General features: G+C 66.5%; 46 protein-coding genes, 1 tRNA gene and 1 riboswitch (2 of these 48 running past the window's edge). Of the genes, 26 read left to right on the forward strand and 21 right to left on the reverse strand.

What is annotated here, in order from left to right; all coding sequences use genetic code 11:
- Both Pla108_RS12620 and Pla108_RS12625 read left to right on the forward strand, forming a co-directional pair.
- Window positions 1–3,935: the 3' portion of a choice-of-anchor Q domain-containing protein gene (locus tag Pla108_RS12620; RefSeq protein ID WP_197526517.1), read on the forward strand. It extends 169 nt beyond the left edge of the window; only the last 3,935 of its 4,104 coding nucleotides appear in the window; its start codon lies off the left edge, out of view; its stop codon occupies window positions 3,933–3,935.
- 282 nt (window positions 3,936–4,217) lie between these two features.
- Window positions 4,218–6,758, forward strand: a complete 2,541-nt coding sequence (locus tag Pla108_RS12625; protein WP_146445313.1) for a tetratricopeptide repeat protein — start codon at window positions 4,218–4,220, stop codon at window positions 6,756–6,758.
- An 89-nt stretch (window positions 6,759–6,847) separates the two neighbouring features.
- Here the strand turns inward: Pla108_RS12625 and Pla108_RS12630 are convergent, their stop codons facing one another.
- Entirely contained in the window at window positions 6,848–7,390 is a 543-nt protein-coding gene (locus tag Pla108_RS12630) for a hypothetical protein (protein WP_146445314.1), read from the reverse strand.
- A 279-nt stretch (window positions 7,391–7,669) separates the two neighbouring features.
- On the opposite strand from Pla108_RS12630, the gene Pla108_RS12635 reads away from it, so the two are divergent.
- Window positions 7,670–8,569, forward strand: a complete 900-nt coding sequence (locus Pla108_RS12635) for an endonuclease/exonuclease/phosphatase family protein (protein WP_146445315.1) — start codon at window positions 7,670–7,672, stop codon at window positions 8,567–8,569.
- Window positions 8,570–8,668: 99 nt separating this feature from the next.
- Here the strand turns inward: Pla108_RS12635 and Pla108_RS12640 are convergent, their stop codons facing one another.
- From Pla108_RS12640 to Pla108_RS12660, 5 genes are all read right to left on the reverse strand, one after another.
- Window positions 8,669–10,981 (reverse strand): M56 family metallopeptidase, encoded by a 2,313-nt coding sequence (locus Pla108_RS12640; protein WP_146445316.1) that lies wholly within the window; start codon window positions 10,979–10,981, stop codon window positions 8,669–8,671.
- Window positions 10,978–11,445 (reverse strand): BlaI/MecI/CopY family transcriptional regulator, encoded by a 468-nt coding sequence (locus tag Pla108_RS12645; RefSeq protein ID WP_146445317.1) that lies wholly within the window; start codon window positions 11,443–11,445, stop codon window positions 10,978–10,980. Before Pla108_RS12645 ends, Pla108_RS12640 begins: the two co-directional genes overlap by 4 nt.
- Window positions 11,446–11,804: 359 nt before the next feature.
- The gene (gene phoU / locus Pla108_RS12650; RefSeq protein WP_146445318.1) at window positions 11,805–12,473 is read right to left on the reverse strand and encodes a phosphate signaling complex protein PhoU; all 669 of its coding nucleotides are present in this window, start codon (window positions 12,471–12,473) and stop codon (window positions 11,805–11,807) included.
- Between the two features lie 250 nt (window positions 12,474–12,723).
- On the reverse strand, window positions 12,724–13,260 hold the full coding sequence (locus Pla108_RS12655; RefSeq protein WP_146445319.1) for a hypothetical protein: 537 nt from the start codon (window positions 13,258–13,260) through the stop codon (window positions 12,724–12,726).
- Window positions 13,261–13,357: 97 nt separating this feature from the next.
- Window positions 13,358–14,887 carry an OprO/OprP family phosphate-selective porin gene (locus Pla108_RS12660; RefSeq protein WP_231934473.1) on the reverse strand — a complete coding sequence of 510 codons (1,530 nt, stop codon included), beginning with the start codon at window positions 14,885–14,887 and terminating at the stop codon, window positions 13,358–13,360.
- A 272-nt stretch (window positions 14,888–15,159) separates the two neighbouring features.
- Between Pla108_RS12660 and Pla108_RS12665 the strand changes: the two genes are divergently transcribed.
- Window positions 15,160–15,978 carry a prohibitin family protein gene (locus tag Pla108_RS12665; protein ID WP_146445320.1) on the forward strand — a complete coding sequence of 273 codons (819 nt, stop codon included), beginning with the start codon at window positions 15,160–15,162 and terminating at the stop codon, window positions 15,976–15,978.
- A gap of 83 nt (window positions 15,979–16,061) precedes the next feature.
- On the forward strand, window positions 16,062–17,852 hold the full coding sequence (locus tag Pla108_RS12670) for a DUF3592 domain-containing protein (RefSeq protein WP_197526518.1): 1,791 nt from the start codon (window positions 16,062–16,064) through the stop codon (window positions 17,850–17,852).
- A gap of 285 nt (window positions 17,853–18,137) precedes the next feature.
- On the opposite strand, the gene Pla108_RS12675 is transcribed toward Pla108_RS12670, so the two are convergent.
- Window positions 18,138–19,115 carry a DUF1559 domain-containing protein gene (locus Pla108_RS12675; RefSeq protein ID WP_146445322.1) on the reverse strand — a complete coding sequence of 326 codons (978 nt, stop codon included), beginning with the start codon at window positions 19,113–19,115 and terminating at the stop codon, window positions 18,138–18,140.
- A 231-nt stretch (window positions 19,116–19,346) separates the two neighbouring features.
- Window positions 19,347–20,798, reverse strand: a complete 1,452-nt coding sequence (locus tag Pla108_RS12680) for a hypothetical protein (RefSeq protein ID WP_146445323.1) — start codon at window positions 20,796–20,798, stop codon at window positions 19,347–19,349.
- 197 nt (window positions 20,799–20,995) lie between these two features.
- Here Pla108_RS12680 and Pla108_RS12685 point away from each other — a divergent pair, with 197 nt between their 5' ends.
- The 6 genes from Pla108_RS12685 to Pla108_RS12710 all read left to right on the forward strand — a co-directional run bounded on the left by Pla108_RS12685 (window position 20,996) and on the right by Pla108_RS12710 (window position 26,027).
- On the forward strand, window positions 20,996–22,078 hold the full coding sequence (locus tag Pla108_RS12685; RefSeq protein ID WP_146445324.1) for a permease: 1,083 nt from the start codon (window positions 20,996–20,998) through the stop codon (window positions 22,076–22,078).
- Between the two features lie 62 nt (window positions 22,079–22,140).
- Window positions 22,141–22,402: riboswitch (cobalamin riboswitch) on the forward strand.
- Between the two features lie 162 nt (window positions 22,403–22,564).
- Window positions 22,565–23,383: a DUF1559 family PulG-like putative transporter gene (locus tag Pla108_RS12690; RefSeq protein ID WP_197526520.1), complete on the forward strand. Its 819-nt coding sequence runs from the start codon at window positions 22,565–22,567 to the stop codon at window positions 23,381–23,383.
- Window positions 23,380–24,195 (forward strand): hypothetical protein, encoded by an 816-nt coding sequence (locus tag Pla108_RS12695; RefSeq protein ID WP_146445326.1) that lies wholly within the window; start codon window positions 23,380–23,382, stop codon window positions 24,193–24,195. The genes Pla108_RS12690 and Pla108_RS12695 overlap by 4 nt, the downstream gene beginning before the upstream one ends.
- A complete protein-coding gene (locus Pla108_RS12700) occupies window positions 24,195–25,037 on the forward strand; it encodes a hypothetical protein (RefSeq protein WP_146445327.1) in 843 nt (280 codons plus the stop codon). The genes Pla108_RS12695 and Pla108_RS12700 overlap by 1 nt, the downstream gene beginning before the upstream one ends.
- Complete coding sequence (locus tag Pla108_RS12705) at window positions 25,037–25,258, forward strand: DUF5522 domain-containing protein (RefSeq protein WP_146445328.1); 222 nt, start codon at window positions 25,037–25,039, stop codon at window positions 25,256–25,258. The genes Pla108_RS12700 and Pla108_RS12705 overlap by 1 nt, the downstream gene beginning before the upstream one ends.
- Complete coding sequence (locus Pla108_RS12710) at window positions 25,248–26,027, forward strand: class I SAM-dependent methyltransferase (RefSeq protein ID WP_231934475.1); 780 nt, start codon at window positions 25,248–25,250, stop codon at window positions 26,025–26,027. Before Pla108_RS12705 ends, Pla108_RS12710 begins: the two co-directional genes overlap by 11 nt.
- A 105-nt stretch (window positions 26,028–26,132) precedes the next feature.
- On the opposite strand, the gene Pla108_RS12715 is transcribed toward Pla108_RS12710, so the two are convergent.
- Window positions 26,133–26,972, reverse strand: coding sequence for a hypothetical protein (locus tag Pla108_RS12715; RefSeq protein WP_146445329.1), 840 nt, complete (start codon window positions 26,970–26,972; stop codon window positions 26,133–26,135).
- A 33-nt stretch (window positions 26,973–27,005) separates the two neighbouring features.
- Entirely contained in the window at window positions 27,006–27,887 is an 882-nt protein-coding gene (locus Pla108_RS12720; protein WP_146445330.1) for a hypothetical protein, read from the reverse strand.
- 116 nt (window positions 27,888–28,003) lie between these two features.
- On the opposite strand from Pla108_RS12720, the gene Pla108_RS12725 reads away from it, so the two are divergent.
- Window positions 28,004–28,873, forward strand: a complete 870-nt coding sequence (locus Pla108_RS12725) for a shikimate dehydrogenase family protein (RefSeq protein WP_146445331.1) — start codon at window positions 28,004–28,006, stop codon at window positions 28,871–28,873.
- 101 nt (window positions 28,874–28,974) lie between these two features.
- The gene (gene bioD, locus Pla108_RS12730) at window positions 28,975–29,700 is read left to right on the forward strand and encodes a dethiobiotin synthase (RefSeq protein ID WP_146445332.1); all 726 of its coding nucleotides are present in this window, start codon (window positions 28,975–28,977) and stop codon (window positions 29,698–29,700) included.
- An 82-nt stretch (window positions 29,701–29,782) separates the two neighbouring features.
- Here bioD and Pla108_RS12735 read toward each other — a convergent pair whose 3' ends face one another.
- The 3 genes from Pla108_RS12735 to glgA all read right to left on the reverse strand — a co-directional run bounded on the left by Pla108_RS12735 (window position 29,783) and on the right by glgA (window position 34,663).
- Window positions 29,783–31,981: an alpha-amylase/4-alpha-glucanotransferase domain-containing protein gene (locus Pla108_RS12735; RefSeq protein WP_146445333.1), complete on the reverse strand. Its 2,199-nt coding sequence runs from the start codon at window positions 31,979–31,981 to the stop codon at window positions 29,783–29,785.
- Between the two features lie 224 nt (window positions 31,982–32,205).
- Window positions 32,206–33,096: a DUF4931 domain-containing protein gene (locus tag Pla108_RS12740; RefSeq protein WP_197526521.1), complete on the reverse strand. Its 891-nt coding sequence runs from the start codon at window positions 33,094–33,096 to the stop codon at window positions 32,206–32,208.
- Between the two features lie 85 nt (window positions 33,097–33,181).
- Complete coding sequence (gene glgA / locus Pla108_RS12745; RefSeq protein WP_146445335.1) at window positions 33,182–34,663, reverse strand: glycogen synthase GlgA; 1,482 nt, start codon at window positions 34,661–34,663, stop codon at window positions 33,182–33,184.
- Window positions 34,664–35,030: 367 nt separating this feature from the next.
- Here glgA and mtnB point away from each other — a divergent pair, with 367 nt between their 5' ends.
- From mtnB to mtnC, 3 genes are all read left to right on the forward strand, one after another.
- A complete protein-coding gene (gene mtnB, locus Pla108_RS12750) occupies window positions 35,031–35,687 on the forward strand; it encodes a methylthioribulose 1-phosphate dehydratase (protein ID WP_146445336.1) in 657 nt (218 codons plus the stop codon).
- 101 nt (window positions 35,688–35,788) lie between these two features.
- On the forward strand, window positions 35,789–36,385 hold the full coding sequence (locus Pla108_RS12755) for a 1,2-dihydroxy-3-keto-5-methylthiopentene dioxygenase (RefSeq protein WP_146445337.1): 597 nt from the start codon (window positions 35,789–35,791) through the stop codon (window positions 36,383–36,385).
- A 170-nt stretch (window positions 36,386–36,555) separates the two neighbouring features.
- Window positions 36,556–37,275, forward strand: a complete 720-nt coding sequence (gene mtnC / locus Pla108_RS12760) for an acireductone synthase (RefSeq protein WP_197526522.1) — start codon at window positions 36,556–36,558, stop codon at window positions 37,273–37,275.
- Between the two features lie 65 nt (window positions 37,276–37,340).
- Here the strand turns inward: mtnC and Pla108_RS12765 are convergent, their stop codons facing one another.
- The 5 genes from Pla108_RS12765 to Pla108_RS12785 all read right to left on the reverse strand — a co-directional run bounded on the left by Pla108_RS12765 (window position 37,341) and on the right by Pla108_RS12785 (window position 41,898).
- The gene (locus tag Pla108_RS12765) at window positions 37,341–38,774 is read right to left on the reverse strand and encodes a hypothetical protein (RefSeq protein ID WP_146445339.1); all 1,434 of its coding nucleotides are present in this window, start codon (window positions 38,772–38,774) and stop codon (window positions 37,341–37,343) included.
- 203 nt (window positions 38,775–38,977) lie between these two features.
- Window positions 38,978–39,451: an ExbD/TolR family protein gene (locus tag Pla108_RS12770; RefSeq protein WP_146445340.1), complete on the reverse strand. Its 474-nt coding sequence runs from the start codon at window positions 39,449–39,451 to the stop codon at window positions 38,978–38,980.
- On the reverse strand, window positions 39,448–39,876 hold the full coding sequence (locus Pla108_RS12775; RefSeq protein WP_231934477.1) for an ExbD/TolR family protein: 429 nt from the start codon (window positions 39,874–39,876) through the stop codon (window positions 39,448–39,450). Before Pla108_RS12775 ends, Pla108_RS12770 begins: the two co-directional genes overlap by 4 nt.
- A 232-nt stretch (window positions 39,877–40,108) precedes the next feature.
- The gene (locus Pla108_RS12780) at window positions 40,109–40,837 is read right to left on the reverse strand and encodes a MotA/TolQ/ExbB proton channel family protein (protein WP_146445341.1); all 729 of its coding nucleotides are present in this window, start codon (window positions 40,835–40,837) and stop codon (window positions 40,109–40,111) included.
- Between the two features lie 107 nt (window positions 40,838–40,944).
- Window positions 40,945–41,898: a hypothetical protein gene (locus Pla108_RS12785; protein ID WP_146445342.1), complete on the reverse strand. Its 954-nt coding sequence runs from the start codon at window positions 41,896–41,898 to the stop codon at window positions 40,945–40,947.
- 199 nt (window positions 41,899–42,097) lie between these two features.
- Between Pla108_RS12785 and def the strand changes: the two genes are divergently transcribed.
- From def to Pla108_RS12825, 8 genes are all read left to right on the forward strand, one after another.
- Complete coding sequence (gene def / locus Pla108_RS12790; RefSeq protein WP_146445343.1) at window positions 42,098–42,685, forward strand: peptide deformylase; 588 nt, start codon at window positions 42,098–42,100, stop codon at window positions 42,683–42,685.
- Window positions 42,686–42,813: 128 nt separating this feature from the next.
- On the forward strand, window positions 42,814–43,746 hold the full coding sequence (fmt, locus tag Pla108_RS12795; RefSeq protein ID WP_146445344.1) for a methionyl-tRNA formyltransferase: 933 nt from the start codon (window positions 42,814–42,816) through the stop codon (window positions 43,744–43,746).
- A 150-nt stretch (window positions 43,747–43,896) separates the two neighbouring features.
- Window positions 43,897–44,322, forward strand: a complete 426-nt coding sequence (locus Pla108_RS12800) for a protein-tyrosine phosphatase family protein (protein WP_146445345.1) — start codon at window positions 43,897–43,899, stop codon at window positions 44,320–44,322.
- Window positions 44,323–44,482: 160 nt separating this feature from the next.
- Window positions 44,483–44,662, forward strand: a complete 180-nt coding sequence (locus tag Pla108_RS12805; RefSeq protein WP_146445346.1) for a hypothetical protein — start codon at window positions 44,483–44,485, stop codon at window positions 44,660–44,662.
- 92 nt (window positions 44,663–44,754) lie between these two features.
- Window positions 44,755–46,176, forward strand: a complete 1,422-nt coding sequence (gene miaB, locus Pla108_RS12810) for a tRNA (N6-isopentenyl adenosine(37)-C2)-methylthiotransferase MiaB (protein WP_146445347.1) — start codon at window positions 44,755–44,757, stop codon at window positions 46,174–46,176.
- A gap of 163 nt (window positions 46,177–46,339) precedes the next feature.
- Entirely contained in the window at window positions 46,340–48,745 is a 2,406-nt protein-coding gene (locus tag Pla108_RS12815; protein ID WP_146445348.1) for a glycoside hydrolase family 2 TIM barrel-domain containing protein, read from the forward strand.
- A 263-nt stretch (window positions 48,746–49,008) separates the two neighbouring features.
- A tRNA-Arg gene (locus Pla108_RS12820) sits at window positions 49,009–49,081 on the forward strand.
- Between the two features lie 222 nt (window positions 49,082–49,303).
- On the forward strand, window positions 49,304–52,423 hold the full coding sequence (locus Pla108_RS12825; RefSeq protein WP_146445349.1) for a [protein-PII] uridylyltransferase family protein: 3,120 nt from the start codon (window positions 49,304–49,306) through the stop codon (window positions 52,421–52,423).
- Window positions 52,424–52,462: 39 nt separating this feature from the next.
- On the opposite strand, the gene Pla108_RS12830 is transcribed toward Pla108_RS12825, so the two are convergent.
- Window positions 52,463–52,981: a helix-turn-helix domain-containing protein gene (locus Pla108_RS12830; RefSeq protein WP_197526524.1), complete on the reverse strand. Its 519-nt coding sequence runs from the start codon at window positions 52,979–52,981 to the stop codon at window positions 52,463–52,465.
- Window positions 52,982–53,264: 283 nt separating this feature from the next.
- On the reverse strand, window positions 53,265–54,341 hold the full coding sequence (locus Pla108_RS12835) for a hypothetical protein (RefSeq protein WP_146445351.1): 1,077 nt from the start codon (window positions 54,339–54,341) through the stop codon (window positions 53,265–53,267).
- 291 nt (window positions 54,342–54,632) lie between these two features.
- Between Pla108_RS12835 and Pla108_RS12840 the strand changes: the two genes are divergently transcribed.
- Window positions 54,633–56,066: a flavin-containing monooxygenase gene (locus Pla108_RS12840; RefSeq protein ID WP_146445352.1), complete on the forward strand. Its 1,434-nt coding sequence runs from the start codon at window positions 54,633–54,635 to the stop codon at window positions 56,064–56,066.
- On the opposite strand, the gene Pla108_RS12845 is transcribed toward Pla108_RS12840, so the two are convergent.
- Window positions 56,056–56,844, reverse strand: coding sequence for an MBL fold metallo-hydrolase (locus tag Pla108_RS12845; protein WP_146445353.1), 789 nt, complete (start codon window positions 56,842–56,844; stop codon window positions 56,056–56,058). The genes Pla108_RS12840 and Pla108_RS12845 overlap by 11 nt on opposite strands.
- 106 nt (window positions 56,845–56,950) lie before the next feature.
- Here Pla108_RS12845 and Pla108_RS12850 point away from each other — a divergent pair, with 106 nt between their 5' ends.
- Window positions 56,951–57,671, forward strand: the 5' portion of a protein-coding gene (locus tag Pla108_RS12850; RefSeq protein ID WP_197526525.1) for an extracellular solute-binding protein. 332 nt of this gene lie beyond the right edge of the window; the window shows 721 of its 1,053 coding nt (coding positions 1–721); the start codon lies at window positions 56,951–56,953; the stop codon falls past the right edge of the window.

Here is a 57,671-nt window from a genome sequence, read left to right on the forward strand (position 1 = left end):
CGACGCCGCAGGCAATCCTGCTGAATAGTCAGTTGCCGACGATCACCGACGCGTTGTCGATCGCCGGGCCGGGAGCGGAGCTGTTGGCGCTCGACGGGCAGAAGCAAACGCTGACCCAGCAAGCGGCGTTCAGCATTCTTGTCATCAACGACGGCAAAGCGGCGACGAAAGTCGATGTCTCCCTGTCGGGGCTCACTCTCCGAAACGTCGGGGACAGGTCCGCCCTGACGAACGCCGAGTCGTTGACCGTCACGGACTGCGATTTCGTTGACAACGGACAGCGGTTTAACGCGCCTATCGCGACACAGTCGGGCGGGGCGATCAATAGCAGCGGCCAGTTGACGGTCGTCGGCAGCAACTTTCAGGGTAACTACGCCAATAATGGCGGAGCGATCTCCTCCTCAGGGATGCTGCTGTCGGTGTCGTCGAGTTACTTTCGCGACAACCAATCAAGCTACGGCGGAGGAGCGATCCTCAGCAACAGCACGGGGGGCGTCCTCACTATCTCCGGCAGCACGTTCGCCGAAAACGGAGCGACGGGATCCAGTTCCCAGGGGGGCGCCGTCTATGTCGACCACGGCCCCAGTCGAGCGAGCATCGAGACGAGCACGTTCTCAAACAACGAGGCCAATCAGGGAGGGGCGATCTTCAACGCCGGCTACCTGGCGCTAAGCCACTCGACCGTTTACGGGAGCCGTGTCGGGTTCAGCGTCGGTGTTGCCAGCGCCATTACCTCAAGCTCTCAGGGGAGAGTGTCGATCGACCACTCGATTGTCGCCGGAACCGAAGAAAGGACGTCCGGCGCCTTGAGGCAGGACCTGTATCGAGTGCTGGATGTCACCAACAGCCTGATCGGCTTCGACGATCAACTCCCCTTCAACGGCCTCGTCCTCGTTGATGGCGAGAACGGGAATCAAATCGGCGGTGAGCAAACGCCATTCGACCCTCGGCTTGCGCCGCTCGCTGACCACGGCGGGCCGACGCCAACCCATGCACCGCTCCCCGGCAGCCGCGTGATTGACGCGGGCGACGCCGACTACGTCGCGGCGCCGGGCGAGACCGACCAGCGCGGCGGGCTCTACCAGCGTGTCGCCGGCGGGCGGATCGACATCGGGGCGTTCGAGTCGCAGGGGCCGGTCACCACGGCGCCGGGCGACTTCAACGGCGACGGCCGTTTCGACGCCGCCGACTATACCGTCTGGCGTGACAGCGCCGGCGTGAGCGTCGCGCCGCTGACCGCCGGCGACGCCACGGGCGACGGCGTCGTCGACGAGACCGACCTCGCTCTGTGGCGCAACCGCTACGGCGCCCGCTACCTCGTCGGAGAGCCGGTCGTCAACGACTTGGCGGATGACGATGACGGCGACATCTACAACGGCCGCACGACCCTGCGCGAGGCGATCCGCTACGCGAATGCCGCGTCGTGGGTCGACACGATTACGTTCGATGCCTCGCTCTCCGGCGGGGTGATCACGCAGCTTTTTACGGGAGGATTCGGGGCGCCTGCCCCCGTTTACCAGATTAGCGCGGACCTGACGATCGACGCCCGCTCCTTGGAAGAGGGGGTGACGATCCGGTCATCCGTGAGTGGCCCCCCCCAGCTCTTCGATGTCTACGATGGGCCAAGCGGCTCGCACCAGCTCGATGTGACCTTCGCTGGCATTACGCTGAACAGCAAGCGTGGCGGCTTCATCGTTAACGCCCCCCTCGAAGCGTCGCTGACCTTTATTAAGTCGACGCTGATCGCCGAGGGGACCTCAGCAAGCAAAAACTCCGTCTACAGCCGAGGTCCGATCCGATTCGTTGACACCGTTATGGACCTGAGCGGACTGCAACATTTATTTCCCGCGAGCGACGCGGTCCGTTCCAACGAGAGCGTCGAGCTGCTGCGGAGCAACATCATCGGGGCCCCGGGGGTCGGCGTTGCGGTACGGGCTTTACCGTCCTATTACACCAACCCAATCCCGTCGGGCGTGCGACTGATCGATAGCAGCATAAGCGGCTCGAAAGGCTACGGAATTGACGCGATCGGCGACGTGACGCTGGAGAACTCGCAAGTCGTCGCGGGGCAAAGCACCGGCATCAAAACAGCTGTCAGCAAGAACTACTACGGAGAGATCGTCTTTCCGGGCTCGGTGACCCTGATCGACGGCCAAGTGAGCGACAACCAAAGAGTAGGGATCGACGCCGCCGGCGACGTCTCGGCCCTCCGCAGTCGTATCGAACGCAATACGGGGACGGGTCTGGGGGGCGGGATCTACGCTCAAGGAAAGGTTTCGCTCGTCGAGAGCTACGTTCGCTCGAACTCCGCCAATCAAGGGGCGGGAGTTTATGCCCTGGGTCGAAGCTCCGGCAGCTTTACGGCCCCGACGGCGGAGACGATAGTCGTTTCTTCCCAGCAGTCAGACATCAGTTTCAACACGAGCGCGCAAACCGCGTCGGCAATCTATTCGCTGGGATCGATCGACATCCAGGCCACGTCGATCAGTAACAACGCGATAGACCCGGGCAGTTCTAACGAGGCTATCGCCACCGTACTCAACGGGATTCAGTTTTCGAACGGGTCACTACGGTACGCGGCGACATTCACCGACAGCGTCCTGTCCGGGAACACGGGGCCCGCTAATGCACGGGTGGCTAACAACTATTCTCCCGGTACCGTCACGCTCCTCCGATCGCAAGTCATCGACAATGCGATCAACGGCGTGGCGGCGACCTCAATCATCGACAGCTTGATCAGTCGTAACCAAGGGATCGGGGCCTTTCTTTTTATGGGCGAAGTGGTGCGCAGTGAAATCTCGGAGAACCAGGGGTATGGTGTCTGGGGAGCGGGTACCGCGGTCGTCATCGACTCCAGCAAGATCCACGGCAACCACGGCGGGGTTTACGGGGACTTCGGCTCCCAAATCGTCCTGGTGAACTCGACCGTCACGGAGAATGCCCTCGCTCCGCTTCCTGGCGCCGCCGTTTCAAGGGGAGCGGGCATGTATGGCTACCGCGTCTCGCTTTACGGCAGCACAGTCAGCGATAACGCCGCTACTGACGACGGCGCTCAGGGTGGCGGGATTTACGCTACGGACCGACTCGATCTCGTTCAAAGCACGGTTAGCGGTAACCGCGCGGAGGGCGTCGGCGCGGCGGGTGGCGGCGTCTACACGAAGACGCTCACGGCGACGCATAGCACGATCGCCAACAATACGGCCGACTCACTAGGTGGCGGCGTCTACGCCACGGCCGGCGTATCCTTGGATGGGACCATCCTCGCCGGCAACACGGCGCCCGACGGCGGCCCCGACCTCTACCGCGCAGGGACCGGCACGCTGACGGTCGACTACTCGCTGCTGGGCGACGCAACTGACTCGGGCGTCGACGCGGCGACGGGCGTCGGCAACCTGCTGGGCGTCGACCCGCTGCTCGGACCGCTGCAGGACAACGGCGGACCGACGTGGACGCACGCCCTACTCGCCGGCAGCCCCGCGATCGACGCCGGCGACCCGGCCCGCGTCGCCGTGCCGTGGAACTACTCACCGGGGGGTGGCTTACCTCCGCTGACTTTCGTCGGTGACGTCGACCAACGCGGCGAGGGCTATCCGCGTGTGCTTGATGGCGGCTCTGGCGCCATGCGGATCGACATCGGCGCCTACGAAGCCGACGTAGCGCCGTCGCTTGGTTTAGTGCAGCAGACGCCCGAATCGAGGTCCTCGTTCACGCTGAGTAAGCCGGCCAGCCTGCCGACCCTGCGAGAGTTGGATGCCGCTCAGCAACTCCTCTTGCTCGCGGTGAGAGTCGGAACCGAAGGTGCTGAGGCCGTCGGTGCTGAGAGCGATCTGACTCCCGTCCCTACCGATGACGATTCGTCGCCCGAATTGATCGATGAAGCTTTCGCGTCCGCATCGCTTGTCGACCGATTCGATCGGTTTACCGCTGCTTTTTGAGACGCTACGCAGCGATTCGCGGACTAACGAGCCGGTCGGTCGCTTCGTCGGCGTGATAGGTCAGTGCGCCGAGCATCGCGCCAATCGTCCCGCCGACGCTTGCCGTGATGATGGCCGTAGCGGCGCCGGCGTTCTTGGAGAGGCTCTCAGCGTCATGGGTCCGATCCGTGCGAGCTGAGAGTTTGGTTGCTCACTTGCGGACGCCCGCTTATCCTCTTTCTCGTCGTTTGCCGGCACGGCGCCGTCTCGGCCTTCCGTTGTACTCAAGCCGCCGATGTTGCGATGCCTTACACCGTCAATGGGATTGGAACCAACTACTACGGCAAGCAGAACCTCGAGAAGCACCAGGGCGTCTGCGGCAGTTGCGGTCGCGAGGTGGAGCTAAAGTCGTACGACACGCGACTCTGCTTTTGCGTCTTGTACATTCCCCTGATCCCGTTGGGGAAGAAGCGGGTGGTTGATGATTGCCCCGCCTGCCGACGCCACCATGTTCTGAATCACTCGGTCTGGGAAGAACAGCGGGGCAAGGCGATCCGCGAGGCGGTCGCCGCTTACGAAGCGGCGCCCGACGATATCGAGAAGGCGATCGCCATGCACGCCACGCTCGCCTCGGCGGGCGAACGAGCGGCCGCGGCGAAGATGGTCGAAACGCTCTCCGAGCGGTTCCCGGAAAACGCCGACGTACAGGTCTACCTCGGCAACTCGCTCGAAGAGATCGGTGAGACGCAGCGGTCCAACGAGCGTTTCCACCTGGCTTACCAGGCCGACTCCACCAACCCACTGGCGCAGCACGCGTCGGCGGTCGCCTTCCTCCGGGAGGGCAAGCCGGAAGAGGCCCGCAAGCGGCTCGACGAGTTCGAGAAAGGGGGCGGCCAAGTCGCCCCGGCGATTCTGTTTGCGTTGGCAACCGAATTTGAGAAGCAGAACGACCCCGCCACGGCGGCCGAACTGCTCCGCCGTGTCAGCGACGTGGCGCCGAACGCCCGCAAGGAGAAGGGGTTTCGTCAGTTGGCGAAAAAAGTCGAGGAAACGACGGGAGAGCGGCCCGGGACGTTGGCGGCGCCCGTCGGCTGGTGGGAGAACCGCGCCGTTTGGGTGGGCGCTGGAGCGGTGGCGATCGCCGCGGCGCTATTCGCCTACGACGCCCACGTCGCCGGGTCGCTGACCTATGTGGTGAATGGATTGCCGAAGCCGATCTCGGTGGCGGTGGATGATGGCGAGTCGTCGCGCATTCTGCCCGGCCGTTGGTCGGTGCTAAAGCTTCCCGTCGGAGAGCACGTGGCTCGGGTCGTCGATCCGCCAGAGCACGCGGGAGAGACCCCCTTCTCGGTCAACCCGGGGCGGTTCTCGCGCTGGCTGCGGAAGCCGGCAACCGTCGTCGATCCGACCCGTTCCGCCATGGTTCTCTACGAGGAGACCGTCTACAGCGAAGTCCCCGTCGACCGCGACAACGCCTTCGAGGTGGTTATCGGTGAGCCGAGCCACACGTTCGACAACGCGGATTATCACTTTGTGGACTTCCCGGCCGAGATCGAGATCGATCGGGAAGAGGTCACCAAGTCGCGGGTCGGTATGGTCGAGATCGATCCCGAAGTCTTGTTCTTCAACTTCCCCGATCAACTAGAGCGGCCGGAGGTCCTCGACTTCATCGAGTCGCATCTCTTGGCCGTGGATGAGAGCGAAGACCTCCTCGGGGTTTATTTCGGCGCCCTGACGGAACACGACGCCCTCGCGCGGGGCGAGGCGTTCCTTGCGGCGCGGCTGGATCACCAGCCGATCGATGTCGAATGGCACCGGTTCTATCAGCGTTTGGCCGAATTGAATGGCCAACGCGACCTGCCAGCCAGGTATGACGGGTTGCTCAAGATGTCGCCCGAGGACCCCGACCTGATGTACCTTCGGGCCCGTTTAGAGAGCTACGCCGATCGTTCGAGGCCGCTCTACGAGCGGGCTCTGGAGGTCGACGCGGACCATGTCATGACGCTCCTCGGGAAAGCCTACATGGAGATGGCGACGGGTGACTTCGGAGCCGCTCTCGAGGCGACCGACCGCGTCCTTACGGTTGAGCCAGAAAACTTCCGGGCCGTCCAGATGCGTCGCCGTTTGCTTGCCGGCGTCGATCGTCGGGACGAGTTGGAGCGCGAGTTGCAGACGGCGATCGCCGAATCGCCTTTGAACCTTCTTGCGACCGAGCTAATGATGGCGAGCGAAGCGGCGCGAGGCGACCTCGACGCCGCGCGTCAGTCGCAGCAAGCGTTCGCCGCAAAGGTCGCGGAGGAATGGCCGAAAGACCCTTACCAACTCAACGTCCTCACGCAGGTGCTGCTCCTCCGTCTCGAAGGCGACTATCCCGCCGCGATCGAAGCCGCCACAACTCTTACCGACCAAGCAAGGCGCGCCGGTGTGATGCAAGTCAACGCCTTGCTGTCCGGCGACACCGCCACCGCTGCTGAGCTCACGGGCGATCTGGAAGCGATCAATCAGCCCGACGCATGGTTGTGGACCTGTCTCGCCGCCGCCACGGCGGGCGACAGCGACGCCGCCGAATATCGCCGTCAGGCGGTCGAGGCGTACAGCAAGCAGGGCGGAACGTTCGGCGAGATCGGCCGCTTGCTTGCCGGCGACCTGCCCGAGAAAGAGCTTGCTCTGCGAGCCTACTTCCTTGAGGCCGAACCCGACCTCAAGGCCGCGCTCTTGCTCCTGACGGCCGATCGTACGGAGATGTACAGCGGTCGCCTCGTCGAACTCGCCGAGCGGCTGATACTTCTGCCGGGCGACAAGACCCCCTTACTCGAAGCGGCGATCGCCGCTCGCAAGTCATAACGGGTTTGCACGAAACGGGCTTGATCGAAACGGGCTTTAACGACAAGGCACGTTGCGTCGGCAGGGTCCCTCAGCCCTCCATCGGACCCTCAGCCCTCCATCGGAATAGCGGCTTGCTGCAGCAACTCCGCCGCGTACTCCATCTTGGCTTTGTCGTCGTTTTCGGTTGGGGTGACGACGACGACGATCGCTCCGCTGTTGATCTGCTCGTCGTAGAGCTCGACGAGCCGGTCGGTCTGTTCGTCGTCGTGATAGGTAGCGGAGCCGAGCATCGCGCCAATCGTGCCGCCGGCGAGGCCGCCGACCCCCGCCGTGACGACGGCGATCGGCCAAGCGACGATGGCCGTCGCGGCGCCGAGGGCGACTCCGATCGACGCGCCGGCCGCGGCCACGACCGAGGGAGCGGTGTTGAGTTGCGGCGCGCCGGGGGGCATCAGCCGCGAGCGGAACTCCTCACGCCGCGTCTCGTCCGAACAAAGGACATAGATCTGCTCGGCGGCGAATCCCTGGTTCACAAGGAGCTTCGTCGCGATCCGCGACTGTTCGGCGGTATCATAGAAGGCGACCCGCCCCTCGATCGTCGGCCCGACCGGGTCGGTGGGCTGCGGCATTGGTTCTGGCGCGACGGGCATGACGAGGCTCCTCGGTTTGGTAGAAAATCGGGTTGCGGGTTGTTACGGGGACATTGATGGTCCAGCGGAAACGCCCCGAGCGAAGAGAATCAGCTGCAATCGACGTGCCGTTCGGCGTGCGTCGCGTGATTGGTCGCCCGACGAGCCCGTTGCTGGGCGGAAGGCCGGCAGCGAGGTCGCCGAAGGACCACCCCGTCGTTCGCAGAGAAAAACAGGCTAATCTTTGACGAGGCCTGCGAGCGCTTGCTCGCCATTACGGACTCGCGAATACGGAACTCTATGAAACATCTTGCTAGCTTCTTGCTGCTCATCGCCGCCACTCTGGTCACGAACGCCGACGTGCGTGCTGCCAAGCCGTTAACGCCGAAGCCCTTCACGGTCATGTCGTTCAACGTGCGCGGCGACTTCGACGGCGGCGTCGCGACCGACAAGCCGACGGGGTGGCTGCGAAAAGACGGCGCGCACCGACGTGAGCTGACGCTGCGGCTCGTGCGGGAGGCCGACCCCGACTTGCTGGGCGTTCAGGAGGCGTACCGCAACCAGGTGCGGGAGCTCGACGCGGCGCTGCCGGGCCACGGCTTCGTTGGCGTTGGCCGTGATGATGGCGTCGAGGCCGGCGAGCACTCGGCGATCTACTACCGGCGTGACCGATTCGAGCGCGTCGCCGACGGCACGTTCTGGCTCAGCGAAACGCCCGACGAGCCGAGCACCTTCCCCGGCGCCGCTTGCCCGCGCGTGGCGACGTGGGCCGTGCTGCGAGATCGCGCCGCCGCAGGCCGCGAGCTGTTGGTGCTCAACACGCACTGGGACCACGTCTCGGAGGAGGCCCGGCTGCACGCGGCCCAATTGATCCGCGAGCGTTTGCCGACCCTCGGCGGCGACGCGCCGGCCATCGTGATGGGGGATCTCAACCAGACCGAAGAGACCGCTTCGATCCGCCGCCTCGTCGGTGATTCGGACCTACTCGTCGACGCTTACCGAGAGGTCTTTCCTGGGCGGGGCCCGAACGAACGGACGTACCACGATTTTCGCGGCGGCGACGAGGGCTCGCGGATCGACTACGTCTTGCACACGTCGGAGCTTCGCGCTACCGACGCGGCGATCGTCCGCACTAGCTACACGGGTCGCTACCCGTCGGACCATTACCCAGTGACCGCGACGCTCGAGTGGAAGGAGTAGTCCTTGTAGGGTCCGCTGTGCGGACCGTGAGTGGGACGCTGCGGCGTGTCCAGGGTTCCGGCCGCCAGCTACGGTCCGCACAGCGGACCCTACAGCGGTTCACTCCGCCTCCGTCGTAAAGCTCCACACGGTAGTAGGCGCCGGCACGCCGTGTTGGCTCTGGAAGTTGACGTAGTGCGAGCCGTTGAGGCTGAGCTGGTAGGTGACGCCCGGCTCCAACGCGACCGGCAGCGTGCAGGTGCGGCCGTCCTTGCTCCACCAGGCGCGGCCGTCCTCGGCGCCGGGGAACCAGCCGCCGGTGCGGACCCACGACATGCCGCCCCCCATCTTGGTGTCGAACGTGACGGAGATCGTCTTGGTGTCGGGGTCGACGTCACCGTCGCCGTTGGCGGGGGAGAGCTCGGCGATCTCGGGGATGTGCGCCTTGCGCTGCACCGAGCGCTTCGCCCCGGCGGTGGCGAACGACAAGACGCGGTGCTCGGCCGGCTTGCCGTCGGCGCTCTTGAAATTCTGGAAGCTCTTCGAGTTGACGCCGACGCGGTAGAACTTGGCTTTGGCGAGCCGCACCGGCAACACACAGATGCGGGCGTCGATCCACTCGGCTTGGCGGCTCTTGTCGATGTCGGGGAAGTCCTCGCCGCCGCCGGTCCAACTCATGCCGGGCGTGCTCATATCGCGGTCGAAGGTGACGCGGATCGTGTCGAGCGAAGGGTCGACGTCGGTCGCGCCGAACTCGGGGATCGACTCAACGATCTGCGGGTAAGGGGTTTCAACAACCGGCGCCTTGTCGGCAACCTCCTTCTTAACCGGCGACAGCTTCTCGTTCGCCGGCGCCGCGGCGCCAAAGCCGCCCGGCAGCGGACGCTTGAGCAGACGGATGTCATCAACCCAGACGGTCCCCGGCCCGCCGATGATGACGTTGAGCGTCACCTTGTCGGGCCGCTGCCCCGCTTTGAAGAAGAAGGGGATCTCGAGTCGCTTCCAGTCGCTCTTGCCGAACACGGCGACCTGCGGGTTGCGCGAGAAGTACGTGCCCCCATCGACGTGCGCCCACATCTCGAGCGACGCGCTCTGGTCGAGGTCGGACTTCACCTGCGCGGTGTAGACGAGCTGGGTGCCGTCGACGTCGGGCTTCTCCACCTCGGCGAGGCAGACCGTCGTGGGCCATTGGGTGGTGATCCGCGTCGAAGCGGCGCCCTCGACTTTGACGTCGCGGTCGGTCTCGATCCGGGTCGCCGACTCGGCGGCGTCATCGAGGCTCAGCGTGACGAGTTCGGTATCGCCGGGCGCCAACTGAGCAAGGCTCGAACCGGCCATCGGCAGGAATATCAGGCCGAACAGGACGAGCGTCGCCATCGAACGCCAGCCGAATTTTTGCCGCGTGGGTCGGAAGTTCATCACGTCCTCCAGTCGTTGTTGAAGGGTGGCGCCGCGTTCAAAAACGCCGACCAGCCCCGCCGCGGCGAGCGGGGTCGGCTTAGCGAGGCCGATCGGGCGGCCACGGCCAATCGTGAGCGAGCGGACGATCGCCTCGCCGTAGGTGTCGCGGTCGCTGACGGCGTGGCGGAGCACCGCATCGTCGCAGCAACGCTCCCGCTCTTCGCGGAGCCGGGCCGACGCCCACCACACCAAGGGATGGAACCAGAAGAGCGCCCCCACGACGGCCTGGAGCCAGCCGACCAGCGTGTCGCGGCGGCGCCAGTGGACCAACTCATGGGCGAGGACGCCGAGAATCTCATCGGGCGCCAGTTGATCGACGGCGGCCTGTGGCAGGACGATCGTGGGCCGCCGGACGCCGAAGAGGAACGTCCCCGCCGGTCGGTCGGTGATCCGCAGATCAATCTTCTGTGCGTCGGTCACGCCGACGGCCAGCGCCGCGCGTTCTAACGCGATTCGCACCGGCCCTTCTTCGACCGACCGGAGCCGACGCACCTCCCGAACCAGCCCGAGGTAACCGATCGCGACGCCCCCCAGAACCGTCGTGACGCCGCCGGCCCAGAGGCCAAAGAGCGTGGCGGCGTAAGGATTGATGCTTCGAGTAGCGGGATCAACGCGATTTGCAGCTGCCGGTTGAGTGGCGGGTGTCGATGTCGGCGCCGGCGTCGGCGAGACGGGGCTTTCCACCGGCGTATCGGTTGCGACGAACTGGCGCGCCGCGGCCGGCAGTTGTTGCTCAAGCGGGCGAACGCCCCACTGACCGACGGCCCACGGGGCGTTGAGCAACTCGCCGCCGAGCGTCGTTGGCAACAGCGCTTTGATGAAGACCAACAGCCATAGGCCGTGCCGCAAGCGGGGCGACGCCTTGCGGAGCAGCGCCACGGCGCAAGCCACCAGACCGATGAAGATCGCTAGTTGCCAGCTCGCGACGGCGAGCCATTCGAGCGTCGCGGCGACGACGTATTCCAGCGTCATTTCGAGCGCCCCCCGCGTCGCGGTGGCTTGCCCGGCGCGGCCCTGCGATTCCGTTCGAGCGCCGCTTGCAACTGGCGGACCTCGTCGTCGCTCAGTTCGGCGTCACCGAGGAATTGAGCGAGCACGGTCGAAACAACCTTCCGTCCCGCCGCGCCGGTGTGGCTGGTCAAGCGGTCGAGGAGGCCGCCCACCTCTTGGCGGGCCATCGCTTCTTGGGCGACCGCTGCGCGGTAGAGATACGAATTGCCAACCTGTTCGTAGTCGAGCGCGCCCTTCGCCACGAGGCGCGACAGGAGCGTCTTGACGGTGCGGTAAGCCCAGTCGTGGACCGGCTTGCCGCGGGCGTCGCGCGGAAGGCCGGCGAAGACGTCCCGGGCGGCGAGCGGGCCCCGCTCCCAGAGGACCTTCATGACCTCCCACTCGGTGGGGGAGAGCGCGGGAGGTTCGTGTTTTTCGGCGGCCATGACGGAACCGTAGGCGGAGGCGACAACGCTGAGTTGTCATAGGACTACATTTGTAGTCGTTGTGTCAACAGTTTTCTTGCGTTGGATCTCACCGGGGCAAAACAACGTCGTGGAGGCTGATCGCTTCCGACAGCTTCCATAGGATTAGCCGATTGGGCGCTAGCCCCGGTTGAATCACCAAGAACCGTGGCTAGCGCCAAAACGGCTAGTGGGCAGGCCGCCTCTTCAGCCGCAGGCGCTAGCCTCGGGCAGCGCCACATCAACGGCAAGCCTCTCGTTGCGAAACCGAGCAACGGGCAACGGGCACGCCTCGTTCGAACTCGAACGCGCGAAGCCCGCAAGAGAACCGGTAACCCGGCTCAGGCCGACTGTTTCACCCAGCGGTGGCGGGTGATCTCGCCCTTGGCGAGGTACATCACGTCCTCGGCGATGTTCGTGGCGTGGTCGGCGATCCGTTCGATGATGCGCGACGCGCTGAAGACGTGCAGCAGCCCTTCGACCTGCTGCGGCTCGGCCGCCATCTGCTTGGTCAGGCTGGCGATGATGCCGCGGTTGAGGGCGTCGACCTCGTCGTCGCGGAGGCGCACGCTGCGGGCCAGCTCCTCATCGACGTGGACGAACGCCGAGTGGGCGTCGCGGAGCATCTCGATCGCGCGCTCGACCATCGTCTCGAGCTCCGCCGGCACCGCGACGTGCGGGATGCGGGCGAGGTCTTCGGTCCGCTCGGCCAGGTTGAGGGCCAAGTCGCCGATCCGCTCAAGGTCGCCATTGATCTTCAGCGTGGCCGCGACGCGGCGCAGGTCGACCGCCACGGGCTGGTGGAGCGCAAGCAGCTCGAGGCACCTTTCTTCGATGTCGACCTCGCTGCGGTTGAGCTCTGCTTCGCTATCGAGCACCGCCGCAGCGGTCCCGAGGCAGCGCTCGCGGAGCCCTTCGTAGGCGGCCTGGACCATCCGCTCGACCGCGTCCGCCTGGAGGGACAGGGCGTGCTCGACTTCGGTCAGGTGACGCTCTAGGAACTTACTCATCGCGGGGCAGACCTCGGCGGTTGACGGGCGAAGACGCGCGTCGATGGCGTTTGAGATCGATCCCGCCCGTCGGGATCGTCTTCATAAACGCTTAACACTGCCTTCATAATAGGTCAGTTCCCGCCTCAAGGCGAGATCAATCTGCGCAGAAGCGTGATCCGTGCTGGGGCCTGCGTTCGACCTGGGTCGGGCTGCGCGGGTTGTGTCGCTGAGACGAGACCACTCCATCGATGCTAGCAGGCGGCGCCGATCACTCGTCGATTACGCACCCGCAGCCCGACCCAGCGCCGCAGCCGCACGCGGCGCAGCAACACGGCGGAAGGCGGCGGATCTCCCACTTCCATTGGCGGACATCAACCTCGTACTTCTTCTTCGTCAGCACGGCGACGCGCTTTACTTCGCCGCAAGGCGTTTGCCTGTCACAGCAACCGCTGTGACAACACGATTCGCAAACGCCGCATGCCTTGTCGCCACAAGCGGAGCAACAGGCGGCGCTGTGGCGACCCTTCAGCCAGTCGAAACACGTCAGCGGCGACCCGCCCGGTTCCCAGGGGCAGCGCACCCGCGGCACCGCGATTTCCTTGCACTCGACGCACCAGCAGTGCTTCTCTTCTTTGCCGACTTCTTGCGTCGCGAAACAGACCGACTTGCCGTCGCAGCAAGCGGGACAGTTCGTTTTGTCAGCGCAGAAAGGCGCCGCTGACGCGGTGACGCCGAGGCCGACCAAGTGAACAACCGCCATCAACGCGACAAGACCGAGGAGGAAGCGTTGGTTCGGAGAATTCATCGGTCAGAATCGTTAGAGGCTTGGTATCGCAGCAGCGGCTTCTGTATCGCCGGAGCGTTGAAAGCGGGGGCCGCCGACGCTCGGTAATCGACTATGCTCAGAAATCGACCATGAAGCGGGCGCCGAGGACCTGGTAGTTGCCGAAGTTTGGCGCCCCGGCGGCGGCGTTGAGGTCGTTCTGATCGATCTCGCCGTAGAGGTAGTTGAACTGCATCCGCGAGTAGGCGGTCCAGTACCAGTTGAGGCCGAGCGTGAAGCTCTCACCGACGCCCCCCTGGATGTCTTGATCGGCGAAGTCGGCGTACGACCAGCGGGCCGCGATTTGCCAGGCGCCCATGCCGTGGCCGCAGCCGCCGCGACAGGTGTCGACCAAGAAGAAGTTCTCGAACGGCGTGATCCGGTCGAGCGCCCCGGTCTCGCGGTCCCACGGCATGTGCTCGCCGGTAAAGAAGTACGAGAGGTAGGCGTAGCTTCCGTGGAAGTTGACTTGGCGGTTGTCGAGCCGGTTAAGCCACACCTGTTGGTGCTCCGCCACCAGTTGGCAGGGGCCGACGTTCATGACGGCTTCCAGGCCGAGGAGCGAGTAATCTTGCGAGCCGGCGATGACGCCCGTATCGAGCCAGCGGCTGTCGGTGCGGGCCTCGGGGCGGGTGCGGAACCGCGCCTCGTCGATCCCCGAATCGGCGAAGTTCTCGTCGTTGGCGTTCTGATCGGTGTCGGCCCAGGTGCCCGAGACGGCCCAGTGGGCGTAGCCACGGCCGTCGGACGCCTCGTCGTACCAGATCGTGTTGGCGAGCCGACCGGCGATCTGTCCTTGCCAGTGATCGCTGACGTACTTCCCTTCGTCCTGGATCAACCGTTGATTGAAGACGCCGTAGCGCCAGTTCCAGGCGAGGTCTTCCGAGAAACCGTACGACTGCAGGCCGAATCGCCGCGAGTCTTGGTTGAAGCCTTCGATGACGAACGGGCGTTCAATGAAGACGTTGTAGCGGCTGCTGTTGATGTGATCGAGTCCGTACGGACGCTTCTGGTTGCCCAGTAGCAGCATCTGGAAGACGGGCAACTCGTCCCAACCGAGGTAGACGTCGCGGAACTGGCTGTCGTCGCCGCCGGCGAACTCCATCTCGATCTTGTAGACCATGTTCGAAGGCAGATCGCCGGCCACGCCGAAGCGGACGCGGCGGAACTCGATGCGGTCCTGGGGCGACAGGTTCGGGTCGTCCGACTCGAAGCCATCGACGCCGGGCGAGTCGCCGGGGAAGCCCCACAAGTCGGCGTGGATGCGGCCGCTGATCTTCATCGTCGAACTCGAATGCCCCGTCTGGGCGTAGCCCTTGAGGCTCTTCTCGAGCGATTCGTAGGCCGACTCGAGGTCGTCGTGCTTCGCTTCGAGCGCTTCGAGGCGGGCGCTGAGCGCCGCGTCGTCCGAGGCCACGCCGCTGTCGCCGCCGTCGGTGAGCGACGCCAGCACCACGCCGCTGTGATGCGTTAAGCCGGTGGTCGCTTGGAGCGGGGTCGGGTCGAGTGTCCAGCCGATGTCGCCCTGCGCTAGCCCGGCGGCCGGCAGTCCGAGGGTGAGGGCGAGCGTTGCCGCTCCCCGTGCGAGCCAGTGACCTTTTGTTAGCACCCGATTCCCTTCATGAACGCCCCCATCGACGAGTCTTCCCTGACCCGCCCCCCCGTGAGTTGGGGGCTATCTGGTAGTTTCGGACCGGTCGTGCGCTTTGGATCAATTGCAGGGGGCTCGTCTTCGGCGAAGCGAGGTTTCGACGCCCCGGTATCCCCGAATACCGGCAAGGTCACCGCTAGCACGGCGAAGAACCGGGGTCGATCCGCGGCAGCCCGGCGTCAATCGGCGTACCCTTGGGGGCGTCCATCACCTTGCACCGAGAGAAATCCATGCAGAACAACTCCTACGCCGTCGGCGCTCTGGCCGTCCTCGTGATCGTCGCGGCGCTCGCCTTCCAGTCGTTTGTCACCGTCGAGTCGGGCAATGTTGGCGTGGTGACGCGGTTCGGGGCGGTGCAGGAGGGCGTCCTTGAACCGGGGCTACACGCCAAGATCCCGTTCGTGACGCAGGTGATCCCGCTGGAGACCCGCATCAAGAAGGTCGAGGCCGACGCCACCGCCAGCAGCAAGGACCTGCAGATCGTCACGTCAAAAATCGTGCTCAACTACCGCATCGACCGGGACGCGGGCGACAAGCTCTACGAGCAGCTCGGCCTGGAGTACGACACACGGATCGTCGAGCCGGCGCTGCAGGAGTCGATCAAGGCGACCACCGCGAGGTACACCGCCGAGGAGCTCATCACCCTGCGAGCCACCGTCGCGAAGGTGATGGAAGACGACCTCGTTGAACGGCTGCAGACGAAGCACATCATCCCGACCGACCTTTCGATCATCGATTTCCAGTTCTCGTCGGTGTTCAACGACGCGATCGAGCAGAAGCAGGTCGCCCAACAGGCGGTGCTGCGGGCGTCGAACGAGCTGGAACGCGTCCGCATCGAGGCCGACCAAGCCCAGGCCGAGGCCAAGGGCAAGGCGGACGCCGAACTGGAACGCGCCCGGGCCGAGTCGGAGGCTCAAAAACTGCTCCGCGACACGATCAGCCCCGAGTTGCTGCAACTCCGCGCTATCGAGAAGTGGGACGGCAAACTGCCGATCTACTCCGGCGGCGAGTTGCCGATGCCGATCATGCCGGTCCCCACGGCCAACTAACTCGAGGCCCGGCGGGGCTGACAAGCCGGCGGGGCTGACAAGAGAGTCTCGAGATCGTTCCCAACGGTTGGAGGACGCCAGCGGTGTCAAAATCGTCGTCGAAGGTGAAGTCGCTCCTCGGCGCCCTCTTCCTGACGCTGTTCGCGTTGCCTTTTGCCGCGTTCGGCGTCTGGATGGCGTGGAGCCTCACGTCGATGCTTTGGCTGGCGTGGGCTTCGTCGTCTTGGGAAGCGGTTCCCGCCACGATCACGCATGTCGAGCTAGAAAAATCCGGCGACGAGGGGTCACAAAAGGTCCTCGCCGAGTACCAGTACCGCTACGCGGGCCAGGCGTACGAGTCGGACCGCGTCGGCCTGAGTCCGATGGCCGACAATATCAGCTCGCACCACCGCAAGCTCTACGACAAGTGGCGCGCCGCTTGGAAGGCGGAGAAGACGGTCCCGTGCTACGTCGATCCCCGCGACCCGACCCAATCGCTGCTCGATCGTCAGTTGCGGATGGTGACGGTCGTCTTCCATCTGCCGTTTGTGCTTTGCTTCAACGCGATTGGCTTCGGGCTGATCACCGGGGCGGTGTACACGGTGTGGAAATCGACGGCGAAGGCGTCTGGCCCAACGGGCGAAGACGCCGACGGGTCCGAGGCGTCGCTGTCGGCGGGCGAGGATTGGGGCGACGGCGTCATCCGCTCGAGCCGCAAGGCGTTCTTCTTCGCGGCGGGCTTCGCCGCGTTCTGGAACAGCCTCTGCTGGCCGATGGCGGTGCTGTTCCTCAGTAGCGAAAAAGCGAAGCCGTGGTGGGTTTACCCGATCGTGCTGGGCTTCCCGGTGATCGGCGTCGCCCTGGCGGTTTGGGCCGTGCGGTTGGGGCTCGCCTGGCGGAAGTACGGCGAATCGACGCTGCGGCTGGCGACCGTCCCGGGCGTCGTTGGCGGGAAGCTGACCGGGGTGCTTATCGCGCCGGCCGCGGTCGCCGATGCGGGCGTCGTGCGGCTCACGTTGACCTGCACCCGTGAGGAAGGGAGCGGCGAGGACGCGAAGACGGTCCTCGTTTGGCAAGACGAACGGGAGATCGGTCGGCTGCTCGACGACGCCGAACCGGGCCGCGTCGGCGTGCCGATCGTCTTTACCATCCCGAGCCACGCCCCGCCGACGAACGACGCCAAATCGATCGCCTGGACGTTGCGGGCGAAGGCGCCGCTGCGGGGGATCGACTACGACGCCTCGTTCGAGGTCCCGGTGGCGCGGACCGCGGCGTCGCAACAAGGCGTCGATGTCGGCCTTGAGCCGCTGAGCGAGTACGAAGTCGACCGCCCGCTCGACTCGCTGCTGGCCGACGAAGGGATTGTCGCCGAGCCGCTGGCGGAGCGCGGCGCGGTGCGTTACTTCGCCCGTTCGGCGCGGAGCCTTACCCTGGCGCTGACGATCACATTCTTCCTACTGCTGTTCGGCGGCGTCGCCATCGGGCTGCTGGTCGGGGGCGAGTGGATCGGCGGCTCGGCGTTCGGGGTTTTCTCGCTGATCCTCCTCTACGCCACATTCGATACATGGCTCGCCGAGTCGGAGCTGATCGTTACACGCGACGAGTGGCGTGTCCGCAGCGGCTGGCGCGGCTTCCCACGGAAGGGGCGGAAGTTCCAAACGAAGCATGTCCGCGATGTCTTCCTGCAAACAGGATCGACCACGCAAACGGGCGGGAACTACCAGCGTCACCAGGACGCGATGGCCCGCCTGTTGGGTGAGCCCAAGCCGGTCCGGTTGCTGCGCGGTCTGAGCGGGACGGCGGCGGCGCGGAAGCTGACCGCCGAGCTACGCCAGCGTGCGGGCCTCGATTCGACCCCTTCCGACGCATTGTCGATCGATGCGCCGGCGCGATGAGTGGCGCCGCCCGAGGCTAAGCACCTACGGCTCAAGCATGGGCCGTGCTTTTTGAGCTGTAAGGGTACCGCCCAGATCGGTGCGATTTTACACCCTAAGCTACGTGGCTTCGACGTGAACCCGCTCAACCGACTTTTCCGATAAGCATCCTTACCGCTTAGTCCGTGCTTTCTATCGACGGATTCTTATCGCCGAAACGTTCGTTCTCGCGATAAGGAAGCTGGTCGCCAAATGACCCAGGACGACGCCACCTGTGCAGGTTAGAGAATGCCCTTGGCAGTGCTTCTACTCCGTCACAACGATGTCCCCCTCCGACCGGGTCACCATCGCATTAAGCACCTCTTGGTCCATAGACTCTGACAAGAAGCGAACCGAACCATCAGCCATGCCTACATTAGCACCGGCAACATGGAAGCTGTAGATGCCGGTAGCATTTGTATCGTTGATTGACTGTTCATGGCCAGATACTAGCCACCAAATATGTGTGCTGATTCCCCAGGCTGCCTGATGGAGGTCCATTCCTCTACTTGGAGTTGAGTACGGATAGGGGTCAGCCGCTTCTCCTCGACGGTACATATCCGGTCGCCCCGCACGTTCGCCGATGAGAATCGTACTTGATAGCCCATCCGAGACCTCGGCAAGTCGTCCAGATCGATAAGCAATCGGCTTGCGGTTGATGTCATACCGTGTATCTCCCCAAGGTCCGAACTTGATGCCGCTCAGGTCACCACTCCCCGCGGACAAAGGCTTGTGATTGACTCCAACAAGGGCCTCGTAATCACTCCGTGCGGCCGTTCCGATAGATTTCGTCGAGATAGCACCACCGTTGTAGGCTGAAATGTCCGGCACGATGCGGTTCTGACTGCTCGTGGATGGGCACACGAATACCGCGATTGGTGTATTCAATGCCGACTGATTCGACGCATCGGTTGCCGGTAGCGATACGTCTATCTGCTCGAAAAGCGGTTGCTCTCCGAGTTGCGGAAGGACGGCCGTCATCCACGAGTGAAAGTAGAATTCGTCTATTGCCGTGCGTGGTTGTTTAAGGAATGTCCCGTAGTAGAGGTCTGGCAAGCCGCTGTGAGCGGACTCATGATTTTGAACTGCGAGTGACAGTTGCCGAAGATGATTTTGGCAAGTTGCTCGGCGGGCAGTTTCCCGAAAGCTTTGAACGGCTGGAATCAGAATCGCTAGGAGTACGCCCACGATGCTAATAGCCACTAGCGTCTCAGTTAGCGAAATCCCGTGACGATGAGGTGTCATGAGACTGTCCCTTTCGACCGGGCAATAGGCAGAGATAAGTGTCCTTCTGGCAGACACCCATAGCTTACCAAAACCACCCCAGCCTGACCTAATCCGGTCCCAGATGGCTCAGCGCCAAGTGCGTAAGGTGTGACCCTCTTGAGGGCCTGAGGGTGTAAAATCGCACCGATCTGGGCGGTACCCTCCGTAGGCGCTAGACTCGGACGGCGTCGCTTTCGGCTATGCCCCGCCTTAGTCGGCGACGGTGACCGTCGGTGTCGCTGCGCCGGCGATCCACGCCAACCGCCCGAGCAGCCAGAAGTAGGCCAGGTCGCTGATGACTTCCAGCGGGCAGAGCACCAGCACGGCCCAAGGTCCCATCGCGTCGAGCGCCGCCGTGGCGAGCCACATCGGGCCGAGTTGCAGGCCGGCGCTCACCGCGAAGAAAGCGAGCCACGTTACCGGCGCGTACCAGATTGTCCGCAGCACTTGCGGCGAGACGACGCACCACGGCGACCCCTCGTCGAGCTGCGACAACAGCACGATCGGGAGCGTCAGCAGCGCGCCGCACCCGATCCATCCCCAGGTGGAGTCGAGCGGCCAAGGCCAATCGAGGGCGTTCAGCAACAGCTTGTCGGCGAGCGTCCCGGGGATCGCCGACACGACGCCCGCGAGGACGAGCGTCAGCGTCGGCACGCCCCATTCGGTCGGGTCGATCGAGGGCCAACCGCGGACGCGGCGCGCTCCTGAGGCGGCGTCGTCGAGCACCGCCCAGAAGATGGCCGAGGCGACCGCGACCCAGATGAACGTCGTGATGACGACGGTCGCCATCATCAGCACGGTGCCGATCCAGCCGTAGACTCCGCCGACGCTCTCCAGCAGGGCAAAAATCGTCCCCGCCATCGGCACGGTGAAGAACAGGCCGAACGTCAGCCCCAACCACGCGAGCAGCATGCCGGTCGCGCTGAAAGCCCGCCACCAGCCGGCGAAGAGGCCGACGCCCCACCCTTGGTTCGTCGCGGGCTCTTCGTCGAGGTCGTCCCGTCGTCGATCGTCCGTCTCCTGTTGAGCGAGTCGTCGGTAGCCGATCGGCGCCGAGGCGACGTATGCGTCGAAAAGGCTCTGCTTCGACGTGACGGGGGCTGCTTCTTCCTCCGCCATGTCGTAGTCGTCGTCGGCGGGCCCGGCGGCGGCTTCCGCCTTTCGGGGTGGTGGCTCACGCGGCGTAGGCACGCGGATCGTCGCGCCGCAGTCGTGGCAGACGACCGACTCGCCGGCTTGGCGGGCCTCCGCAGACAGAACCGTTTGGCAACCGCGGCACGTGAAAGAGACCGTTGGCGGCGCCGCCCGCAGCAGGTCGACGCCGTGCGGTTGCTCCCCCTCATAGACCTCGTACTGCTCGCCGTCCATCGCCCCGGGGCGGCGCGACTTGGCGGGCGGGGGACGTTCGGGCACAACGGTCAGGGTCTCGCAGTCGGGGCACTTCGCCTTGCGACCGATGTGCCGCGACGGCGCGTGCATCCGTGTTCCGCACAGCCGGCAGCCGAACCCGATCAGGTCAGCGAAGGGGTCCGCGGGCTTGCCGGGGACCGTGACCGCCGCCCCGCACGCCGCGCACTTGGCGGAGCGTCCCGCAAAACGGGCCGGCGCCGAGAACTTTTTCCCGCAGGCGCCGCAGGCAAAGGAGACAGTCGGCTGGTCCATCCACTTTGGCGCTAGGTTTTCTGGTGAACGAAGGCCAACTGCTCGGTTGAACGAATTCCGGCCGCCACCGCTCGGAAGAGGCGCGGGCCGGACCAAATTGTCTGACAATCTCGCCGCAGAACGGGGTCGGCTTTGCCAGTGGGCTCGGCGGTCCCCCCTGCAGGGACCTAGAATAACACCAACCCGAGGAGGCGTTTGTGCTGGAAGCGATGTGGCGGATGACGTTGGAACTGGCCCCCTGGATGCTCCTGGGCGCCGCGATCGCCGGGGCGATGCACGCCTTCCTGCCGAAGGGGCTGTTGCCCCGGCTGCTCGGCGGCCGCGGGGCGGTCTGGAAATCGGTCCTGGTCGGCATTCCGCTGCCGCTCTGCTCGTGCGCCGTCATCCCTGTCGGTCTTGGCCTCAAACGCCAAGGGGCGAGCGACGGCGCCTCGGTCGCGTTCCTCATCGCCACGCCGCAGACCGGCGTCGACTCGATCCTCGTGACGGCCGGCCTGCTCGGTTGGCCGCTGGCGCTCTTCAAAGTGGCGACCGCCCTGGTGACGGGCCTCGTCGGCGGCTGGCTCACCGACGCGACGACGCCCGAACGCTTCTCGCTGCCGATCGTCGAAAAGGAAAGGCCCGCCACGGGGGCTCCGAGTTTCTTCCAACGGGTGATCGCGGGCGCCGTTCACGCCGACGAACTCATCCGCTCGATCTGGAAGTGGCTCTTGGTAGGGGTCGCGCTGTCGGCGGCGATCACGTTTTTCGTTCCCGAGGATTGGCTCGGCGGGATCGGCGCCTACGGCGGCGCGGCGGCGATGGGCGCCGCGCTGGCGCTGTCGTTGCCGCTGTATGTCTGCGCGACGGCGAGCGTGCCGATCGCCGCGGCGCTGGTCGCCGCCGGCCTGCCGATGGGGGCGGTCATCGTCTTCCTGATGGCGGGACCCGCCACCAACGCAGCGACCATCGGCGCCGTCTACCGCGGCCTCGGCTGGCGGGCGCTGGTGGCGTACCTGTTGGTGATCGTCGTCGGCAGCATCGTCGGCGGCTTAATCTACGAAGCTTGGCTCGCTGGCGCGGCCCTACCAACGGTGGCGACGCTGGCGCACGACCACGCCCACGCCGCCGACTGGTGGCGTTCGGTCGCCGCCGGAATGCTCGTGGCGTGGGTCGCGTGGTGCGCGGCGCGGGACTTCTCCGCATCGCGTGAGCACGACCACAACGCCCCCAAGAAAGCGGGCGGCTGCTGTGCGAGCAACGAGTCGATCGCCGCGGCGAATCCGCCGTCGTGCCCCTAGAGACGCGTTTTTGCAGGCAAAATCCGAGGGCTTTGCAACGCCGCCTCGCCGGTGCTATGCTCGCGGCTGATTCGTGTGTTGGTGGTCGGCCCCGCTCCTTGCGGACGCCGACGTAACAGGGAACCCGGTGTGATTCCGGGACGGCCCCGCCGCTGTAACCGAGCCCACCGGCCGCAAGCCTTCTCGGAGGCGACCGCCGGGTGAACCCGTTGGACCCACTCTTCATGCCATTGTCCTAAGCCGTCCCGAAGATGGCAGCGGATGAGAAGGCTGGTCCCGACGGAGCTTGGAAGTCAGAAGACCTACCAACACGTGGCTGCGGAGGCTTCGAGGGAAGGCCCCCGCGTCGGGTAGGTGCGTGTTGCGCTGGTGCGCTTTCAGTCTCTCCTTGCGTTTTTTACGCATGACAGGCTGGCGGTGCGCACCGGGGTAACACGGTGTGAGATTTCAGCCGTGCCGCTGATGTGGGCCAAGTGCAAGCGAACAATGCGAGGGGCGCCGCTGCGCGCCTTCACGCTGGTGGAACTGCTGGTGGTGATCGCGATCATCGGCGGCCTCGTCGCGCTGCTGCTCCCGGCGGTGCAATCGGCCCGCGAAGCGAGCCGCCGCACGGCGTGTCAGAACCACCTGCGGCAGATCGGGCTGGCGCTGCAGGGCTATGCCGATGGACGCGACGCGCTACCGATTGGCTGTGAGGGATGCGGCTCGTTCCCGGCCGGAAAGCTCACCTCGTGGAACACGCGGCTCTTGCCACACCTAGAACGCCACTCGCTAGCCGACGCCTACGACGACACCCTGCCGGCGAAGGACGTCGCCAACCGGGCGGTCGCCATCGTCGTTGAAGAGTTCCTCTGCCCAAGCGAGCCCGAACCGCAACAGATCGAACCAACGGGGAGCTGGCGCGGCTGCGCCTACACCGACTACGGCGGCGTGTTCGGCGTCGAAGGCGTCGGCGCCGGCTCGGGCAGCGGCATCGACGAAGAGAACTTCGGCGTGCTGGTCTACGACACTCCGATCCAACTCGCCGACATCACCGACGGCCTCGCCCACACGCTGGCGGTCGCCGAGGTGCTCGAGCGCCGCACCGCGGACACGGTGTGGACCAACGGCCACAACGTTTTCGCGCAGGAATCAACGGCGCCGATCAACGCCGCGTCGGTGTTAGGGGGCGACCTGGGCAGCCCGCACCCCGGCGGCGCCTTGGGGGTGTTTTGCGACGGGCACGTCCAGTGGCTCGCCAGCGAGACACCGCAAGCGCAACTCAACGCCTGGCTCACCCGGGCTGGTGGTGAGGTGACGCCATGAGACCCCTCATTGCCGTGATGATTGGTTCGATCGCGGTCGCGGCGCAATCCGCACCGCTTCAGTCGTTCGACGACATCCGTTACTGGATCGGCGAGGGCGCCCACCACGCCGCGCTGGCGATCGACTGGGACGGCGCCACGAACGACGACGAGGCGCTCGTCTGGGGATACCGCTGGGAGGGCGAGGCGGTCGGCGAGACCATGCTGCGCGACGTGATCGCCGCCGACGAGCGGCTGTTCGCCAAGCTCGGCGCCAACCGGCTCGGTGTCGCCACCCTGGGGCTGGGCTACGACCGCGACGACGACGGCGAGTTCGCCATCGACGACGGGACCCTCTTCGACGCCGACGGGATCGCCAACGCGAGCTTCTCCAACGCCGACGGCGCCACGGCGATTGGGGGCATCGACCTCTACCGTGAAGGGTGGAACGACGCCTACTGGCACTACGCGGTTGGCGCCTCCGCCGCGGGGGGGCCCGTCTGGGCGACCACTGGCTACGGGCCGTCGTCGCAGCCGCTCGTCGATGGCGCTTGGCACGGCTTTGCGATCGCCGTGACGCTCAACGCGGACGAGTTTCCGCAAAACCTGTCCGCCGCCGAGCCCGCCACCATCGCGGGTGACTTCAACAACGACGGACGCATCGACGCCGCCGACTACACGGTCTGGCGCGACGCCGAAGGGCCGGCAATCGACTACACCCTCTGGGCTATGGCGTACGGATCGGACGGCGCCGTTTCGATCCCCGAGCCAGCAACCCTACTACTTCTCTTGTTACCCCTGCTGACGAACTATTTACACCTCGAGAGAGCCTGATGAAGACCCCGCTGTGCTTCCGTTTGATCGTTCCGCTGATCGCCCTCCCCGTGGGCGGCATGACCGCGCTCGCCGCCGACCCGTGGGCCGATCGGGTGGTGAGCTACGACCCTGGGACCGGCGTGCCGGCCGTCTTCGGAAGCAACCCGCCGGTGCTGTTTGATGTCGCCGACGCCGCCCTCGGCATGCCGACCCGCCAGAGCGTCGCCTTCGGCGGCTACGTCGTGTCGCCCTTCAGCGCGCCAACCGATCCGACGGAAGTGGTCGCCCTCGGGGATGGCGGAACCCTCGTGGTCGCCTTCGACGAACCGGTTACCGACGACCCGCTCAATCCGTTCGGAATCGACCTGCTGGTCTTCGGCAACGCGTTCTTTTTAACGAGCGATTACAATTTCGACGCGGCGACAACCGTCACGGGCGTCGACACCGAAGGGGGAATCCTCGCCATCAGCGCCGACGGGGTGAACTGGGATACGGTCACCAACCTCGACGCGGACGGCCTTTACCCGACCAACGGATACGCCGATACGACCGACTTCTTTCCCGCCTCGCCGGGCGGCGTGTTGGCGGACTTCACGCTGCCAGTCGATCCCGCCTTCAACCCAAACGGACTCGGCGCCGAGGCCCTCGTGGCGGGGTACGGCGGGTCGGGCGGTGGCGCAGGGATCGACATCGGGGCTTACGGCTTGTCGTCGGTAAGTTATGTCCGCGTCACGAATGCGAGCGGTTCAGGGTTCACCCCCGAGATCGACGGCTTCGCCGATGTCAGCGCTACGCCCGAGCCAACCTCACTGCTGCTCGTCGCGCTCGCGACGCTCCCCGTGTTCAGGCGGGGGCGTTGATGCCTGACGCGACGCAGCGCAATGCGTTGCAGCCGGGCGCCGACTACTACGTCGAACGCGGGGGCGTCGTCTTCACGGCGGCGTTCCTCGCTCGGCGTGGCGTGTGCTGCGACAACGGTTGCCGACATTGCCCCTACCGCCAGGTTGAGCCGTCGGCGCTAGCCGCGGGCGGCGCGCCGATTGACGCCGTCCCCGGGCTACAATCACCGCATGGAGCTTGATCCCCGTCGCACCGCGATCGAACGGAACCGCCAAGCGTGGAACGACTTGGTGGCTAGCGGCGCCGCTCTCACGCAGCCAGCGGGCGACACGGAGTTTGCCGAGCCGCTACGGGCGATTGACCCCGACGGTTGGCTGCGGCGCGGGCTCGGTGGCTCGGTTGTTGGTAAGCGCGTGCTTTGCCTCGCGGCGGGGGGCGGCCGACAGGGGCCGCTCCACGCCGCGGCGGGGATGGAGGTCACCGTGGTCGATGTCAGCGAGGCGATGCTCGAGAAAGATCGCGTTGTTGCTTCGAACCGCGGCTACCGCCTGCGTCTGTGTCGTGCTTCGATGGATGATTTGTCGGAGCTGGGCGACGGCGAATTCGACGCGGTCGTTCAGCCGGTGAGCACCTGCTACGTGCCCGACGTGGCGCCCGTCTATCGCGAAGTGGCGCGGGTGCTGCGGCCCGGCGGCGTCTATGTGTCGCAGCACAAGACGCCGACCAGCCTGCAGGCGGCGGCGAAGCTCGAGTTCCCGGGGCGGTTGTCGCTCGAGACGCCGTACTACCACGACGGCCCGCTCCCCACCGCCGAGCCGTGCCGCACCCGCGAGCCGGGGACGCTGGAGTTTCTGCACCGCTGGGAAGAGCTCATCGGCGGTCTCTGCCGCGCGGGTTTCGTTATCGAAGATCTCAGCGAGCCGTCGCACACCGCCGAGCCCGGCGACCACGGCCGCCGCAGCCACTTCGTAGCGCCTTACGTGCGGATTCTAGCGCGGCGTACCAGCTAATTAGCTAATGACGAACCGCGACCGTCAGGGAGCGACCGAAAGAGGCGCCAGCCGTCTCGATTCGCCGCAAAAAAACAGGCGTCTGTCCGACCAATCGCAAACGGATCAAATCGAGACATCCAGCTTTGTCGGTTCGAGCGATTCGGGCTCTGCCTTCTCATCGTCAACCGATTCCGAAGAGCGTTTGAAGAGTTTCGGCGTGAGGGCCATGAGGGAGGCACCGGTGATCAGCGCTTGCATCGCGTAGTAGGGAAGGAAGTCTTCCGGCCTAGGAGCTATCGGAGGACCGCCACGCGGCTTCATCGCAAGGTACGTAGCGCCGAGCACGCAGACGGAAGGCGCGCCGATGAGGGCGATCCAGCGTTTTCTTCCCCGCGGGCAGAGCCGATTGAGATAAGAAATCGCCACCGCCAGCGCTGCTTCAGCGACGCTCAGCAAGAGGATCAGCGGACTCAGCAGGTAGCCCCATTCCACGTCCCGTAGCGCGGCGATCAAGATCGCTACGACAAGCGTGGCCCAGAGGATCGTCGCAATCCCAAACCGACTTCGACGCGGCGAGATCGTGGTGGGCCCGGCGGCGGACGCCAACCAGCGAGCAACCATCACGCCCAAGCAGGTCAAAGCGAAGATCGGAAAGACAACGGGCCGCAGATAGTCCTCTTCGCCCGGTTGTTCGACGAGCCCAATCGCCGTCAGTAGCAGCGCGGAGGTGATGGTGAGTCGCGGCGCCCAACCTCGCAACGAGTGGGTGGTCCAGATCGCCAGTAAGCTGAGTTGGGCTCCGAACAGAGCAAGAACGGCCAATTCAACCCAATCGCTCACCGAGGCGCCGCCCAAATTCAAGGCGACGACATCCACCGCCACGAACGCCGCCAGCAAGAACGGCAACAGCGGCCGCCGGCGTAGGCGGCGGCGCCAGAGGCGGCGGTGGGACTCGGAGAGCATCGCCCTATCGTAACCGCGCCGGGCTCGGCTCCGCTAAGGCGGATGCGGCAAGTCCTGCCGGGGCGCCGGTCTCTTCGATAGCGACGTAGCGGGTGGGCGGGCTTGCGACAACCAGAGCCCAACGTGCGAGCCGACGGCGATCGCCGAACAGAAGATCAGCGATTCAAGGTAGGTCCGCGGGAAGCTCAACAGAGACGATACGACCAAAACGACGGCGACCGTAGCAACCACCCGCAGGAGTTTGCTTCGAAATCGACGATACGTAGCGACGACGGCGGGAAAGATGGCGCAGAAGGCAAGGAAACCGAACGCCGCTTTCGGCCCTCCATAGATCCGATCGATCTCGGTGTTGACGCCAATGGCGGTGATGAAGGCGACGGTCGTGGTGACTCTAAGGATGCCGAGGATCGTTAGCCGGAAGCGGCGGCCCTTGAGTTCTGGCTGCGACGGTTTCGGAACGGCGTAGGGAGCCCCACAGTGGGGGCACGTTATCCGCTTGGCAATCCACCGCACGCTATGCTCGATTCCCGCGGCGGCGACAGGAATTATCCGAAGCAGCAGCAGCGTCGCCGCGACGACGAAAAAAACCGAAATGACCGCACTCGCCCATAATGATAGCCGGTTGCTGCGTTCCATGGGGAACGCGATGGCTAGCAGTAGCGGGATCACCAGCATCACGACGGCGAGACGCGCCCAAGTCAATCGCCGCGAGTAGGTGATCCAACGGGACGCAAGTCCTAGCTGAGCAACCCCGATCCCAAACACGCTATCGCGGACAAAATCGAGTCGGTCATTCGTTCTCACAACAAGGATGAACAAGCCGTTGAAGGCCACGAGGATCAGCCCCAGCCACGGTAGCAGCGGCCGCCGGCGGAGGCGGCGGCGCCAGAGGCGGCGATAGCTTTCGGGGAGCATCCCGCCATGCTAACCGGTCGGGGCCGGGGCGGCGCGTTGCGGTCGGGGCCGCGGGCAGCGAGAATTGAGGGCCCGGCCGTCACCACCGTCCACGAGTCCGTCGCCCCCTGCCGTCTGTGTCCAACCTCCTCGAAAAGTGCTGCCTTATCGGCGAGTCGGTCGGCGGCGACCCGACGCACTTCATGATCGAGCGGGCCCTGGACGACCTGGGGCTCGATTGGCGATTCCTCTCTTTTGAGACCGCGGCCGATCGGCTCGCCGAGGCGCTGGCGGGCGCCGACGCGCTCGGCTTCGCCGGGGTGCGGCTCCGGGGGACGCTCGCCGACAAGCCGCCGGCGATCGCGTCGCGGACCGAACGCGCCCGACGGACCGGCCGGATCACCCATCTGACACGGCACGACGGCGTCCTGCAGGGAGACGACGCGACCGGCCCTGCGCTCGTCGAGGCGCTGGCCGAGTTCGGCGACCCGACCGGCAAGCGAGTCGTCCTGCTCGGCGCCGGCGGCGCAGCGCCGTCGATCGCCGACGTGCTGGTCGAGTGCGGCGCGGCGCTGGTGGCGGTCGCCGACGCGTCGTCCGACCGGGCCGCCGCCGTGGTGCTCGCCGCCCAGACGCAGCGGAGCGACGCCGCGCCGAAAGACTCGCTAGCGTGCGAGGTCCGGCCGTTGGCGTGGGAAGGGGACTGGCTCGACCTGCCCGACCACGTCGATTGGGTCGTCTCAACCGCCTCGTGGCCCAAGAGCGACAACGAACGGATCGCCAAGGTGATCGCTCCCGAGCTGAACGATTCCCACGTCGTCATCGACTTGGGGATCGGCTCGAACCGCTCCCCTTTGCAACTGGCGGCGGCCGGCCGCGGGGCGACGGTGATCGGCGGCTTGCCGGTGCTGGTAGCGAAGACGGCGCTAGCGGTCGAGGCGTGGACGGGCCTCGAGGTCGACCGCGCCGTGCTCCGCGACGCCGCCGAAGAGTTCTTGGGGGTGTAAAACTCCCTCCCCTTGATGGGGAGGGTCGGGGAGGGGTGAAGAACCCTGGTACCCGCTTTCTCCCTCCCCTAACCCCTCCCCACCAGGGGGAGGGGGACCCCATGGCTAACATAAAAGTTGGACCGTTGAACCGCGGCCTCTTCATCACCGGAACCGGCACCGAGGTCGGCAAGACCTATGTCACCGCGTTGATTGCACGCCAACTCGTCGCCGAAGGCGTGCGGGTCGGCGTCTACAAGCCGGCGGCGAGCGGCTGTCACCAGGAGGGCGGCACGCTGGTCTCTGACGACGCGCTGGTCTCTAACGACGCAGTGGCGCTCTGGGAAGCGGCCGGCCGGCCGTTGTCGCTCGAAGCGGTCTGCCCCCAGCGTTTCGCGGCGCCGCTCGCCCCGCACCGGGCCGCCCGCGAAGAAGGGCGCCGCGTTGACGCCGCGTTACTGCGGAGCGGGTACGACGTCTGGCGCGACGCGTTCGATTTTGTCTTGGTCGAGGGTGCCGGCGGGTTGATGTCGCCGCTGTCGGACGACGACTACAACGCCGACTTGGCGATCGATCTCGGCCTGCCGCTGGTAGTGGTCGCGGCGAATCGGCTTGGCGTGATCAACGACACGCTGCAGACGGTAATCACGGCAAGCGTGATCGACTCGCTCCGTCCGGGGAAAGAACTCCGCGTCGCCGGCGTGGTGCTCAACGACGTCGCCCCGACCGGCGACGCGAGCCGGGCGACGAACGCCGCGGAGCTCGACGAACGCGTGGGGCCGCCGCTGCTGGGCTGCGTGAAGTGGGCTGGCGGGATTGACCGAGCCGTTAATTGGCAAGCCTTGTAGGGAACGCCCTCCGTGGCGTTCCGTGACCCCGGATACCCACTTCGCGGAACGCCACGGAGGGCGTTCCCTACTTCGTTAACTGTCACACCGACGCCATCTCAGTGGCGTGCTCGACCGCGCGGCCTTCGGCGGCGGACGTGTCGGCCGTCAGGCGGAGCGTGACGCTCCAGCGGCCCTGGTCGTCGCCCTGCAGGATCCAGTGCGGCTGGACCACGATCGACTGGTTGACCAGCTCAAAGCCCCCTTCGCTTTGGCTGACCGTCGAGATCGGGTAGGTCCAGATCGACGTCGGCCGGTCGCTGGTGAGGCCCATGTCGAGGCCGAGCCAGCCATCCACTAGGTGCAGCTCTTCGATGTCCTTGAAGTCTTGCGGCACGCCGAGCTGGCCGATCGACTCGCCGTTGCCGAAGTGGAAGAAGCGGTCGTCGGCGCCGGCGGGGAGGCCGGCCAGATCGATCACGGTGCTGAAGTGCAGCGGCCGATCGGTCGGCAGGTCCTCCAGCAGGTAGGCGATCTCGAGGGTTGCGCCACCCGCGTCGAGCGTCACGCCTTTGGTGAGCCGCACGGGACAGCCATCGACGTGCCCCTCGCGGGTGAAGAGGGCCTGCATCCGCTCGGGCTTGCGGCGGAGCTTGGTCTCGTACGTGGCGCCAACAAAGTCGCCCGCCTCGCGGGCTTCGCTCCGTGAGACCGCGTCGCGCGAGACGTCGAGGTCGTAGAAGTGGTCGGTGAGGCTGCGACGCGGCCGGTCGTCGTATTGCAGCATCTCATCGAGGCCTTCCTGCTTGAAGACGACGCGATCGTGGATGCTGGCGACGTCCCCACCGGTCTGGTCGGGGCCGGCGAGCACCTTGCGGTGGTACGCCTCTTCGCGGCGGGCGAGCGTCGCCGCCACGTTCAGGCAGATCGACCGCACGTCGAGCTCGTACAGCTCGGCGCCGTCGGACGGCGTCAGCAGGGCGACCAAGCGGTTCGAGGCGAGGCGCACCTCTTGGCGGGCGTCGAGGTTGTAGTCGGCCGTGTCGAGTTCGACCCAGTCGGCGCCGTCGACGCCGCGTCCCTCGCGCTGGTCGAGCAGGTTCTCGGCGGCGATCAGGTGGTTGTAGACCGCGTGCCGCAGGTGGGGCAGGTAGACACCGCCGAAGGCGCCGTGCCAGTAGCTGCAGTTGCACTGGCCGCGGTAGAGCTCGGTGCGGGCCGCGTCGAGGGTGCGGCACGGCTCGGCGTCGTCACGCCGGCAGGCGTCGGCCTGCACCTCGGCGAGGCGGCGGCTGATCATCTGCATGCGGGCGTACATGTCGCTCGTTTCGGGGTAGCGGACCTTGAAGTTCCGCCAGAACCCGCCGCGGGCGAATTCGGAGATGCCCTCCCACTTGCCGGCGTCCTGCAGTTCGTGGGCCACGTCGTGGTAGCAGTTCTGCTGCGCGGCGGGCAACGCCCACTCGGTCATTTCGCGGTAGCTGCACTCGGGGATATAGAGCTTCCCGAGCGGGCCGATCGAGTCGAGCGCCTCGGCGGGAGTCGTGACCTTGAGCCAGTCGCTGTTCTCTTGCAACGCGTCGAAGAACCGCCGCAGCCAGCCGTGCTTGTAGACGTGGTCCTTGGTGTCGGGCCACGTGCCGAGCTTCTCGCCGTCGTCGCCGAACAGGACGATCGCGCCGGGCTGACGCTCGTGGACCTGCCGCAGGTAGTCGATCGTCTCGTGCGGTTCGGCGAAGGGGATCGTGTAGCGCAGCTTCTCGCTGCCGGGGAAGACCGACAGCAGGCGGGTGTCTTCCTCGGTCAGGTAGTAGCCGTGCAGCTGGTGCTCGGTCCAGCCGGCGTTCTTGAAGTGGAAGTCGTCGAGGATGGTGTACTCCATCCCCGCCTCGACGAGGTCGCGCGTGAGCGACTGCTCCCAGACCCGTTCGGGCATCCACATGCCACGCACCCGGGCGCCCAGACGCTCGGTGAGCCACTGGCTGTAGGCGCGGATCTGCCCGACGCGGTCCCGGCTGGGGATCATCGTCAAGATCGGCTCGTAGAACGGCCCGCCGAGGATCTCGATTCGGCCCTCCGCAACGAGCCGCGCCAGCCGGTGCAGGTACTCGGGCCGGTGCTGCTCGAGCCACTCGATCAGCGAGCCGCTGGTGTGCAGACCAATCGGCAGCCCACGGTAGTCCTCGAACACGTCGAGAAACGGCAGATAGCTGTCCTGATAGGCCTGTTCGATGACGCCATCGAAGTTGCCGATCGGTTGGTGGTTGTGCAGCACCAGCACTAGCCGTAGCGGTTGGCTCATCACAGACGCTTCAGGGGTAGCGGGAACTTGGGGGTGGGGGCGTCGCGCCTAGGTCGTCTTCGACCGACAAAGTCCGCCGGCATGACCGCGATGGTAGCGAACGACGACGTAAGCCGTCCACGCGGCGCCGCTAGCACATCCGGATAATTCGGGTGATTTCCACCGGCCAGGCCGGACGACCGGCAGGGCGGACGGGGCCTTCGCGGTTTGCCTAGTCCGCAGAGTCATTGGTCGGTAGTAATCGGGGTGGCGATCGATTTCGCCAGAACTCGGGCCGCTTCTTCGGGCGCGACGGGACTGGTCCAGAGACCGGTCGCGAGCTCGAGGCCGGCAATCCCAGACGATCGTGGCACGACTTCGATCCACCAATCGGCCTCCCTTCCTGTGGCGAGCGACGCCGGCGGCGTCTGAACGATCAGATTGTACGCATCGCAGCGGGCCGAGTGGGTCGCCGCCTCGACAACACACTGCAGCAATTGTGCCAAGCGTTGAGCGCCGTCGCCGCTGGCGAGTTGGCTGAGCGTCGGCGCCTGGCGGGTTGGCCGTAGCCAGCACTCGTAGGCGAAGCGGGGCGCCGGCGGCGAGACAACCCGCCACGCGGCGTCCTCCCAGGCGATCGACTCTTCGCTGACGATCCCACCACGCCAGAGATTGACGCAGGCCGCGGGCGTCTGGGGCAGGGCGATCACTTGGCTGTGGGCGTGTGCGAGCGACGCGCCGGCGGCGCGGCCCTCGTTCTTGAACACCAACGAGTAGTCGAAGCGTCCTTCGCCGCGCCAGTAAATCAATCGCCGCGCCCAGGCGGTCACCGCCGCGGCCGCCTCGGCCGCCGTCAATTCGACGAAACGCCGGACGTGGCGGGGCGATTCGACAACGACCTCCTGAACCCCGTCGGCGCCCTCGACCGCCGGGTAGTGGTTCGGCACGACCCGGGCGAGCCACCCGCCGGCGGCGTCAGCGACGCGGTCGACCTCGGGGGGCGTGTCGATTTCGGCGCCGGCGCAGAAAGGGCAGCGACGCTCGGCGTGATCGGCGCCAAAGTCACTCGGCCGCTCCGCCCGCCGCGGGGCGATCCGGACGGTTCGATCACTCAGTGGGTCGTAGCGCCAGGACAACGTAGTCGAGTCCGCGGGGCGGACGATAAAAGCGGCAACGCTCAAACGCTGCGGAAAGTCTCAAGGGCGGTCCGCACAGCGGACCCTACGCCATCGCCGGCGCCTTGGCCATCGTCCGCTCGTAGAGCTCGACATACTGCCGGGCGCTGCGGTCCCAAGACCAGTCCTGTTGCATGCCGGTCTGGACGATCTGCCGCCAGACGTCGGGCCGGCGATAGGCCCGCACGGCCCGGTCGATCACGTTCGAGAGGGCGTAGGCCGAGGCGTCGGCGAACGAGAAACCGTTGGCCGTGCCATTGCCGAGCGTCGTCTCGGTGGCGTCGGTGATCGTGTCGGCCAGGCCGCCCGTCTCGCGGACGATTGGCACCGCGCCGTACTTGAGGCTGTACATCTGGTTGAGCCCGCACGGCTCGTAGCGGCTGGGCATCAGGAACATGTCCGCGCCCGCCTCGATGCGGTGGGCCAGGTCGTTCGAGAAGCCGACCCGGACCGCGACGCGCTCGGGGTGTTCGGCCGCCAGCCGCTGCATCATCTGTTCGTAGTAAGGTTCGCCCGTACCGAGGAGCACCCACTGGGCTTCGAGTGACTCGGCGAGTCGCGGCATGACGTCCGAGATCAGGTCGAAACCTTTCTGGTCCGCCAGGCGGCCGATGTTCGCCAGCAGCGGCACGTCGTCGCGGATCGGCAGGCCCATCTCCTGCTGCAAGGCGCGTTTGCAGACCGCCTTGCCGGCGGCGTAGTCATCGACGCCGTAAGTCGTCGGCAAGAAGGCGTCGTGGGCCGGGTTCCAGGCGCCGTAATCGACGCCATTCAGCACGCCCGCCAAGTCGGCGTGGCGGTGGCGCAGCACGCCCTCCAGGCCACAGCTCATCGGCGGGTCTTGGATCTCCTGGGCGTAGCGCGGGCTCACCGTGCTCAGCATGGTGGCCTGCGAGAGGGCCGCCTTCATGAAGTTGATCCGCCCGTAGAACTCGAGCTCTTGCCAGTTGAAGTGCTCCCAACCGAGGCCAGTAAGCTCCATGTCCCAGTGCCAGAAGCTCCCCTGGTAGGCCAGGTTGTGGACCGTGTAGAGCGTCGTGACGTTCTCGAGCGAAGGCCGATCGGCGTACAGCGTTTGCAGATAAGTGGGGATCAGCCCCGACTGCCAGTCGTGGCAGTGGATCACGTCGACATCGAGCCCCAGCAGCGCCGGCGCCTCGAGCACCGCCCGGTTGAAGAAGACGAACCGTTCGCAGTTGTCGATGTAGTCGCCCGACGCTTCGCGATACAGCCCGGGCCGATTGAAGTAGCCGTGCTGCTCGACCAGGTAGACCGGCACGTTGCTGCCGGGGAGCGTGCTGCGGAGGTACTCGCCGACGACCCGCTTGCGGCCGATGGGGATCTCGAAATGGACGCCCGTTGGCTCGATCGGTTGCCCCGATTCCAACGCCTGGCGGAACGCCGGGAGGAACAGCGTCGGCCGGACGCCGAGCCCCTCCAGGGCCACCGGCAGCGAGCCGCACACGTCACCCAGGCCGCCCGTCTTACAGAACGGGACCGCCTCGGTCGTCGCAAAAAAGATATTCACAGCGCGGCCGTCCAGCGAAGGAACACGTGAGCCGGAGGGCCGACCGATCGGTCAGCCTTCCGGGCGTCGCCTCGGGGTCCAAGGCGGGGAGCGTAGAAGAGAAATCGACCCAACCGACGAATCTTATGCAGTCGTTCCGGTTTGCCAAACCCTTTGGTGCGGGTCCCCGCGCCGAACGGCCGACCCGACCGGCGCAATCGGAACCGCCTGGCGCTAACAAATCACGAATCGAGACAGGATAAACGGGATCAACAGGATCGGTATCGCGCCGTCATCCTGCTGATCATGTAAATCCTGTCGAAAAGCGAGCGAGTGTTAGCCCTCTTGGCGTCTTGGCGGGTGCGTAGCGGTTTGCGACCATAGGCGTATGGATTCCGCCACCGCTGCCGCCGAGATTTCGCCCGCCGCCCGGCTCGCCGCCGCCGAGGGGCTCGTCGCGATCGGCGCCCAGATGCACGCCGCCGGCTGGTCCCGGGCCACCAGCAGCAACTACAGCGTCCGCCTGTCGGCCGACCCGCTCCGGCTGCTCGTCACCGCTAGCGGCAAGCACAAAGACCGGCTCACCACCGACGATTTCGTGCTGATCGACGAATCGGGCGGCGCCGTCGAGCCCGACGCGCTCAAGTCGTCGGCCGAGACGATGCTGCACGTGGTCCTGGCCCGCGACGCCGGCGCCGGGGCGATCGTTCATACCCACTCGGTCTGGGGGACGCTGCTCTCCGATATTCACGGCCCGGAGGGGGTCGTCACCCTCGCCGGCTACGAGATGCTTAAGGCGCTGCCGGGGATCAAGACGCACGACACGGCGGTCGATATCGCGATTTTCCCCAACACGCAGGATATCGACGCCCTCGCCGCCGAATTGAGCGATCGCCTCAAGGCGGGCGACGACGCCGTCCGCTACGGTTTCCTGATCAACAAACACGGCCTCTACACCTGGGCCGACCAGCTCGACAGCGCCCGCGCCTGCGTCGAGGCGCTCGAATTCTTGTTCGAGTGCGAAGGGCGACGGCTCAAACTGTAGAATACGCCGGTACGCAGTTCCTCCGCGGGCTGACGCCCTGCGACTCGCCGCCCGATCGCAGCAACCCGTTCTCTTAGCTCCTATCCTTTGGGCACTCTGCTATGGCCACCGTCAAAGTCCCCGCCACTGGCGCCCAGATCGACGACCCCGCCGAGATCGGCGCGTTCCTCAAGCCCTACGGCATCTGGCACGAGCGCTGGGAAGTCGAGGGCCGCATCGGCGACGACGCGACCGCCGAGGAGATCCTCGCCGCTTACGAGCCCGAGATCGAACGCCTCAAGCGGGCGGGCTCGTTCGTGACAGCCGACGTGATCAACGTCTCGCCCGAGACGCCGAACCTCGACGCGATGCTCACGAAGTTCGACAAGGAGCACACCCACTCCGAGGACGAGGTCCGCTTCACCGTCCGCGGCCACGGCGTTTTTTGGATCAACCCCGCGGGGGACGACCCGGTGTTCGCCATCGAGGTTGGCGTTGGCGACCTGATCAACGTGCCGCAGGGCACCAAGCATTGGTTCCACCTCTGCAACGACCGCACGATCCGCTGCATCCGCCTGTTCCAAGAGACCAGCGGCTGGACTCCGGAGTACATCGACGACGGCGTGCATGTCGAGCACCCGCCCGTCTGCTGGGGCCCGAATTTCCTCACCGCCGAAGCGGGCTCCGCCGCCCTCGGCGACGGCCCGGTGCGGCTGTAGTCAGTTTTATTTGAACCACCAAGGACACGAAGAAGAAAAGATAAGCCGCCCACGATTTAAACGAATGGACGCGAATTGGAAGAGGATTCGTGCCGATTCGTGTGATTCGTGGGCAGACAACGCTTCTTCGCTCCTTGTTGGTTTCTCTTCCTCAGATGAGCTAGATCAGCGTGCAATTCACAGGTCGGGGCGTACTGGTTGACGTCGAGGGGACGACCTCGGCGGTCGCCTACGTCTACGACGTGATGTTCCCCTTCGCCCGGCGGGGGATCGAGGCGTACGTCACTGCGCACTGGGCCGACGAGTCGTTCGCTGCGGTGCGGGAGCAATTCGCCGCCGATGCGGGCCACGAACTGGCGTCCCCCGCTGAGCTGGTCGCGGAGGCCGAGCGCCTAATGGACGGCGACGTGAAGGCGACCGGCCTCAAGCAGTTGCAGGGCCTCGTCTGGGAAGCCGGCTTCCGCTCTGGTGAGTTGCAAGCGCACGTCTTCGCCGACGTGCCGCCGGCGCTCGCCGCTTGGCGCGAGGCGGGCGTCGATGTGCGGGTTTACTCGTCCGGCAGCATCCACGCCCAGCGGCTCTTCTTCGGCCACACCGAGGCGGGCGACCTGTCGCCCTCGTTTAGCGGGCACTACGACACGACCACCGGCCCCAAACGCGAGGCGCCGAGCTACACCGCGATCGCCGCCGACTGGAGCCTCGCGCCGAGCGAGATTCTGTTCCTCAGCGACGTGACCGAAGAGCTCGAAGCGGCCCGCGCCGCCGGGATGCAAACGGCCCTCGTGAACCGCCCGGGCAACGCCGAGCCAACCACCGTTGATCCACCGCACACGGCGATCGAGTCGTTTGCCGAGATCGACCTCGAAACCGTAGGCGAGCCCTCGACGTAAGTCGGGGGAGGGCGCCGTGTACCCGCTTCCCTCCCTCGACTGACGTCGAGGGCTCGCCGTCGGACTCAGCGCGACGCTTCTCCGAGCATCTTCGATAGTTCGTCGAACTCCGCACGCCGCTTGTCGCCGCCGAGTGTCGGCTCGAGCAGCCGCGTGATCGCGAGCAGTTTGCGGGCGTCGCCGTGTTGGCCTAATTCTGTCATCAGCCGCACTCGGGCGAGCCGCGCCTCGAACCAGTCGTCGGAGCCCGCGTTGCTGCGCGACTCGATCGCCCGCCACCGGGCCAGCGCCGCGGCGCGCTCGGCGGCGTCTTTGCTCTGAGCGAGCAGCCGGGCGTACGCGACCTGCACGCCGCGGTCGTCGGGCCGCTCGGCGGCGAGCCGCTCGTAGAGTCGCCGCGCGTCGGCGTCGCGGCCGGCGTCGGCGAGGGCCGCGGCGGCCCCGACGCCATCGCCTTCGCCACCTTCCAGCGCCACGACGCTCCGCTCAAGGCGATCCGCCTCGTCGAGCAACGACCCCGCCCGCGCGAGCAACCGCCGGTGCGTTGTTTCGAGGAGTTGGCGGCGTTCGTCGGCGGGGCCGGGGTAGGCCGACTCGATCGCCTTCGCCGCCTCGCCCGAGTCGCCGGCGGCGAGCGACGAGACGACGAGGGTCACTGCGGCGCGGCGTTCCCACGCCGGGTCGGGCAGCGGGCGCGCGGCGAGCGCCTGCCGCAAGAGCCGTCGGGCGTTTTCGAGTCCGTCCGCATCGCTCTCGAGCGCGCCGCGGGCGAGCGTCAACGCCGCCTCTCGCTGGAGCGGCGTCCACGCATCGGGCCACTTCGTCGGATTCACAAAAATAAGCGGCTGCAGATCGTTCCACGCCGTCATGAGTCGTTCCTTCGACGGCTCCTCAGCGAGGCATCCGGCATGCGCGGCGACGAGTAGCTCGCGCGACCTTTCGTAATGAGGATCGCCGGCGTCGATTTGCGCCAGAGCGTCGAGCAACGGCTCCCACTGCCGCCGACGGGCGAGGAGTTCAACCCGGCCCCAGCGGGCCGCTTGGGCGGTCGGGGCGTCGGACCAGGTCGCCAAGTGCTGTTCGAGGAGCTTGGCGTAGGCGGCGAGTTGGTCGGGTCGCGCCGGATCGAGCGTCGCGCCGAGTGCTTCGATCGCGGTGGCGTGGGCCGCGGCGGCGCGGGGGTCGCGGGGATTGCGGAGGGCGGCTTGCTGGAACCGCTCAGCCGCGTCGGCGAGCCGTCCCTGCGAACGGAGCGCCTCGGCGGCGGTCAGTGACAGTTCGAAGGAGCGACCCGTCGCTCCCGCGCGAAAGGCGAGCGCCGCCGCCCGATCGAGCGCAGCAACCGCTTCATCGACATGGCCGTCCTGGTAGTGCGCGCCCGCGGCGGCGGCGAGCGTCTCGACCTCGTCGGGCGCCTCGGTAGCGGCGCGTTCGAAGCCCGCGGCGGCGCGGTCGAGGTCGGCGTCGAGCGGAGACTGCGCGGCGGCGCTACAAGCCAACGACAGCAGTATCGAAACGATGCGGCAAGTTTTCCCCTCCCTTTTCAGGGGAGGGGCTAGGGGAGGGGTTAACGCGTTCAGGAGCTTACGTTCAGCACAAGCCGCTCGGGCAAAAGGCAGCGTTACACCGAGGCGCCCCCAGCCAGATGCCGTACCCCCTCCCCTATCCCCTCCCCCCGTGGGGGAGGGGGATTGGTCAAACCTCATGGCGATTTCTCCGCCGTGGGAAACGCGTCGGCGGCGAGGAGCACGCGTTGGAACCCCGCCGCGCGAGCCGCGTCGTACGCGCCAACGACGTCGCGCATCGGCACGGCAGCGCCGGCGTCGATCGTCACCGGCAGGCTACGGTCGATGGCGGCCAGCTGGCTGAGTAGCGCGGTGAGTTCCGACAGGTCGGCCGTCTGGCGGCCGCCGTTGACGGTCCAAGTGGTGGCTTCGCCCCGCAGGGCGCCGACGATTGTCACGTCTTCTAGCTCGGGCTGCGCGGTTGACGCCGAACCCGCCCCTGGCGTCTCCGTAGCAACGATTAGGCTCGCCGCGAGGTTCTGTTCGGGCTCTTCGAACGACGCCGTGCAGAGAAAGAAGACCAGCAGCAAGAAGACGACGTCGATCATCGGCGTCATCGCCGTGGCGATCGGGTTGGCGCCGACCAAGCGGCGGTGCGTGGGGACCTTCATGGCCGCCGCTCCTTGCCGTAGACCGCCAGCGCGATGTCCTCGACGCCCGCCTCGGCGCAGGCGGCGAGCGCCGGCTCGATGGCGGAGTAGGGCGCCGCCTGGTCGCTACGCAGCCGCACGCGCAAAACTCCTCCCTCGGTCGCCTGTTGCGCTTGCAGTCGCGTGACGAGATCGTCGACCGTGACCAACGCCGCCCCGAGCGACAACGCGCCGCCCGCGTCGACGTTGATCGTTAGCCGGGGCGACGGATCGTCGTCCGCCTCCCCCGTCGCGGCGCTCGGCAGGTCGAGCGCCAGGCGGCTCTCACGTCGCGCAAGATGGCTGCTCACGAGGAAGAAGATGATCAGCAGGAACACGACGTCGATCATCGGCGTCATGTTCGGCTCGACGCCGTGCGACTTCGATTTGCCGACGCGACAACGCACTACGGGCCTCCCGCCAGCGAGAGAAGGCCACCAACAATCCCCCTCCCTCGTAGGGAGGGGCTAGGGGAGGGTAATCGGCGTCGATCGGAGTCGTGGTTGCGAAGCCGCAGGGGTTCGCACCACAATCGGCTTAAGGAGTTTTTCGGTTGCGGACAGCGCCGACCCTCCCCTAGCCCCTCCCTGGAAGGGAGGGGGATCAGCGGGGCGGTGGCGTGGTTGTTGCGATTTCGCATCAGGTGACGCTCGGATTCGTCGCGGGGGGGCGCTGCAGCCTAGTGGGCGCCGCGGTCGATAGGGCCCGCTTCAGCGGCCGCGTCGCGGACTCGGCTTGGGCGATCACCTCCGCGGCAATCGCGTCGACACGGTTACGGAGCACGGCGTAAACGCCCAACGCGGGGATCGCCACGAGCAGTCCGCCGACCGTCGTGACCAGCGCCTCGTAGATGCCGCCGGCGAGCTCCGCGGCGGTCGCGGCGCCCTGCGTAGCGGCGACCTCGCGGAAGGCGAACAGCATCCCGACCACGGTGCCGAGCAGGCCGACCATTGGCGCCAGGTTGCCGATCACCGCGAGGTAATCGATCCGCCGCAACAGACGCGAGGCCGCCGCCTCGGCGGCGTCTTCCATCGCTTTCTCCACCGCGGGCCAGGCCGGCTCGGAAGAAGCGGCAAGTTCGGTCGCTTCGTCGAGCGCCGCGGCGACGACCTCGCCGAGCATCCCCCCGTCGGCGCAGGCCTGCCGGGCGGCGGGCAGGTCGCCGCTCTCGAGGAGCTTACGGACGCGCGTCCCCAGCCCCTCGGGCGCGTGGCGGGCGAGTCGCAGCGTCGCCAACTGTTCAACCGCGAGCGCGAGCGCCCCCAGCGACAGTAGCAGCAGCACGCCCAGGAGCGCCATGCCGGCGACGCCGCCCGAGGTGACGAGCTGCCAGGCCCAAGCGGCGTCGGCGAAGGGCGGGTGAGGCATAGGGCTCTGAGCGAAGGGGTGGTGGCGTAGCCGACGGGCCGAGAAGCAAGCCTGCAGTCTCACGCATCCATGCCGACGCGCGAAGGCGGCGGGACGGGTTGGCGACGCTAGCGAGGGAGCCTCGTCGTGTCGACATAGGCGTGCTGGCCGCCGGTTTGCGCGGCGAGCTCGCCCAAGAAGTTGCGGCGGCCGTGGTTGGGGCCCTTGCCGAACTCGATCGTGTGGATCGTCACGGCGCCCGACGCCTCGTCGACGATCTGGTCGAGCTGGTTGGCCGTCATCGGCGTGTCGTCGTCGGTGAGGAAGAAGATGACGTCGGGCCGGAACGCAATCGCCTCTTCGAGGGCGACCTTGCGCTCGGTGCCGCCGTCGGCGGTGACGCTGAGCACGTACTTGGCGGCCCGGCGTTTGTTTTCGTCGGTGCCGAAGGCGATCCGGTTCTGGCCACCGGTCAGGTCGAGCGCCGAGACCCGGGTGTTGAAGAACAGGATGTGGAATTGTTGCGGCGGGCCGATCGCGTCGAGGCTCGCCACGAGGTGCGCCTTGACCGCGCGGAGCGGGCCGCCCTGCATGCTGGTCGAACGGTCGAGCACGTAGACGAATCGCGAGCCGACCCCCTCGACGCCGAGGAACGGGACGCGGGCCTGGCCGATCGGCAGCTTCGGGCGCCCGCCACCCGACGGGGGCGGCGCCGGCGCGCTGGCGCCGCCGGGCGACGCTTGGGGACCCGCCCCGGGGTCCTTGGGCTCGACGAGTTGCTCGAGCAACTCGCTAAACGGGCTCGGCGACAGCGACACCGACTCGGTCGGCGACGGTTCGATGGGCGCGATCTCGACCGGCACGGGCGTGTCGGCGTCGCTGAGCGAATCCGACTCGAACGGCGAGGGGGGCTGCTCCGACTGCCGCAACACGACGCCGATTTCGCGGGTGGGGGCGTCGCCCCCCGCTTCGGATCCGCCCTGCGAGCCGTAATAAAAGACCCCCGCCGACAGCAGCGTGTGGACCGCTAGCGAAGTCCCCCAGGCTAAGGCGGTGGCGCGGCGGTCGGCTTCGACGGGCATATCGGTCGAGCGTAGCAGCCGACAGGGATGCGGTCCAAGAGCGACGCGTTGCGTGCTTACTCCGGGAGCTGACGCTTCCCGGCTCGCTGGGCGAGCTGATAGCGAGCCGGGAAGCGTCAGCTCCCGGAGGGAAGCACCAACCACGCCAAACGTTTATATTACCCCTTCCGCATCCCCGCCCCGCCTCGGAGCCGCTGTTTTGTCGCTGCAAATCGTCCACTACCCGCACCCCACGCTGCGACACGTCTCCAAGCCGTTGACGAAGGTCGACGCCCAGCTCCGCGGCTGGGCCGCCGAGATGATTGAGCTGATGTACGAGCACGAGGGGATCGGCCTCGCCGCCAATCAGGTCGACCTGCCGTACCGGATGTTCGTCATCAACGTGACCGGCGACCCCGAGCAGCCTGAGCACGAACGCGTCTTCCTCAACCCGGTCCTCTCGAAAGGGAAGGGCCAGGCGACGATGACCGAGGGCTGCCTCAGCCTGCCCGACATCCGCGGCCCCATGATCCGCAACACGACCGTCCGGGTGCAGGCGTACGACCTGGCCGGTAACGAGATCGACGAGACGGTCGACGGCATGCTCGCCCGCGTCATCCAGCACGAGACCGACCACCTCGACGGCATCCTGTTCATCGACAAGATGTCGCCGACCGAGAAGGCGGAGGTCGACGACGACCTCTACGAGCTCGAGATGGACTTCCAAAGCCGCCAAGAAACGGGCGACGTCCCGTCGGGCGACGCGATCGCCGCGCGGATTGCGGAGCTCGAAGCTCACCGCTGTTAAGGAATGGACCACGGATAAACACGGATGAACACCGATCGAACGAAGTGAGGAAGCCTTCGCACAGCGAAAGCCAATCTCTTATCCGCGTTCATCCGTGTTTATCTGTGGTTCCCTAAAAAGAAGTACCAATGCGGATTGTTGCACTAGGAACCGGGCCGTTCGCCGTGCCGTCGCTGCGGGCGATTGTGGCGAGTGGCGCGCATGAGGTGCTCGCCGTGGTGACGCGTCCCCCGCGGGGACGGAAGAGCGAGCCGCCGGCGCCGATGGCGTCCGCGGCCGAAGAGCTCAGCTTGCCGCTCTGGCAGCCCGAGAGCGTTAACCTACCGGAATCGGTTGAACGGCTCGTCGCCTACGAGGCCGACCTGCTGCTCGTCTGCGACTATGGCGAGATCCTCAAGCCCGCGGCGCTCGGCGCGACACGGCTCGGGGGCGTTAACCTGCATGGCTCGCTGTTGCCGCGTTACCGGGGCGCCGCGCCGGTGCAGTGGGCCGTGCTCAATGGCGACGCCGAGACCGGCGCCGCGGTGATTCAGATGACGCCCGGCCTCGACGCGGGCCCGATCCTCGGCGAGGTCCGCACGCCGATCGATCCCGACGAGACCTCGGGCGAACTCGAAGAGCGGCTGTCCGAACTCGGCGCCGGGCTCACGCTGCGGGTCGTCAACGAACTCGCCGCCGGCACGGCCAGTGGCGAGCCACAAGACACGTCGCTCGCGACCAAGGCGCCGCGGCTGAAGAAAGAAGACGGCCTCATCGACTGGACGCGGCCCGCTCAGGCGATCAAGGACCAAGTGCGCGGGCTCCAGCCCTGGCCCCGGGCGTACACCTTCGTGCCGCAGGCAAAAGGCGAACCGCTCCGCTTGGTGATCGACCGCGTCGCCGTGGCTGAAGGCGCCGGCACGCCGGGCGAGGTGCTGACAGCCGACAAGCGGCTCGTCATCGCAACCGGCGACGGCGCCATCGAGATCCTCGACGTGCAACCCGCCGGCAAGCGGCGGATGGCGGCGGGGGATTGGCTGCTTGGAGCGAAGTTGAGTCCCGGTTTGAACTTGGGTTCTTAAAGATGTGAACCACGAAGGGCACGAAGGGCACGAAGGGCACGAAGGGCACGAAGGGCACGAAGGGCACGAAGGGCACGAAGGGCACGAAGGACACGAAGGACACGAAGGACACGAAGGCCGCTTATCAGACTTTGGACCCAATCATTAGCCATGCGTGAAGTGCTGGAGGGAAAGTTCTGGACTGGCAATGCGCACGAGGCACGCAATCCAGAGCTTCTCTACCAACTTGGAGTACGCGTTGTCATCGATCTCGCAGTCGAAGAATCCCCCGCCGTTTTGCCACGAGAGCTGGCGTACGTGCGTTGCCCAATCGATGACGGCGAGTCGGCTTCGCGCGAGATGCTTCGGCTGGCGATCGTGACAGCCTCCAGTCTTGTTAAGGAGGGAATTCCTACGTTGGTCGCCTGTAGCGCCGGCCTCAGCCGTTCCCCTTCTGTCGCTGCTGCAGCGATGTCGGTGCACACAGGTCGATCACTGCACGAAATGGTAACTGAGGTTGGCAACCGAGGTCCGACCGACATTTCGCCCGCCTTGCTAGGAATCGTAGCTTCGATCTGCGAGGAAGTGACTCAGTAAGCCGTGCCGGCCTGACCGCACGAAGCCGGCCGTCGTGTCCTTCGTGCCCGTCGTGGTTCCCCCCCAAGAACCCGCTAGCAGGGCCGCCGGCGCTCTCGCCCCCGAACCGCTAATCTGGGTAAACTACTGGCTTGTGCCCCTCCAAGGAAGGAGACCCCCCATGAGCGTGCCGGAAACGCTGCTGCTCGCCATCGCGGTGCTGGTCGCGGTGCGGACGCTCGTGAGCCTGATGCGTCGCCGCGCCCACCAACTGACCACCGAGGTCCAGAAGCAAATCGACGCCCAACGCGAACGCGAAGCCGAAGCCAAGCTCAAAGCCCGCCGAAGGGGTTCGCACTGACCTCGATTCCGCTTAGCGAGCCGCCCCCCAACGCGATGGCGGTCCTCCGCGGCTGAACGCCGCCAGCCTGGTCCGCCCCTCGGACCCTCCGAATGAAAAAACTCTATATCGAAACCGTCGGCTGCCAGATGAACCTGCTCGACTCCGAGCTGGTCGTCGCGGCGCTACGCAAAGAAGGCTACGAGCTCACCGGCTCGACCGCCGAAGCGGACACGGTGCTGTTCAACACCTGCAGCGTCCGGCAGCACGCCGAGGACAAGATCTACTCGGCGCTCGGCCGACTGAAAGACGCCAAGCGGGCGATGCCCGACAAGGTGATCGGCGTCATGGGCTGCATGGCCCAGAAAGACCAGCAGCTGATCTTCAAGCGGGCGCCGTATGTCGACATCGTCGTCGGCCCGGGCCAATTGCATCAGGTGCCGCAGCTGGTCCGCGAGGCGCGTGAGAAGCCGGGCGAGCAGCGGCTGGAGGTTTCGCTCGGCCGCAAAGAGGGCGCCACCGACGTGATCAAGCGGAGCCACGAGTCGTTCGACCCGCTCCGCGATCCGACGATGCGGCCCACCCCGTTCCAGGCGTTCGTGCGGATCCAGATCGGCTGCGACAAGTTCTGCACCTACTGCATCGTACCGTCGGTGCGTGGCCCCGAGCAGAGCCGCCCGCCGAGCCAGATCCTGGCCGAGGCCCGGCAGCTCGTCAGCGAGGGCTGTAAAGAGATCACGCTGCTCGGCCAAACGGTCAACAGCTGGCGGCACACCGAAGAGGGCGTCGCCTGGCGATTTAGTGACCTGCTCCGCGGGCTGCACGACGTCGAGGGGCTCGAGCGGATCAAGTTCGTCACGTCGTACCCGAAGGACATGACCGACGACGTGCTCGAAGCGATCCGCGACCTGCCGAAGTGCGTGAAGTACCTGCACGTCCCGGCCCAGCACGGCAGCGACGAGCAACTGCTCCGCATGAAGCGCGGCTACACGATCGCCGAGTACCGGGAGATGCACGACCGGGCGAAGCGCTGGATGCCCGACGTGGCGATCACCAGCGACTTTATCGTGGGTTTCTCTGGCGAGACCGAAGAGCAGTTTCAGCAGACGATGGACCTGGTGCGCGAGTGCCGGTTCAAGAACAGCTTTATCTTCAAGTACAGCGAGCGCCCCGGCACCAAGTCGGCCGACCGCCTGCCGGACGATGTGCCTGACGAAGTGAAGCGGCGGCGGAACAACGAGCTGCTCGCGCTGCAGAACGAGATCAGCGAGGCGGACAACCACCGGTTCCTCGGCTCGCGCGTCGAGGTGCTGGTCGAGGGTCCCAGCAAGAAGGCGGCCGAGGAGGGGGACCGGCTCCAGCTGACGGGCCGCACCATGTGCGACCGCATCGTGGTGTTCGACGGCAACCGACGACAGATCGGCCAGACGCTGCCCGTGGCGGTGTACGACGCCAACGCCCACACGCTGTTTGGCGCCGTGGTGACCGACCATGTCGGCCCCGAGGTCTTTTCGCTGGCGGGTTCGGTCGGCTGAGCGGCTCGGTCGGCTGAGCGGTGCGGGCGTCCGTCCTTCACGGGGTTTGGTCCCCGCCTTGGGGCGAACGGGAGAGCGATTCGGTTTATAGTTGGAGGACGGCGCCGGCTTGCCGCCGCGCCAGACTTTTCAACCGTATCATCTGCCTTCTTGCCCAATCTCTATGCTTGTCTCGCTCTTGGCGGCGCTGTCGGTCGCAGCAGCGGTCCCCGTTCTACCGGCCCCTAATGACGCCGAGCCACGCCGGGTTGTCTCGTTCGATGAGGCGTGGAGCTTCCATCAGGGAGACGTGCAAGGCGCGGCCGAATCGGCGTTCGACGCTTCCGACTGGAGCGTCGTGACGACGCCCCACGATTGGGCGATCGCCGGGCCGTTTCGCAAGGACGCGCCAGCAGGGGGCGAGGGGGCCTTTCTGCCGACCGGCGTGGCTTGGTACCGCAAGGCGTTCGTCGCCCCCGAGTCGCTGCGGGGTCGTCGATTGGTCGTCGATTTCGACGGCGTCATGGCCAACAGCCGTGTCTACCTCAATGGCGAGCTGCTCGGCGAACGGCCTAACGGCTATGTCAGCTTTCGCTACGACCTCACGCCGCACCTCCGCTACGGCGACGCCGGACCAAACGTCCTCGCCGTAAGGACTGATACGTCGGAGCAGGTCGCCTCGCGGTGGTATACGGGCAGCGGCGTCTACCGCCATGTCCGGTTGGTCGAGCTCGACCCGCTGCACGTCGCTTACAACGGCGTGGGGGTGACGACCCCCGAGATCACGCCCGATCGCGCCCGGGTAGCGATCGAGGTCACCATCCGCAACGACGGCGACACCCCACGCAAATACACCGTGCTAGCCGATTGCCTGAGCCCCAGCGGCGAGGTTGTCGGATCGGCGACGGTCAGCGGGCAAGCCGCCGCCGACGGGGAGTCGCAAGCGCGGCTCACGATCGATGTAGCCTCTCCCGAACTCTGGGACTTCGACAAACCGCAGCTCTACACGGCTCGCATCGCGATCGAGTCGGAAGGGAATCGCGTCGACCAAGTCACGGCGCCGTTCGGCGTCCGCACCGCCGAGTTCCGTTCCGACTCGGGCTTCTGGCTCAACGGCCGCCACCACAAGTTACGCGGCGTCTGTCTGCACCACGACGGCGGCGCTGTCGGCGCCGCCGTGCCGCTCGCCGTGTGGCGCGACCGACTAGCGACGTTGCAGGCGTTGGGTGTCAACGCGATCCGCACGAGCCACAACCCGGTCGCTCCCGAGTTCTTGGACCTGTGCGACGCGATGGGGATCGTCGTCATGTCGGAGTTCTTTGACTGCTGGGAGGGGCGCAAGCGGAAGCACGACTACGGCAAGCACTTCGCCGAGTGGTGGCGCCGCGACCTCACCGACACGCTGCGCCGCGACCGCAACCACCCGTCGATCGTGCTCTACAGCGTCGGCAACGAGATCCGCGACACGCACCAGACCGAGAAGGCCAAGCGGATCCTCGCCGGTTTGGTGGAGGTGTGCCACGAGGTCGATCCCACCAGGCCGGTGACGCAGGGCCTCTTCCGCCCCAACGTGACGCACGACTACGACAACGGCTTGGCGGACTTGCTCGACGTGATCGGCACCAATTACCGCGACGCCGAGCTGCTGCAAGCTTGGCGCGACAACCCCGACCGCAAGATCATCGGCACGGAGCAGCCGCACGAGCGGCAGAACTGGCTGCTCTGTCGCGACAACCCGCCCCACGCCGGCCAGTTCCTTTGGGTCGGCGTCGACTATCTCGGCGAGTCACGCAGCTGGCCGATCACGACGTTCGACTCCGGTCTCATCGACCGCACCGGCGCTCTCCATCCGCGTGGCGCCGAGCGACAGAGTTGGTGGAGCGAGCGACCCGTTGTGAGCCTCTACCGCCGCGAAGCGGCGACCGAAGCGACGCCGGCCGATCCCGGCTACGAGGCGGTGGAATGGCGGCGTCGCGAGGTGCTGTTCCCGGACTGGACGCCCCGCGACGCGACGGCCGACGAAGTGCACGAAGAGGCCAACGAAGTGCACGAAGAGAACGTCGAGGTCTACAGCAATTGCGAGGAGGTCGAGCTTCTGCTCAACGGTCGATCACTCGGCGCCAAGCCGCTACCGACCAACGCCGCGCCGCGGAACTGGGCCGTACGTTACGAGCCGGGAGCCCTCGTCGCTGTTGGCCGTAACGGAGGTCAAGAGGTCGCCCGATGCCGCCTCGACACCGCCGGAGCGCCGGTCGCCGTCCGGGTCACCACAAGTCGCGACCGCCTCTCTACCGATTGGGACGAGGTTGCGATGGTCAGAGCGGAGGTCGTCGACGCCGCCGGGGTCCGTTGCCCGCGGGCGACGAACCTTATCCAGTTTACGATCGAGGGCCCCGGCCAGATCGTCGCAACGGACAACGGCTCGATCGTCGATCTCGACCCCTTCACGTCGGACGAGCGACACGCCTACCGCGGCCGGGCCCTCGCCGTGGTCCGGGCCACCGCCCCCGGCGACGCCCTGCGAGTCACCGCCAGTGCCGAGGGCCTCCAGCAAGGCTCGGTCTCGATCGCCAGCGAACTCGACCGCTAGTGCCGACTGAGTTTGCAATCTCCCCGACAGCTCATTACTCCCGGTCCGCCAGGCACACCTTCTGCCGCCTTCTGAAGCGTTTCGTGTCCGCGGGTGGGGCGTTTAGGTAGGAGTTCGCATGCGGATGACTCGCGGTTGGCGCCCATGTCAGCTAAAACGGTTCGCGTCGCGGGACGGATGACGATGACGGTTGGCAAGACCTTGAAAGGCATTCCGTTCCGGGACCACGGGAGTGACGTAAGTTATTCCAGTGGAACACCTTAGCCCCCGTAGCTCAGGGGATAGAGCATCGGTTTCCTAAACCGTGTGTCGCAGGTTCGAATCCTGCCGGGGGCGCTGAATGCCGGCGGCGACGTAGTTGGTCCCTCCGGCTGTCCACCCGCTTTATTGTTGATTGGCGCGGCCCGGCGTTCGCGACGGGCACCGGCGTGGCTCGCTCTGCTCGCTCCGAGTTGGGCTATGCGGTAGAATGGAGTTCTCGGGCGTTAGCCAGGCGGCCGCCCGGGCTTTTTTCTAGGCGTTGTTCGACGAGGGCCCTGGCGGGCTCGCCGCTTGGCTATGACATCACCCGACGCTCCCACGGCCGCCCCCCCGGCGACACCGTGGCAACAGATCGCCCGCTGCGGCGTCCCTAGCGATTTGCTAGGACTGCTCCAGTCGCAGTTCGAGGCGACCCGGCCGCGACTCGCCGACCCGGGCATGGCGCTACGGAACCTCGAGCGGTTCCTCGCCGCGGCCCGCAACCCGCTCTCGACCGCCGCACTGTTCGAGCGCGACCGCGAGGCATTGCCGCAATTGCTGCAGCTGCTCTCCTCGAGCCAGTACCTGGCCGACCAACTGGTCCGTGACCAAGAGTGCTACGACCTGGTGCGGATGACCGAGGGGCGTCCGGTCGCGCGCGAGGTGCTCGTCGATGAGCTGGTCACCGAGATCACCGGACTCAGCGACTGGGGCCGGGTGGCGGCCGCGTTGCGCCGCGCCAAGCGTCGCGAGACGACCCGCATCGCCTATGGCGACATCGTCCGTGGCCAGAGCGTGGCCGCGGTCGCCCGGCAGGTGTCGCTGCTGGCGGACGCGATCCTCGAGGCGGCCCTCGTTTTCTTGACCAAGCGGCTCGAAGAGCGCTTCGGCTCGCCACGCCGCCGCGACGGCCAACGGGCCCAGTTCTGCGTGCTCGGTCTCGGCAAGCTCGGTGGCGTCGAGCTGAACTACTCGAGTGACATCGACCTGATCTTCCTCTACGAGGAAGAGGGAGAAACCGACCACAGCCGGCCGACCACCAACCGCGAGTACTTTGATCGGTTGGCGCGCGACCTTGTGAAGCTCGTCGGTGAGGTGACCGAGCATGGCACCTGCTACCGGGTCGACATGCGGTTGCGTCCCGACGGCGACCGGGGCCCGCTCGTGCAGCCGTTCGACACGATGGTCGCTTACTACGACACCCGCGGCCGCACCTGGGAACGGCAGGCGATGATCAAGGCGCGTCCGGTGGCGGGGGACCTCCAGCTGGGCGACCGGCTGCTCGAGACGCTCGAGCCCTGGGTCTATCGCCGCTATCTGTCGCTGGCCGACATCGCCGGCATCAAATCGCTCAAACGCCGCATCGAGAGCCGCGCCGCTTCGGAAGGTGAGAACGCCAGCAACGTCAAAACGGGCCACGGCGGCATCCGCGACATCGAATTCGTGATCCAGTTCCTGCAGCTGCTCAACGGCGGCGCGCTCCCCGAGGTCCGGACCAGCACGACGCTCGACGCGATCCATCGGCTCGAGAAGGCGGGCTGCCTGACCCCCCAGGAGCGGATCCACCTGACCGAGAACTACGAGTTTCTCCGCAAGCTGGAGCACCGTTTGCAAATCGTCTTCGATCTGCAGACGCACACGCTGCCGGACGACCCCGACGAGCTGCGGAAAGTCGCGGTGCGGATGGGCTTCTTTGACGAGAAGCAGGCCACGGCGCTCGCCGCGTTCCAGGGAGAGTACCGCCAACGCACCGAAGTGAACCGGCGGATCCTCGATCACCTGCTCCACGACGCGTTCCACGACGAGCACGCCGACGAGCCCGAGGTCGATCTGGTGAACGACCCCGAACCGACGCCCGAGGCGATCGCCGAGGTGCTGGGGCGTTACCCGTTCGCCGATCCGAAGGCGGCGTACGCCAACCTGATGTCGTTGGCGACCGAGCCGATCCGGTTCCTCTCGACCCGGCGTTGCCGTCACTTCTTGGCGTCGATCGCGCCGCGGCTGCTGACGGCGATCGCCCAGACGCCCGAACCGGATCAGACGCTCGTGAATCTCAGCCGCGTGAGCGACTCGCTCGGCGGCAAGGCGGCGTTGTGGGAGCTGTTCAGCAACAACCGGGCGTCGCTCGACCTGTACGTGACGCTCTGTGCGGCGTGCCCCTACCTGGCGGAGATCCTCACCAGCAACCCGGGCATGATCGACGAGCTGATGGACAGCTTGCTCGTCGGGCGCCTGCCAACCGCCGACCAACTGCAAGAGGGGCTCGCCGAGTTGTCGCGGGGCGCCGAGGCGCTCGACCCGATCCTCCACAGCTTCAAGCACGCCCAGCACCTGCGGGTGGGCGTGCGAGACATCCTCGGCAAGGACGACATCCAAGAGACCCACGCGGCGCTCGCCGACGTCGCCCAAGTCTGTCTGGGGGTGATCGCCGAACGCGAACACGCCGCCCTGGTCGAGAAGCACGGCGTGCCGACGGTCGGCCCCGTTGGCGAGCCGCAGGACGAAGAACCGGCCGCCACGGCGGAAGAGCGCGAGGCCCTCCGCGGCCGCGAGGGGGAGCCCGCCGAGGCGATCATCTTGGCGATGGGCAAGCTCGGCGGCCGCGAGCCGAACTACCACTCCGATCTCGACCTCGTGTTCCTCTACGAAGCGGAAGGGCCCACCGTCCACCAACGCCGCTCGCGGCGGGCGATCTCGACGACCAACGGCCACTTCTTCGGCGAACTGGGTCAACGGATCATCAGCGTCGCCAATCGGCTCGGGCCCTATGGACGGCTGTACGAGGTCGACGCGCGGCTCCGCCCGACCGGCCGAGGCGGGACGCTCGCGGTGACGATTCGGGCGCTGCAGGACTATTTCGCCAGCGGCGCCGGCCAACTGTGGGAGCGACTGGCGCTCTGCAAGACGCGGGTCGTCTATGGCTCCGACGCCGCGGCCGAGCGGGCGATGGCGGCCGTCAACGCGTCGGCCTACGGCCCCGCCTGGAACCCCCGCAACGTCGACGAGATCCGTGACATGCGCCGCCGCTTGGAGGCGACCGCGAGTCCGCGGAACCTCAAGCGAGGCATCGGCGGCACGGTCGACACCGAGTTTATCGCGCAGATGTTGCAGCTACGCTACGGCGGCGACGACCCTTCGGTCCGCACGCCGAACACGCTCGACGCCCTGACTACGCTCGCTTCGGGCGGTTACCTCACGAACGAGGACGCCGAATTCTTGAGCCGCAGCTATCGGCTCGAGCGAAGCGTCGAGGCGCGGATCCGGCTGATGAACTCGGCGGGTCGGCACGAGTTCCCGGAGGAAGAGGTCGAACTGCGGAAGCTCGCCTATTTGCTTAGCTACCCCAGCGCGAAGGCGCTGTGCGATGAAGTCGACGAGTGCCGTCGCGATACGCGGTCGCGTTTCGACCGCCTGCTCGACGTAGCCCGACGGAGTTAAATCGGCGCGCCGTCCCCCTTGGGAGGTGGGCGTCCACTTTTATTGTTCTCGCGCCGTCGCCCGGTCGTAGAGCGCGTCGATCACGGTGCGGAGGGCGTCGGCTTGGCCGGTTTCGAGCACCACTTGCGCGCGGGTCAGCGCCTGGCGGTTGGCGTTCATCAATTCGGCAGCCAATCGGACGCCGTGCGGGGTGAGCGCGCCGCCGGCGCCGACGCGGCTCGCCAACTCGCCGAAGTCGCTCGGGGTCCAGCCGTCGAAGAGCTCGGGCGCCGACTCGACCGCTTCTTCGATGGCGGGGTTGGTGGCGGCGTCGAACTCGGCCCGCGCAATCGACGCGTCGCCGGCGAAGAGCTCGTCGGGCGTGACGCCGAGGCCTTCGGCCAGCCGCTGCAGCGTCTTGGCGTGGGGACGCTTCGCGGCGCGTAACACCCCTCGGAGCGTTCGGGCGTCGAGGCCGCTCGCCTCGCAGACGTCCTCGTAGGTGAGGCCGTCGCGCGCCATCAGCCGACGCACATTGTGCGCAATGATCGACCAGCGGCTGGCGGCGGGAACCGACACGGCGGTAGGCTCGGGGGATAGAATGGCCTGTACGAGTATACACACCGCCAAACCCGGATGGCGAGCCGGCGACTGTCGGAGGGGTCTCCCGACCCCGGTACGGGCGCTGGGTGGAACCGGTAAACCGTTGCAAGGCGAGCCGGGAGCGTCAACGACCGGAGTGACGGGGGTACCCATTTCACTCCGGCCGTTGACGCTCCCGGCTCGCCTAAGCTGTCGTCGCTTCTGGGCCAGACCGCGGGGTGCGCGTCATCGGCGTCGGGAGACGCCTCTTCAGGAGGGATTACTCCGGGTAAAACAGCACCCGGATGGCGTGGATGAGTCCCATCGCCTCGGGATCGGTTTTCGCCGGGCGATCGGCCAGTGGCGCCAGCAGCCAGCGTCCCTCGGGCCAGCGAACGGCGAGCACCCGGCCACAGTCCTCCAGCAGTTGATAGACCCGCGCCCGCGTGACGCCTAGCTGTTCGGCCTGTGTCTTGACGGTTGGGGTCGCTCCGTCAAAGCCGAGTCGCTCGCTCGCGAGGCCTGTAACCGGCTCGCCCAGGTCGATCTCGATCTGCCGGACGAGAGGCTTGGCGACCCGCTCCTGGATGTCGGCCAGCGTCAATTTGTCGGGCCGCGCCGCGTGGGCGACCAGCCAGCGGGTCAGCTCGGGAACGAACCGGGCGGTGACATCAAGCTGAAGGTCCTCGTTCAGGGCGGCCGTCGAGACCGCTTCGTAGATGGCGCCGAAGACCTCGAGAATCGCGTTGACGCGTTTCTCGCCGTGGGTCTTCAGCAGACGGATGTCGGCGAGCGAACGGCCCGCATAGTCCGACAACGGCGTTTCCCAGATGACGGTTGGCAGCTTCCGCAGCGAGGGGGCGACCCGCCCCAGCGCGTGGTCGCCGAAGCCGGCGCGGAGAATCGTCTCGCACCACTCACGCCAGACCGCTTCCGAGACGCTGGCCGGCTCGACGCCGACGCCACGGCGGTGGGACGGCTCGTCGATCGCCGGTTCGGCGGCCATCCCGAAGGGTCGGTCGGCCGATTCGGACTTGATCGCTCGACGCAGCAGGTCAAAGAACCCGAGGATTTTCTTCTGCCCGACGCCGGGGGTCTGCATCAGGTCCTCGAGCGGCTGGGCGAGCAGGTCGCGCAGCGTCCGGTCGAGGAAAACGATCGGCAGACGGCGGTCGCTTGGCAACACCCAGTACGACAACGGTTGATCGATCCGTCCGTCCTGAGGTCCCGCCACCAAAGCGCGGCGCAGGCGCTCGTACGTCCCCTCGAGGCGGTAACGATCCGTATTCAAAGCGCTACGGCGCTGGGGCGACGACGGGGGGTCGAACGGAAGTCCTTGCGAGGCTTTCCTGGCCATGGGCGTCGTGTCTCGCGGCCGCGGGCGGCGTCATTTCTGCTCTCGCTCCGAAGGGCAAGAAGCCGAAGGGACGCAAGCGGCCGATGTGAGGAGTGGCGGTTCATCCCGAACCGCCCGTACCCAAGCATTCGGATCGGGCGCTGATTCGTCAACGTCGATGGCGGACAAACACATCCCCGACGGTCGCCCGCTCGGCAACGCCGCGCGATAACATAGACGAGGTAAGCTAGGCGCCACCCGATCGGGTTGGGTCAATCCACCTAGAACGTCCTTTCTCGAGTTCCGCTGCGCGTGACGCCCCCACCAACGCTCTCCACCACGTCCGGCACGCCGCGCTTGTCGCAGGCGGTCGTCGATCGCACCGATCGCATCGCGGTGATCGGCGCCGGCACATCGGGCCTCGCGATGGTCAAGAACCTGCGACAGGCCGCCTTTAAGGTCGATTGCCTCGAGCGCGAAGCCGACCTGGGCGGCAATTGGAACATCGCCTTGCCCTGCAGCCGGGTGATGGCGTCGACGCACCTGATCTCTTCGAAAGGGCAAACAGAGTACCTCGACCACCCGATGCCCGACGGCTGGCCGGAGTACCCGAGCCATCGCCTCGTGCTCGATTACCTGCGGAGCTACGTCGATCGATTCGGTTTGGGTGAGCACCTCCAGTTCGGCGCGGGCGTCCGCCGCGTCACCCCCATGGAGGGGCCGGGCGCCGCGCGGGGGGGAGGATGGCTCGTTGAGTTGGAGTCGGGCGAGCTCCGCCGCTACGGCCGCTTGGTGATCGCCAATGGCCACAACTGGGACTTCGCCTTCCCGGCATGGAGCGGCCGCAGCGGCGAAGCCACCTTCGGCGGAGCCGAACTCCACTCGGGCGAGTACAAAACGCCCGACGCCATCGCCGGCAAGCGGGTGCTGGTGGTCGGCGGCGGCAACAGCGGCTGCGATATCGTGGTGGAGTGCTCGCAGCACGCCGCGTTGACGCGGCTCAGCCTGCGACGCGGGTACCACTTCTTGCCGAAGTTTTATCGTGGCCAGCCGATCGATGCGGTTGGCGAGCGGCTGTTGCGTTGGCGATTGCCCCTCGCCCTGCGCCGGCTGTTAGCGCTGGGCATGATCTATCTGGTGCAGGGGCCGCGCGCCGGAACGGGACTGCCGAAGCCCGACCATCGGTTGTTCGAGACCCACCCGACGATCAATTCGCAGCTGATCTACCAGCTCCGTCACGGCGACCTCGAGGTCCGGCCCGACGTTGAGCGCCTCACGGGGGCCGGCGTCCGCTACGTCGATGGCCGCGAGGAGCCTTTCGACACGATCGTCTACGCAACCGGGTATCATCTGTCGTTCCCCTTCATGGACAGCGCCACGCTCAATTGGCGCGACGGGCGGCCCGAGCTGTATCTCAACGTCTTCCATCCCGAGCGGGATGACTTGTTCGTGCTCGGGATGATCCAGCCCGACAGCGGCCAATGGGGCTTGGTCGATCGACAGGCCCGGCTGGTGACGCAGTACCTCCTCGCTAGCGAGCAAGGCGCCTCGGCGGCCCGCGCGCTGCGTGAGCGCAAGCGGAGGCCCGACCGCGACGGAGCATTCCACGACGCAGCGATCAACTATGTCGAAACGCCGCGGCACCGGTTGGAGGTCGAGCACCACCGTTACGGCAAGCGGCTCGATCGCGAGTGGCGTCGGCTCTGCCGAGGAGTGACCGACAAGGCCACGGCCGCTACAGCTTGACCAGCATTTGGTCTTCGCCATAAACCGCGTCGGCGCGGATCGCTTGGGCTTCGGCCAAGGCCCGGGCCTCGTCTTCAGCGGTCGCCCGCGGGTCGAGGTGCATCATCACCAGCCGCTTGGCGTGAGCGGCCGCGGCGGCGTGGGCGGCGTCGGCGGCGGTGCAATGGCCCGAGTCGTCGGCGAGCCGGCGTTGCGACGCATCGAAGTACGCCTCGTGCATCAGCAGATCGACGCCATGGATCCGATCGAGCGTCGCCGGCGTGACGGGGAGCGTGTCGGTGACGTACGCGAGCGACTTTCCGCGCGCCTCGACCCGCAGGCCGAGCGACCCGCCCGGATGGTCGAGCGGAAACGTCGTCACCGTCGCCCCGCCGGCGAGCGTGAGCGACCCGCCGAGCGTCTCGAAACGCGTGACAGGCGCGATGGGGAAGAGCGCGGGCGCCAGCAGATGCGCGTGGACCGCGTCGAGCGTCGCCGTCGTGGCGTGGATGACGGTCTCGATCGGCCGGCCCTCGCAGGCGAGGCCGATCAGGTAGGTGAGTCCCACAATGTGATCGAGATGGGCGTGGGTTAGCACGATGTCGAGCCGGTCCGCGCGCAAGGCGCCGGCGGCGACGCGCGCCAGCACGCGGAACGCCCCCGTGCCGGCGTCGAGCATCAGGCCGATTTCGGGCAGCAGCACGCACGCCGTCTGCCGCCTTTCCGAGGGGTGGTAGCCCCCCGATCCGAGCAACTCAACGCTCAGCGATGAGGCGCTGGTAGTGATTGGCGTGGTCATGACGAGTCGCGAGGCTGGCCCGCTGGGCTCGGGGCGGGCTATGTTGGACGGTCAGGGGCGGCACGGCCGCCCGCAGGACGGTATCAAAGTCGGCGTGGAAAGATCAATGAAGGCTCGCTCGCTCGCTCTGCTCACGCTGATTCTCATTGCGATCGCCTCCGGCGGCTGCGACACGCCGAAGGTCCCCAAGCAGGTGGTCGTCTACACGGCCCTCGACGAGGAATTCTCCAGGCCGATCTTCGACGCCTTCACCCGCAAGACCGGGATCGAGGTGCTGGCGAAGTTCGACACCGAGGCCACCAAGACGGTCGGCCTCGCCAGCGCCATTATGGCCGAACGCGAGCGTCCCCGTGCGGATGTCTTCTGGAACAACGAGCTGCTGCACACCCTGCGGCTGAAGCGCGAGGGGCTGCTCCGATCCCAGCCGATGGCGGCCGACAAGAACTACGACCCCGAGTACCGCTCGAAAGACCTCGATTGGCGCGGCTTCGCCGCCCGGGCGCGGGTGCTGATCGTCAACACGAACCTCGTGAAAGAGGCCCGTTGGCCGCACTCGATCGAGGACCTCACGGACCCGCAGTGGTACGACCAGGCGGGGGTCGCCAAGCCGCTGTTCGGCACCACCGCCACCCAGGCCGCCTGTCTGTTCGAGCAGTGGGGCGACGAGCGGGCTAAGAAGTTCTTCACCGGCGTGAAGAAGAACTGCCGCATCCTGTCGGGCAACAAGCGGGTCGCCCAGGAAGTGGCGCGGGGCAAGCTGGCGTTCGGCCTCACCGACACCGACGACGCGATGATTGAGCTCGAAGGGGGACAGCCCGTCACGATCA

Source organism: Botrimarina colliarenosi (assembly GCF_007859955.1).
In the GTDB taxonomy this organism is placed as follows: Bacteria; Planctomycetota; Planctomycetia; order Pirellulales; family Lacipirellulaceae; genus Botrimarina; species Botrimarina colliarenosi.

Coding starts and splice junctions, on each gene's coding strand:
- Pla108_RS12735 (WP_146445333.1), bottom strand. CDS start 31,981: ATGAGCCAACCGCTACGGCTAGTGCTGGTGCTGCACAACCACCAACCG.
- Pla108_RS12625 (WP_146445313.1), top strand. CDS start 4,218: ATGCCTTACACCGTCAATGGGATTGGAACCAACTACTACGGCAAGCAG.
- Pla108_RS12755 (WP_146445337.1), top strand. CDS start 35,789: ATGGCCACCGTCAAAGTCCCCGCCACTGGCGCCCAGATCGACGACCCC.
- Pla108_RS12655 (WP_146445319.1), bottom strand. CDS start 13,260: ATGAATTCTCCGAACCAACGCTTCCTCCTCGGTCTTGTCGCGTTGATG.
- Pla108_RS12665 (WP_146445320.1), top strand. CDS start 15,160: ATGCAGAACAACTCCTACGCCGTCGGCGCTCTGGCCGTCCTCGTGATC.
- Pla108_RS12800 (WP_146445345.1), top strand. CDS start 43,897: ATGCGTGAAGTGCTGGAGGGAAAGTTCTGGACTGGCAATGCGCACGAG.
- Pla108_RS12825 (WP_146445349.1), top strand. CDS start 49,304: ATGACATCACCCGACGCTCCCACGGCCGCCCCCCCGGCGACACCGTGG.
- Pla108_RS12695 (WP_146445326.1), top strand. CDS start 23,380: ATGAGACCCCTCATTGCCGTGATGATTGGTTCGATCGCGGTCGCGGCG.
- Pla108_RS12815 (WP_146445348.1), top strand. CDS start 46,340: ATGCTTGTCTCGCTCTTGGCGGCGCTGTCGGTCGCAGCAGCGGTCCCC.
- mtnB (WP_146445336.1), top strand. CDS start 35,031: ATGGATTCCGCCACCGCTGCCGCCGAGATTTCGCCCGCCGCCCGGCTC.
- Pla108_RS12720 (WP_146445330.1), bottom strand. CDS start 27,887: ATGCTCCCCGAAAGCTATCGCCGCCTCTGGCGCCGCCGCCTCCGCCGG.
- Pla108_RS12675 (WP_146445322.1), bottom strand. CDS start 19,115: ATGACACCTCATCGTCACGGGATTTCGCTAACTGAGACGCTAGTGGCT.
- Pla108_RS12635 (WP_146445315.1), top strand. CDS start 7,670: ATGAAACATCTTGCTAGCTTCTTGCTGCTCATCGCCGCCACTCTGGTC.
- miaB (WP_146445347.1), top strand. CDS start 44,755: ATGAAAAAACTCTATATCGAAACCGTCGGCTGCCAGATGAACCTGCTC.
- Pla108_RS12645 (WP_146445317.1), bottom strand. CDS start 11,445: ATGGCCGCCGAAAAACACGAACCTCCCGCGCTCTCCCCCACCGAGTGG.
- Pla108_RS12640 (WP_146445316.1), bottom strand. CDS start 10,981: ATGACGCTGGAATACGTCGTCGCCGCGACGCTCGAATGGCTCGCCGTC.
- fmt (WP_146445344.1), top strand. CDS start 42,814: ATGCGGATTGTTGCACTAGGAACCGGGCCGTTCGCCGTGCCGTCGCTG.
- Pla108_RS12785 (WP_146445342.1), bottom strand. CDS start 41,898: ATGCCCGTCGAAGCCGACCGCCGCGCCACCGCCTTAGCCTGGGGGACT.
- Pla108_RS12835 (WP_146445351.1), bottom strand. CDS start 54,341: ATGGCCAGGAAAGCCTCGCAAGGACTTCCGTTCGACCCCCCGTCGTCG.
- Pla108_RS12700 (WP_146445327.1), top strand. CDS start 24,195: ATGAAGACCCCGCTGTGCTTCCGTTTGATCGTTCCGCTGATCGCCCTC.
- bioD (WP_146445332.1), top strand. CDS start 28,975: ATGGCTAACATAAAAGTTGGACCGTTGAACCGCGGCCTCTTCATCACC.
- Pla108_RS12630 (WP_146445314.1), bottom strand. CDS start 7,390: ATGCCCGTCGCGCCAGAACCAATGCCGCAGCCCACCGACCCGGTCGGG.
- phoU (WP_146445318.1), bottom strand. CDS start 12,473: ATGAGTAAGTTCCTAGAGCGTCACCTGACCGAAGTCGAGCACGCCCTG.
- Pla108_RS12710 (WP_231934475.1), top strand. CDS start 25,248: ATGGAGCTTGATCCCCGTCGCACCGCGATCGAACGGAACCGCCAAGCG.
- Pla108_RS12705 (WP_146445328.1), top strand. CDS start 25,037: ATGCCTGACGCGACGCAGCGCAATGCGTTGCAGCCGGGCGCCGACTAC.
- Pla108_RS12780 (WP_146445341.1), bottom strand. CDS start 40,837: ATGCCTCACCCGCCCTTCGCCGACGCCGCTTGGGCCTGGCAGCTCGTC.
- Pla108_RS12715 (WP_146445329.1), bottom strand. CDS start 26,972: ATGCTCTCCGAGTCCCACCGCCGCCTCTGGCGCCGCCGCCTACGCCGG.
- Pla108_RS12805 (WP_146445346.1), top strand. CDS start 44,483: ATGAGCGTGCCGGAAACGCTGCTGCTCGCCATCGCGGTGCTGGTCGCG.
- Pla108_RS12680 (WP_146445323.1), bottom strand. CDS start 20,798: ATGGACCAGCCGACTGTCTCCTTTGCCTGCGGCGCCTGCGGGAAAAAG.
- Pla108_RS12770 (WP_146445340.1), bottom strand. CDS start 39,451: ATGAAGGTCCCCACGCACCGCCGCTTGGTCGGCGCCAACCCGATCGCC.
- Pla108_RS12845 (WP_146445353.1), bottom strand. CDS start 56,844: ATGACCACGCCAATCACTACCAGCGCCTCATCGCTGAGCGTTGAGTTG.
- Pla108_RS12690 (WP_197526520.1), top strand. CDS start 22,565: ATGCGAGGGGCGCCGCTGCGCGCCTTCACGCTGGTGGAACTGCTGGTG.